The sequence below is a fragment of the Paenibacillus sp. D2_2 genome (assembly GCF_031199965.1).
In the GTDB taxonomy this organism is placed as follows: Bacteria; Bacillota; Bacilli; order Paenibacillales; family Paenibacillaceae; genus Fontibacillus.
On sequence record NZ_CP133605.1, the window covers coordinates 785,001 to 842,671 of the forward strand.

Genomic DNA, 57,671 nt, shown 5'->3' on the forward strand with positions numbered 1-57,671 from the left:
TTGAGAGGAGCTGTCCTTAGTACGAGAGGACCGGGATGGACGCACCGCTGGTGTACCAGTTGTTCCGCCAGGAGCATAGCTGGGTAGCTAAGTGCGGAAGGGATAAGCGCTGAAAGCATCTAAGCGTGAAGCCCCCTCAAGATGAGATTTCCCAATTAGTAAGACCCCTTGAAGACGACGAGGTTGATAGGCCTGAGGTGGAAGTGCAGCAATGTATGGAGCTGACAGGTACTAATCGGTCGAGGGCTTATCCAATTATTAAAACGCAAAATTAGTTTCGTATCCAGTTTTCAGGGAGCAAACCTATACATTGAGTAATTCAAGTGATTACTTAATGGAAGATTGCTTTCAGCATTTGGCGATGCTGATACCTGAACCAAGCTGCATAACCTTTTAATAAGGAGATGCAGGATTTCGAGAAGCACTAGCTTCGACAAATCATGTTTGGTGGCGATGGCGGAGGGGTTCCACGCGTACCCATCCCGAACACGACCGTTAAGCCCTCTAGCGCCGATGGTACTTGGACCGAAGGGTCCTGGGAGAGTAGGAAGCCGCCAAGCAATAAGAACCACTACCGATCACGGTGGTGGTTTTTTTATCCCCAAGTGGATAACTAGCGATTGAATTAGCTCTAACCTACGGTTATCCTCAAATTGTACACGGTTGTTCACATTTTCCTCTGTATAAATCTGATATTCACCAGCACAAACGAAAAATATATCGATTTAGTATGAACTATGCACAGTCTTATGCACATATCCAGTTGATATATTAAGGTTATATATTTCTATCCACATAAATGAGGCGGCATGAACTCTATGCGCCAATTTGTTATCCACAATTATTGAATTAATTATCTGAGGTATGATCCAAGGAAGTTTATTGGTCGAAAATGATATGATGATGTTGGGGTTATTTGTATTTAAATGAATTTAATGCTAATTAGTTTTTAAAGACATCTAGAGATGTGAAAAAATGCATAAGTGCATCCTTTTAGATAAATAATTGTCTGTTTCTATGTAATTCCTGCAGAAGCGGTTCGGCCCCCTAAATCTGGAGTCTGACCCGAGTAAAATACTGTATTCGTAGTCTAACGCTATATTTTAAAGTTTTACAAAGATCTATAGAACTGAGACCGATCTTCGAACTGCATAATCCAACTAGAAAATTGGAGTGGAGACATCCGTTTCAGACTGCCATGCATTCTTCGGTTGTTGTAGAAATCGATATAGTTATCTATCGATTCATAGGCGGCCTCCATCGTCTTGTATTCTATTTTGCTGAATAGATTTTTCTCCACAATACTGTGGAACGACTCAATATAAGCGTTCATATTTGGAGTTTTAGGAGGGATTCTTTCGTGTGAAATGCCCCAATTTTCACACGTATCTCCAAATAAAGCACTGATAAATTGAGGTCCATTATCTGTTCGGATCGTGGGTAGCGATTCTCCTGGCTGGATCCGGGACTCTAGTGCCTTTCCCAGGACTTGAATTGCATGAGTAGCCTTACATTCAGAGCCTCGGTAATAGCTCACAATAGCGCGGTCGAATACATCAATGATACTGAGCAGGAAAAAGAAGCGGTCACGTCCTGTTACGTAACCATATTTAATATCCATTTGCCATAACTGATTCGGACCGGTGACTAGACGATTTCTAGGCAATCGACGAGGATGCTTCGTTCTTCTCTCTCGATACTTTTGGAGAATCCCCAATTCACGACACAAACGGTAAGCTTTCTTATTATTCAAAATGAGACGGTGATCCTTACGGAGGCACTCAGCAAGCAATTTATACCCATACTCGTTCTCTTCGCCTTCTGTAAGCTCTACGAACCACTCTTTAATCTGTTCGTCGCTTACTCTGGTACCGTTTTCCGTTAGGGAATAACCTGGGCATGGACGCCCTTTACGAATGCGTGTTACAGGCTCATCATGTTGGCCTATTCTTTTTTTCGTGCATAATAGCTTGACTCAGCCAACCCTAAGATTCGCAGTACCAGTGCTGCATAATATCCCTGCTTAATAAACTGGTCTGCTATTTCGAATCTTTCAGATAAGCAGGGTTCTTCTTTTTTAAGAGTTCACGCAGGATTTCGATTTCTAATTCCTTTTCGCCTAGGATCTTTACAGCGGTTTGGTATTTCTCTTCGACTTCCTGCAATCTTTTTAATTCCTGTAGCTGTTCATCTGCAGCGGGTATCTCATGCTCTTCGATTTGATCTCGATACTCCCTGATCCAACTACGAATAGTCTCAGGATGAACTCCATACTTACGGGACAATACGGCTACCTTAATCCCTGCTAGTGCCTCACGGACCACCTGTAAACGAACTTCTTCATACGCTTTATTCTTTCGTTTCATTTCGAATCTCCCCTTTATAAATAGTCTAATTTATTGGAGGGTAAGACTCCACTTTTATTAGGGGGCCGTGAGGGAAGTGCAGGCTTTTTTTATTATTTCCTTGGAATTGAGAGAACAGCTGTGAAAAAACTGCATTATTGCAGGAATTTCTAATCCTGAGGTGATACCTACACAAAACAACTGTATTTCTGCAGGGATTTTGCTGTGAGGCCACCACAGATATGCTAATAGCGCAACAGTCGATTCAATGAATATTGAAAGCATTCGCACATTTGTCTCCTATAAAGTGTTGTTAGCCCTATGTTACGATTTTAATAGTATCAATATATTCAGAGGCTGGCTGCTAACGGAAGGCCGGTCCGACAGTAGATAGGGGACAGAAGTGTGATGATAAAGCTACTTGAGAGTATATACGACAAGACCGGCACAGATATTCCTTCCGCACTGCAAGCACTAGCAAACCGTTACGTAGCTGATAATCCGGTTGAGCCTTATCGGTATCGTGCCTTTAATCGGGAAGGTATACAGCGTGCAACGGATTTTCGCTATTTCTTTGATTTAGCGGATCGTTTTCCCGAGGCGAATGTTGGGCAAATAAGTTATGCCTGGGGAAAGATGTGGAGCGACAAACCTGATACGGAGATGACCTGGCTCGCAACGGCTTGGGGACCACTTGAGGTGTTCGTGAACGGACAGAGCATATACCGTTCGCTACCGGGTGATGAGCGACCGAAGGTGAATCGGGAATGCCGTACTCTACTGAGTGTAGGCTGGAATGATATCGTGCTTAAATTTACGAAGACGCGGGCTGGCTTCGGCGGCCGATTCGGAACAACGAGCAGCAAATGGGTGATCTTCAATTCAATTATTGCCTCCAAGGAGCGAAGCGGTCAGGAAGGTTGGTTATTCAGTAAGCCGCTTGATGAAGCGGTGGAGGAGCTGCCAGTTGCTGGACAATCGGAATTTGAAGGGGCGCTGCAATGGTGCCCGCATCTAGACTGGACGGAAGAGCAGAAGCTGATGACGCCAATGGAGAGATTATACGGCAGATCTAACGGACTTACAGCTTTCGCTTGGGCGAAGTTTCAGGCGAATGATGTTACAGAGCAGATTTACCGCATAACAGGAACCAGCCATGGTGCTACAGTGTTGTTTATAGACGGTGTGGAAAGGTACCGCTGCGAACAAGCCGGAAGGTTCGAGCTGGAGTTGGATTTGACTTTTGGCTCGCATCAATTGGTGATTCGTGATACCGCTGCTCCTTCCTGGGTACAACAGTAACCGTTATGTCCGGAGAAAAGCCTGTTATGCTGGAGCAGCCAATCCCAGTTCACGGGTATCCGGGGGCTTGGCTGTATTTAGGTCCATTTGAAAATCAGTATATCCCCGATATAGTCGAGATGACAGAACTGCATCGTGTACACGAGGATGGCGGGCAAGGGATTTACTGGCGAGGCGATATGCCTGAAGCCTGGATTCGGCCTTACTTGGAGGCGCCACTATTTGGGAAGTGGAATTACCCTGTCGGAGTGACTCTGTACGGATTGGTAGAGATGGGTAGAATGATGAATCGGCCTGATCTCATAGCATATGCGGCAGAGCATACGGCTCAGACTGTAAAATGGAACCCTTATACAACCTGGGATTACGAACAATATAAGGGACAGGGATTAACCAGTCCATTGCAGATATCGATAGTCTGGACGATTGTGGCTCCTTTGGCTCTACCATGCTTGAGATTTACCGAGATAATCAGCAATTAACCGGCGTGGAATCAGTTGCACATATGATCGCCACCTATATGAGTGAGGCACAGGAGAGACTACCTGACGGAGCCTTCTACCGTAAGCATTCCCAAGGCGAGGATACGATGTGGGCAGATGATCTCTATATGAGCGTCCCCTTCCTATGTCGTTATTATCAGCTGACGGGAAATGAGGAGTATATCAATGATGCAGCGAGACAATTCCTGCTGTTCCGAGAGTACTTATATATTCCTGAAGAGAAGCTAATGTCCCATGTGTATGATTTCGAGCAGGGTTTGGCGACGGGAGTACCTTGGGGGCGCGGAAATGGCTGGGTACTCTTCTCCTTGTCCGAGCTTCTGACTGTTCTGCCAGAGAGGCATCCGGAGCGGGAAGAATTGTTGGAAATGTTCCGTACATTAAGCGCCGGCTATCTTGCCCATCAGAGTGAGGAAGGCCTGTGGCGCCAGGTTATCAATGAACCGGATGCCTATCTGGAGACTTCTTGTACGGCGATGTTTATCTATGCATATGCACGCGGCGTACGGTATGGCTGGTTAACCGATAAGTCATCCTATTCGAACAGCGCTGCCATGGCCTGGAACGGCTTGACCCGCCATAGTATAGATGCGCGTGGAAATTTGTACGGAGTATGCCGCGGTTCAGGATATTCACATTCCAGTCGATACTATAAGTATGATCTACTGCCGCAGCTCAATGATACGCATGGGATCGGCATCGTTATGCTGGCTGGCGTGGAGTTACTACGATTAACCCAATGGCTACAAGTACCATCGGATTAATTAAAGAACTTGCATTGACAGTCTCCCTCTTGTCATGTAATATTGTCTGAGTGTGTTACCATGGTCTGAACCATGAACGAACTATATATTACTTTCGTATAACCTCGCAGATAACCGTACTTAAAGGTTAGAGTGGGCGAGGGTTTCTACAGGAGCCGTAACTTCCTAACTACGATATTGAGAATGCACCATGAATTCTCATATCGTAGTTAGGATTTTTTGCGTTTCCTGGATTTAAAAGCTATCAAGGGGGAGCAATAGAAAATGAAATTGAAGTACTTATTATCCGTTTTTATTGGAGCCAGCAGTTATGGCATATTGTCGACTATAGTTGTACTTGCATACGGGCATGGCTACCAGCTTGGTGAAGTGGTAGGTACCCAGTTGCTAACAGGCTGCATTTTTGCATGGATGCTGGCGCTGTATACCAAGCTCAAAGAGAGACGCAAACAGCGGGAAGAGCAGGGGAAACCAGGAAGCTCCATAAATACAACAGTAGATTCCTCGTCGAAGCTGACCTGGAAGAAGAGATTGCTGCTTATGTTAGTTGGAACACCTACGGCCATAACTGGCCTCGTATATTATCATTCACTGCAGTATATCCCGGCATCACTGGCAATTATACTATTATTCCAATTCACATGGATTACCGTGTTGATTCAAGCGATCAGCAAGCGCCAACGGCCGAATGGTGTTATGCTGTTCACACTTGTATTACTGTTTGGAGGTACATTGCTGGCCGCCGGGCTAACGGGGCAGACGGGTGGTCGGTTCTCTGCAATCGGGATTACGTTCGGATTGCTCGCGGCCGTGAGCTACTCCATGTTCGTTCTCTTTAGCGGTAAGGCAATGACATCTATTAACCGGCTTATCGTAGTGCTTGGATGATTACGGGTGGGCTCGTGCTGGTCTTTATTCTATTCCCACCGCATTTCTTATTTAATGGTCTGCTGTGGAGCCAGCTATTGTTGTTCGGGTTCTTGCTCGGTTTCTTCGGAGCATTCATTCCTCCGGTTCTGTACGCCATTGGCGTACCTCAAATCGGCGAAGACATGGCCGGGATTCTAGGAGCTGTAGAGCTTCCGGTGGCGGTATTGCTCTCCGCTCTGGTTCTCCATGAACAGGTGACGATGCTACAATGGGTAGGAGTTGGCGTGGTTCTACTAGGGGTCATCTTCCCTCAACTAACTAAGCTACGAATGAGAGCCGTGGATAAGGGACGATTAACTTAATCTATTTATCGTTTATAAGCCGTCTTCGGTCTGCTGGAATGCAGGCCAGGGCGGCTTTGCTTTTCGGATAATCTATATTATGATCAAAAGAGAGCACAGCAAAGATCAAAAATCGACGAACTTCTTCGTTATTTTCAGGTATGATTAGGAATAGAATAATGAACTGACATTAATTCGAAAGTAGGGGATTGAAATGGGGATCTTTGATAAATTGAAGGATGGCGCATCCAAAGCTGCAGACCTGGCCAAGGATTCTGTGGAGATTGCCAAGATCAATTCGCAAATCTCCGGTAAGCGGAAGGAAATTGAGAAGAGTTATTTACTGATCGGCAAAGAGGTATACGATGCTTACACCAACAAACAACTGGATACACTTGAATCGTTAGTTAAAGAGCAGAGCAATTTGATACGTGGGCTTGAGGAAGAAGTCGAGCAATTAGAATATAAGATTAGACAGATTAAGGATGAGAAAGAATGCGTCTGCGGTAGAGTGGTGCCAATGGATACTAAATTCTGCCCGTCCTGCGGACATCAATTCGAGGAAATAGTCAAGGTAGTTCCTGTCGAAGAACAGACTGCTGACGAGATCATTATCGTTCAGAAGCATTGCGGTTCCTGTCATGAAATCGTTAATGAGTCAGATCTTTTTTGCGAGAAGTGTGGAAACCGATTAGCCCCTTAGAATGATCACAGTAATTGTAACTAGTAAAGCAGGTTGATGACCAAGATTCAGGGTTGTCGGCCTGTTTTGTTTGATTGTTCTTTTTTGCACATACTAAATGATCCTGTTCATGTACAATATAACGGTGTAGAATTTAAGAATTCGCAATTTAAGCTCATGGAGGTTGCCTTAAGGAATGAAGCCTATTATAGATGTAGCTAAGTCTTTCGGAATTGATGAGAAGTATCTTGAACTGTACGGGAAATATAAATGCAAGATTGATCTGCAAATAAGAGAGGATCTACAGGACCACACAGATGGTAAGCTGGTGCTCGTAACAGCGATGAACCCCACGCCTGCTGGTGAAGGAAAGACGCTGACGACGATCGGTCTCTCACAAGCGTTAAATGCTATTGGCATCCCTACGATTGCTGCGCTTAGAGAGCCTTCACTCGGTCCTTGCTTCGGTATGAAGGGCGGAGCGACGGGCAGCGGTAAGGCGGAAATTTTGCCGGCAGAAGATATTAATCTGCATTTTACTGGTGATATTCATGCCATTACTGCAGCTCATAATTTGTTGTCTGCGATGATCGAGAATCATATTTATCACGGAAATAAGCTCCAAATGGATACGCAGAGGATTGTATGGAAGCATGCGATGGATATGAATGACCGCAGCCTGCGGCGAATTGTGTGTGGCATTAGCGATGGTAACGGTAGTGTGCATGAATCCGGATTTATGATTACTACTGCTTCAGAAATTATGGCCATACTCTGCTTAAGTGAGGATTTACAGGACCTTAGACAGCGGCTTGGTCGGATTATCGTCGCTTATAATATGGAGGGAGAGGCGATAACCGCGGAACAGATCGGGGCTGTGGATTCCATGACCGTGCTGCTGAAGGATGCCATTAAGCCGAATATGGTGCAGACCGCAGAAGGAACGCCTGTCTTCGTTCACGGTGGCCCTTTTGCGAATATTGCTCATGGTTGCAGCAGTGTGATCGGTACCAAGACGGCGCTGAAGCTGGCGGATATTGTAGTGACCGAAGCAGGGTTTGGTGCTGATTTGGGTGCGGAGAAATTTTTTGATATCAAATGCCGACAGTCCGGGCTTGATCCAGCCGCAGTTGTGCTGGTGGTGACGATTAAAGCGCTGAAATATAACGGCGGCGTATCCAAGAATGAATTGGATGTAATGAATATTACTGCGCTGCAGGCAGGGATGGCCAATATGGAACGGCATATAGAGAATATTCGCAAATTTAAGGTTCCGGTTATGGTCGCTATTAATCACTTTGCGCATGATCATGACGAGGAAGTAGCGTTTGTCGTTGATCACTGCCGTCGTCTTGGAGTTAGAGCTGAGGTATCTGATGTGTGGGCTGAAGGTAGCGCCGGTGGTCGTCGGATGGCCGAGACATTGCGGGATATTCTGCAGCATGAGACGGCTAGCTTCACACCTTTGTATACGAATGACAGTAACCTGATGGATAAAATAGAGACGATTATCCGTCAAATTTACCGCGGGGCTGGGGCAAACCTGACTTCATCCGCACATAAGAAGCTGGAGCAGATCGAGCGTCTTGGATATAGCAATATGCCAATATGTATGGCCAAAACGCCTTATTCATTCTCTGATCAGCCTGCATTGCTTGGTGCACCGGAAGGTTTTACCGTACAGGTCAAGGATATTACGCTGTCTGCCTGTGCCGGGTTCGTCGTCGTTCATACCGGTAACATAGTTACGATGCCTGGATTGCCGAAGGTTCCAGCAGCGGAGCGAATCTATCTGGATGAATCGGGGAAAGTGAACGGATTAGTGTAAATAAGGGTGGAACAATCTGGATTTCCAAGTTACTCTTATATCTATAGGGTGTCTGACTATATCAATCGGGACACGAAATGGAGGGGATCCAATGGAAATCAGACAATTGGTTGCAGAAGAATTCGATATTAGCATGGATCTAGGAGAGTATGCGTTTCAGTACAAGTTGTCTCCTGTCGAACGGACTGAACGGAGAACCCGCTTCAAGCCGGAGCAGGCTTGGGGAGCTTTTGAGAATGGACAACTGCTAGCAAAGCTTAACCTGCTACCTCTGCAGATTTATATTCATGGCAAGCCTTTTGATATGGGAGGCATCGCTGGTGTAGCTTCCTGGCCGGAGAATCGCCGCAGTGGCTTGGTGCGTGGCCTGCTTACCCAGGCGTTACGCGTCATGAAGGACCAGGGTCAGATGATCTCCTGTCTGAATCCTTTCTCGTTCGCTTATTATCGTAAGTTTGGCTGGGACTTACTGACCGAGCATCGCAAATATACCATTCCGGTGAATCAATTTCCGGCCCGTAAGAGTTTCGAGGGTACATTTAGAAGGGACCTAAAGGATATTGAACTGCTGGATCAAATATATCGGCCTTATGCGCAGAAATATAATGGAACCCTGCTTCGTGATCGCGATTGGTGGGAACGGTCAGTACTGGATGAAGATGGACATGATGTCGTCTATTTCTCGGAGGATGGCACTCCGCAAGGATATGCTCTCTACAAAGTTGCAAAACGAGAGCTGACGATCGATGAATTCGTCTATCATAACGAAATGGCGCGTGAGGCATTGTGGACCTACTTCGCCAACCATGATTCCATGGTCAATCAAGCGGTAATCACATTCGTTCCTATGGATGATTTCCTGCCATTCCTACTCGATAATCCGCGCTTCAATCAGGAGATTATTCCTTACTTCATGGCCCGGATTGTTGATGCTGCACCGTTTATTAATGAGTATTCGTTCCAGGCATTGGAGATGGAGACTACGTTGACGCTACGGATTGAAGACACGACGGCGCCATGGAATCATGGAGTCTGGCAGCTTCACGTATCGCCTGAGGGAAGAGGACAGCTGAGCAAGATTAGCGGAGCTACGGCTGATGCTGAGCTCGCTTGTGATATCCAGACCTTGACGACAATGCTTATGGGATACAGACGTCCGCAAGAACTGTTCCGTTACGGTCGATTGGCCGGGGAAGAGTCTGCCGCTGCCACGCTGGAGCGTGTTATTCCGCATGGAACGACTTATCTGATGGACTCATTTTAATAAAACAAAAAATAGCAGACAGCCACTCTTTTCTAATAGAAAGGGGTGGCTGTTTTAGAATCTAAAAAAGATATTATCTCCAAAAACAACAAAATTAACGGTTATAATCTCCATTATAATGATATAGTTGTAGCGTAAGCTAATGATCATCAAGAGAAAAGAGAGGGATAGCGATGTTTTCAAAGATTGAGCAAGGCGCTAACATCTTATGGGTTGATTTCCTAGCAAATGGGCTGAGGCTATCTGACCCGGAGGAACAACGGAGATTGGGGAAAACGCTAAACGGGCGGGCATCACCCACATCGTTGTTGACGCGAAAATACCTTACGGCCATACTACGTATCCAAGCCAATTCGGCTACCATGTTAGCCGCTGGTCTGACGGACGCTATGATATGTGGAGGGATCGCGACTTCTTGCAGGAAATGATTGATGCGCTCCAGCCGACGGGTTTGAAAATATTAGCGAATATTGATGTGTTTGCCGAGGGGACAGCGGAATCGCGGGATGGAGTCGCCTATGACCATAAAGAATGGCAGGTTATGTTCTACAATCCTAGTCTGTTATCTGCTCCAGTGGCAGCGGAGAATGCTTCTGACCAGACGATCTTTGTTAACCCGATCCATCCAGAGGTAAGGCGTCACGAATTAGCGATCATTGAAGAAATCACGGCGCACTATGAATTAGACGGAATTGTTCTGGACCGCTGCCGTTATCCGAACATATATGGCGACTTCAGCGATCTAAGCCGGACGATGTTCGAACAGTATATCGGACAGCAGGTAGAGCAGTGGCCACAGCAAATCATTACTGTGCAGGAAGACCCGGAGGGAACGAGACAGGTAGAATTCGGGCGTTGGTTCGGGAAATGGGCGGAATGGAGAGCTCTGAACATTAAGAATTTTGTAAAAGAAGCAAAGCAGCTCGTAAAATCGCTTAAGCCCGATTTATTGTTCAGCATCTATGTCGGCTCATGGTATCCGTTGTACTATAATGAGGGGGTCAACTGGGCAAGTGAGACATATCGCTCCGACCTGCCTTGGGTATCGGAGGATTACCACCGGTCCGCTTATGCCGATGAGCTCGATTTTCTCATGACAGGCTGTTATTACCCGGAAGTGTATATTGAAGAAGCGCAGCAGAATGGTCGCCCTGCGTCCTGGTATAGTGTTGAGGGGGCGATTGACATTAGTATGCAAGCGGTCAATGGACAAATACCTGCTCGTTGCGAGTCTATACCTGAAGGATTACGCAGGAGATGTAGAACAGTTTAAGAGAGCCATTCGCATGTGCAAAGAAAGATCCCACGGTGTCATGTTATTCGATGTGGTATACCTGGAAGATTATAATTGGTGGGAAGAATTGGCCTAGGGGACATGAGAGCTTACAAGTTTAATGCTGTGAGAAAGGGCGCATCCCCCTTGTCCTTGCCTATTCAACACGATCCCGATAAAATAGAAGAAATCAATCTTCTGAATAAGTCGAAAAGAAGATAAAATTCTATCATTGGCCGATTGAAAGGGGACAGTGCACTTGTCAACCACACAAGGGATGGGAAAGACACTTTTAAATATACGAAGTCATCTGAACGGACTTACCAAGGCCGAGCAAAAAGCGGCCGAATATATTCTGGATAACGCCTCCGATATTATTTATCATTCCGTAACCGAGCTAGCGGAGAAAGCCGATGTAGGAGAGACAACGGTGCTGCGTTTATGCCGGAAGTTGAAGTTTCAAGGATTTCAAGATTTCAAATTGTCCTTGGCGCAAGATCTGGTGAAACCCATTGATCATTTGCTTCAAGAAATAACAGAGGATGACGATTCTTCCGCGTTAAATGAGAAAATTATTGCTAACCATATCCGCACCTTGGAGCAGACGAGAGAACTGGCTGTTTCCGATCAGTTGGATAAAGCAATCGATGCGTTGCACCGGGCTCGCTTTATTCATTTTTTTGGCGTGGGTTCTTCTGGACTGACAGCGATGCAAGCGGCACATAGCTTCTCGAGGATAGGTAAACCAAGCAGTGCAAAAGCAGATACTCACTTTCAGGCCATGGAAGCGGCCTTAATGACAAAGGAGGATGTGGCGGTCGGTATTTCGATCTCCGGCAGTACGAAGGATACGATTGAGAACTTGACCTTAGCCAAAAAGACAGGTGCCACTATCATCGCCATCACAAGTAATGCCCGTTCCCCGATTACGAAGGTGGCGGATATCATCTTGCTAATGATCGCCAAGGAGAATCCGCTACAAGGTAGCTCGCTCTCCGCCAAAATCTCACAATTGGCTGTCATCGATATTCTAAATGTGGCCGTCTCGCTACAAATGAAGGACGAGGCGCTGAAATTCAGAGAAATAACAGCCAGAGCCACTTCTGAGAAACTGTATTAAAGCCGACCACCTTAACATCACAAAGAGACTATTTCTACATGGAGAGCCTTTCGAGGCTCTTTTTTTGTGAGTGCCATCTTCATAAAGGGAAGAACATATAATTGTTAAAAAGAAATAATCTTTTATTATTCAATAAATAGTGGAGATTTTCTCCAAAGCATGTTACAATGAATTTGCGAGAGAGGAGAAAGTTTCCAAAACAGATGCTTTATCCGGAAAATTTCACCGAGCATTAGCGGAAATCGTATAACTAATTATGCTCGTTTTGTAAGCGCTTAACAAAACCCGGATTGGCAGATTTACAGTCATTTCTTCTCTTGACTATAGAAAAGATAGATTTTAAAGAAGAGAGGGTGTTGTAGCATGAGTTTCAAAGGTAGAAGATTTATTTCGTTACTATTGGCATCAATAATGATGGTGGGTCTATTGGCGGCGTGTGGTTCGAGTTCGTCGGATAACAAGGGGGCTGCTTCGAGTGGGAACAATGATAGCAAGAAGCCCGCAGAACAAGTCACGGTAGAGTTCTGGACAATCTCATTGCAGCCGACCTTTGATGATTACTTCAACAAATTGATCGCGGAATATGAGTCGCAGAATCCAAATGTGAAGATTGATTGGAAGGACTACCCTTATGATGCCGTACTGAACAAACTAATGACAAATATTGCGGGCGGCGATGCACCGGATGTTGTAAACCTCAATACGGAGCTTGCCAACCAGATGGGAACGAAGGACGCGCTGGTTGACTTTAACCAAGAGCTGACGGCAGAGCAGAAAGCAGCTTATTTCCCAGGTATCTACTCCTCAACGGAAATGAATGGCAAAGCGTTCGCACTCCCTTGGTACACCGCGCTGCCAGTCTTATTCATGAATAAAGATCTCGTGGAGAAAGCAGGACTGAATCCTGACAATCCGCCGAAGACGAAGGAAGAATTGAATGAGTGGGGACGCCAGATTAGACAGAAAACCGGTGCTTATGGCTACATCTTCACGATGGAAGCACGCACTTTGCTGGAAGAGAACTTGCCGTTCTTGACTGAAGATTATAAGAAGGCAGCTTTTAATACACCGGAAGTAGAAGAGTATATTAACGAGAATCTACAATTGTTGAAAGACGGCGTCATTCCAAAAGATATCATCAATTACGATAAGCAAGTGCAGTACTTCGCAAGTGAGCAAGTGGCTATGTCCTTGTCCAGCTCGCCGTTCATTAACAAGATCAAGACAGCGGCGCCGGATGTATACAAGAAGATGGTTGCTGTACCAAGTCCGGTTGGTAAAGCGGGTATCCGCTATTCCAACACAATGAACCTTGTCGTGCCTTCGGCAACATCTCATAAGAAAGAAGCGGTCGACTTCGCAGTATTCGTCTCTAATGCGGCCAATCAGCTCGAATTCTCGAAGATCGCAAATACTTTGCCTTCCACAGTAGAGAGCGCCAAAGATCCGTTCTTCTCGGAGAACGACGGAACTCTGGAAGGGGTGGCCAAGACTGTATCTGCAGTCAGCCTCGATAAAGCGCAAGATTTTTACCTCGGTGTTGAGAGTGCCAAAGATATTAATCAGACCGTCACAAAAGCATTGCAAGAAATCTATTTAAACGGTGCTGATGTGAAGAAGAAATTGACTGAGGCTGAGAATGACGTGAACAAAATTTTGGGCAACTAAATACGTAAAGTTGGGCAGGCTCGTCCTGCCCGATTCTTATAGATAAAGAAATATGTTCAAAAAGTCCAGTTTTCAGCACCGGAAAGCCCGGCTGAATTCAAGATTCGATGCCGATATTACTTCCTGAGTTACTTCGGGATCAAAAGTGGACTTTTTGAACTACCTCTTATAAAGGCGGTGGAGGAATACTATCATGAAAAAAACATCCTTCTTTACCAGATTCGGCAAGTCAGAAGCGTCAGTTGCTTGGTTCTTCATGACACCGGGTTTGATCCTACTGGCCCTTTTTGTCTTTTGGCCGATTATTTACAGCGTACCGCTGGCGCTGACGAATTACTCCGTTATAGGCAAGACCGAATTTGTCGGTTTTGATAATTTCGTCAAAGCGTTGCAGGATAGAAGCTTCATCACATCGCTGGTAAACTCGTTGCTATATGTCATTGTTGTACCATTTATTCAGATCTTCTCTATTCTTATGGCTATTCTAGTTAATAGCAATGTCAAAGGAATTAAAATCTTCCGGACTGCTTATTACATCCCCGTAGTTACTTCCATGGTTGCAGTAGCGCTTATTTGGGGCTGGCTGCTCAACCAGAATGGGGTTATCAACTATGTGCTGTCCAGTGTAGGTCTAATGCAAGAGAAGATTACCTGGCTGTCCAATAAAGACACAGCACTGTGGACGCTTATGTTCATTACGATGTGGAAGGGCCTTGGCTACTATATGATGATTTATTTGGCAGGATTGCAATCCATTCCAAAGGATCTGGTAGAGGCTGCGATGATTGATGGCGCGAACCGAGCTCAGACGATTCGTAAAATTACAATTCCACTGCTGAAGCCATACGTCTTTTTCTGTACGCTTATTTCACTAATGGCGGCAATCCGTGTGTTTGATGAAGTGTTCATCCTGACGATGGGTGGACCAGGGGATGCTACCTTAACATCGAGCTTGTATATTTATCAGCAAGGCTTCCAGCAATTTAATTTCGGCTACTCTTCGGCACTTGGCTTAATTGTCAGCGTCATGATTGCTGCGCTTAGTATCGTCATCTTCAGATTCAACCGGAAGGGTGGTGTCAATCCATATTAATGGATGCATGATATGAGAAAAAAACCACTTCGTGTTCTGAAATTAATAGCGCTGTATGGAGCTTTGATCCTGTTTGCTATTTTTATGATGGGACCATTCCTATGGATATTAAGTGTGTCGCTCATGCCCGGCAAAAATGTGTTCAGCTCTCCGCCGGCGATCTTCCCGACATTTATCGACTTTGATAATTACGTCCAAGTGTGGAATTACATGGACTTTCCAAGATATTTAATGAATACCGTTATCATTGCTCTAATGGGCGTCGTTATGAACATCTTTTCTCCTGTCTAACGGCCTATCCGCTCGCCGTGTTTCGGTTCAAAGGACGGGATCTTATCTTTGCACTACTGGTAGCAACGATGATTATTCCCGCTGCAGCCGGCATGGTAGTTAACTATTTGACGGTAAAAGCACTAGGCTTGATGGGCGGGTTTCTTGCAGTCGTGCTTCCTTCAGCGGTTACTGTGTTCAACGTATTCCTAATGAGACAGGCGTTTATGGGCATGCCACATGAGCTACGCGATTCCGGCAAAGTGGACGGTGCCAGCGAATTTCGAATTTGGCTGCAATTGGCCCTGCCGATTGTGAAGCTGGCGATCGCCGTTATCGGACTATTGGAGTTCATGGGGATGTGGAACAGCTTCCTCTGGCCGATGATTGTGCTTAATGATACGAAGCAGTATCCGATCGCGTCCGCGCTCAGCTTTTTGAATGGCCAATTTTCCTATAATTTTGGCTGGATTGCCGCTGGGACCGTCATTTCGGTAATACCGATTATCATCGTGTTCCTGTGCACCCAGAAATATTACATGGAAGGTGTATCCGGAGCAGTTAAAGGATAGGAGGATACTTTTCACATGAGAAAAATAATATATATTCCACTGGACGAACGTCCGTGCAATTACGAATTTCCGGCGCTTCTTGCTGCGGGTACGGATTATCATGTCGTCCGCCCGGATTTGAGCATCATGGGGCTGAAGAAGCGACCCGGAGACATCGAACAGTTATGGGCCTGGCTATTCGAGCAGGCTCAAGATGCAGACGGAGCGATTGTAGCTCTGGACACATTGTTATACGGAGGAATTATCCCCTCACGTCTGCATGGGCTGACGGAGGGACAATGCGGGGAGCAATTGGAGAGGCTCCGTCAATTGAAGCAGATCAATCCGGCATTGCACGTATTTGCTTATCAACTCATTATGCGTTGCCCGCGGTATTCCAGCAGTGATGAAGAACCGGATTATTACGAGAATTGGGGCAGGGAGATTTTCCGACGCGGATATATCCGCCATCGGTTGGAGCTCGGCATCGCAACTGAAGAAGAGCAAAGTGAATTGCAGCAAATTGAGTCAGCTTTGCCAGAATCCATATGGCAGGACTACACGAAGCGCCGGTCTGTCAATTTGGCGGCGAACAAGAGAGCGATCGAACTGGTGCAGGACGGAGCTGTCGACTTCATGATCATTCCGCAGGACGACTCGGCTCCTTATGGTCTGACTGCGGTGGATCAGCAGCACGTTCGTGAGCATGTCAAGAAGTGTCAGCAGCAGCTATCTGTCTATATGTATCCTGGGGCCGACGAAGTGGGATGTACACTGCTTGCGCGCATGATCAATCATTTTGAGCGTCGCAAGCCGCGGGTGCATGTCCATTTTGCCAGTGTACAAGGGCCGTTAGTGATACCTCTATATGAGGACAGGGTACTATATGAATCGGTGAAATATCAGATTATGGCGGCTGGGGGTTAATGTCGCCTTCCTTGGCAGAAGCCGACATGGCCCTATGCATTAATACACCGGGCGAGAGCATGATGGAGTCGAATGATCAAGGACGACCTTATTTGGGGTATCAAGTATACCGGAATCTCGTTGAACTGATAGAGATGGCCGATGATATTGTTCACCGACTCGGTAAGCCTTGTGTCATAGCTGATGTCGCTTATGCTAACGGAGCAGATCTTGAATTGCTACAGTTGCTACGCGATAAGAAGTTGTTGTTCGAACTGGCTGGTTATGCAGGCTGGAATACAAGTGGTAATACGCTCGGGACCTGTATTGCGCAAGGCATGATCTATGCCGTATATGGCAATACGCAGCAGCATCGCGATTTCCTGTCACTGCGATATGTGGAGGATGGAGGCTATTGTGCCTCCGTGCGTAGGGATGTAAGTGATCGGGTGTTGCCTGGTATGGGATACAATTATTTCTCTATCGACGGTCAACGGGGACAAATTGCTGAACAGGTCAGAGCTGAATTGACTCGGTTCATCGAGAAGCATTTGAATGACCCAGAGAATAATTATGAGATCGTGATCGACGATTGCTATATGCCATGGAGCAGGATGTTCGAGGTCGGGTTAAAGACGCATGTCCGTGATACAAAGTAAGGGTTCAAACTTCGCTAATGTGCGAGGATCTACACATTTGCAAATAACAGAAGAGGCGCAAGAACAGCTCAAGTTGTGCTGGACGCGCCGGAGAAGGAGCCAGCGAGAGATGAATAACGAGCGAATGACAGACGTCGTAGTCCTTGGCGGCGGGTTGGGCGGATGCATGGCCGCTTTGGCTGCAGCCAAAATGGGCGTGAGTGTGATCATGACTGAGGAGACGGATTGGCTCGGCGGTCAGCTGACAAGTCAGGCGGTTCCGCCGGATGAACATCAATGGATTGAGGAATTCGGTTGCACAGAGACGTATCGCGAGTTCCGAGACCGGGTGCGTGCTTATTATCAAGAGAACTATCCGATGACGGAAGAAGCAAAGAATAATGAGCTTCTTAATCCCGGCAACGGTTGGGTGAGCCGCTTATGCCATGAGCCTAAGGTGGCACTACGCGTCATCGAGGATATGTTGGCCCCGTATATGAACAGCGGTCGTATCACGGTATTGTATCATTTCAGACCAACTGCAGCCTCAATGAACGGAGATCTGATAGAGAGTGTGACTGCTAGTCACATAAGCACAGGTGAAGAGGTCGTGCTAAGGGGAGCCTATTTCCTCGATGCTACGGAATGCGGAGACGTGCTTCCATTAGCGGGGGTTGAATACGTAACAGGCGCGGAGTCCAAGCATGATACAGGCGAACCACATGCGCTGGAAGAGGCGAATCCGCTTGATATGCAATCGATCACCCATGTGTTTGCCCTCGATTATATCGAGGGCGGCGATTTCACGATTGAGAAGCCTGAGCAATATGATTTCTGGCGCCAGTTCGTGCCGAAGCATACGAATATTCCACTGTTAAGCTGGTATGCAAACGATACGGACGACGCGGAGAAAATGAAGGAGTTTGCATTATTTCCAGGCGGCACGGACGCTTCCGGGCGGGAGCTTCTGTCGCTATGGACGTATCGCCGTATCATCGACCCGGCTTTGTTTGAGTCTGGGTTATATGAAAGTGACATTACCTTGATTAATTGGCCACAGAACGATTATTTTCTGGGTTCAATTATTGACGTTTCTGAAGCAGAACGGCAGGAGCATCTGGCGAACGCCAGACAGTTAAGTCTCTCGCTGGTGTACTGGCTTCAGACTGAAACGCCTCGCCCGGACGGGGGAAAGGTTATCCGGGCATCCGGCTGCGCACGGATGTTCTGGGTACGGAGGACGGACTGGCGAAATATCCGTATATTCGTGAGTCGCGCCGGATCAAAGCAATGTATACCATCAAAGAGCAGGATGTCAGTAAGGAAGTTCGCGGGGAACAAGGGATTTGCCGTTATGACGATAGCGTCGGCGTAGGCAGCTATCATCTGGATGTTCATCTGACGACTGTCACGAACCGGACGTTCTATATTCCGAACTATCCGTACGAGATTCCGCTCGGGCGCTACTGCCGATCCGGGTCAAGAATTTACTTCCCGCCTGCAAAAATATCGGCACCACTCAAATTACGAACGGATGCTACCGCCTTCACCCGACAGAATGGAATATCGGTGAGTCGGTCGGTTATTTAGCAGCCTATGCGTTACAGAACCAAGTGACGCCGCATGAAGTGCGCGCTAATACGGAGCATCTTCGGGCATATCAAGCACTGATTCAGAAGCAAGGCGTTCAGATCCACTGGCCAGATGATCTACATTTGAGCTAAAGTGTTTGACTTCAACTTCGATAGAATAGAATGAATCAAAAGGCAGCTACTCCTTTATAGAAAGGGGTGGCTGTCTTTTATATGCTAGCAAAGGAATATAAGTTAGAAACGAAGAATAATAGAGATTAGTAGATTATAGGGGGAGGACATTAATGAAGCTCCGTCGTAAAATCTTGCTAGCTATTATTCTTCTTGTGTTTATCCCTGTAATCCTAATGGGATCGATTTCATATTACAGCTTCTCGCACGCGATGGAGAAGAAATCAAGTAACTTCTATTGGGTATCCCTACTGGAGACCGATCGGAAGCTGAAGTTTGCACTCAGTGAGCTCACAACCATCTCGAATTCGGCGATTACACAACCGGTAATTCAGAAGACACTGAAGCAGGCGGATGTTGCAATTACTTATGAGCAGAAGCAGGATATTAACAATTTGATTAACCATCCGATGATTACTTCCTTCGGACTCTATTCCAAGAGTAAGCTGCTGTATCAGTATAATGAAGCGATGTCTTTCCAGGAATTGAGTACACAGAGCTGGTTCAAGGCTATGAGACAGGCTGAGGGCCGTCCAATATGGGTTGGACCTGGAGAGAATGGCTCTGCTGCTACTGGGAACCCGGTTCTGATTCAGGCTAGGATGATTAAAGATTATTACTCGCTTGAGGATATCGGGGCCGTCGTTATATATTTGAAACCGGATTTGCTCGATCAGGTGTTCTGGGACGCTGCGACACTCAAGCAGGGGGATATTCTGCTGGTGAACAAGCAAGGGAAGATCGTGTTCGACAAGTCGGGTAACCATATCGGGGAGACGACTGAATTTCCGTTTCTGGCCGACGGTTATGACCATGAACGGGGATATTACGTCGATAAATATCTTGGTGAGAAGTCGTTGATCACATACTTGCCTTCTTATAATAAGGATTGGTATTTGGCAGCTATAACGCCTAGCCGAATGATTGCTTCGGAGTCTATCCCGATCCGTAATATCGCTGTAATTCTGGTGTTGGTTTCACTGATCTCTGCCGTTTTATTCGATCGCTATTTCGTCCGCCGACTCGTAGGTAGTATCATTAGTGCCGTTAACGGGATGAAGCGGGTTCAGCAAGGTATTTTCGTGCCGATTACGGCTTCTGTCAAAGCGGATGATGAACGTGATTTGCTTATCGATGGATTTAACCATATGAGTAAACAGATTGTCGAGCTGATCGAGCAGGTTCAGACGGAACAGAATCGCAAGAAAGAAGCTGAATTACAGGCTCTTGTGGCGCAGATCAATCCTCATTTTATATATAATTCGCTTGAATCGATCAATTCGATGGCGGTACTCGAGGGTAACCGAAATATTAGCAAAATGGTCGTGTCGCTCGGAAAGCTGTTGCGTATTAGCATTAGTGAAAATCAGGAGATGATTTCGTTATCCATGGAAATGGAGCATGTTCGCCATTACTTGGATATCCAAAAATTCCGGTTCGGAGATAAGTTCTCTTATCTTATTGAAGTGCCGGAGGGCTTGAAATTTTATCAGACGCAAAAATTGATCGTTCAGCCTATTGTAGAGAACGCATTGTACCACGCGATAGAACCGATGGAGGGGAATGGGGTTATCTCTATCACGGCTGGGGAATATGAGAATGATATTGTCATAGATGTCAGAGATAACGGGCCAGGCTTTGACCAGGCTACTCTATTAAGCCTATGGAGTAAGGATTGGAGCAATCTCAAGAAATATCGAGAGAACGGCGTAGGATTGAAAAATGTCCACGAGCGGCTTCATATTCAATTTGGTGGGTATTATGGCATAATGATTTGCTCCTCCCCCGGGTTTGGTTCGATTATCAGAATCCGCATTCCAAAGATGGTGTCATAAGGGGGAGAGAGATGAAGTGGATTTTGAATTGGAGCTGGGTTGTATTATATGCATTTGTACTGGCTGTATCAGTATTAATTATCATCGCAAATGGAAGTGAACCGATTGAGGAGCCTCAGACGGAGAAAATAACGTTAACCTTCCGGCATTTCTGGATCAAAGAGCATGATCGGCAGATGCTGAATATTTTTGAAGATGTCGTAGAGGCTTATCAGGCTTCCCATCCGAACGTAAAAATTAACTTCGAAGGGATGGACCAGACGGTACACCGCGAACAGAAACTGAAGAGCGAGATGGTAACCGGGACTCCTCCGGACATGTTTGTGCTGTTCGGTGGTGCAGAAATTGAGCCTTATGTCCGTTCTAACCGTCTCATGGATCTCACGGAATTTGTACAGGAAGATGGGCTTGAGAATGAGTTCCAAGATCTTCATCTATGGACCTTCGATAATCATGTATATGGATTGCCGATTGAGGGGAATGCAGAGCCGCTCTATTATAATAAGCTTATCTTCGAGAAGCTTGATATAACTCCACCAAGAACGTTGGATGAACTGGACTTGGCGATCAAGACCTTGAAGAATTACGGATATACACCATTTGCGCTTGGAAATGAAGAGAGATGGCCCGCCGCGATTTATGTCCAATATCTAATGGATCGATATGCTGGGCCTCTTCTCATCCAGCAGTTGGCGCAGGGAGATATGGACAAGAGCTTCAATTATAGCGCTTATATGCTAGCGTTTATGCATTTCAAGAAATGGGTTGGAGAAGGTGCCTTCACTTCACCCGCCAATGATTTATCGACCGAGGATGCAATTGATTCCTTTACGAGCAGTCGGTCGGCGATGTATCTGAACGGGAACTGGGACATTAATTTATTCCATAGTAAAGGGGAAAAGACAGATTTCCAGGATCAAGTGGGGGTTATCCCGTTTCCGTCAGTTCGACCAGATCAACAGCGCTCGCTAGCAGGCGGCTATACGATCGGCATCGGTTTGTCGTCTACTCTCGAAGGCAGCAAGCGGGAGGCGGCCATTGAATTGCTTAGAATGTTCTATACCGAGGAAGTCCAGAGCAGAGTTGTATATGAGGGACTGCGGATTCCTTCCATGAAAATCACTTATGATTCCGAGAAGACCGGACCGGTATTCGCTCAGGTTATCAAATTAATGGAGGGTAATAAACAAACCTTTGTACCTTATGATAATGCACTAGCGCCGGAGGTCAGCAAGACCTTTCTTAAAGTGATCGAAGGAATGATTCTGAGCCAGACTTCTCCGAAAGAAGCGTTAGAACAAATTCAACAGACCTCAGATCAATATTGGAAGCAGCAAAAATCTTCACCGAATTAGTGGAGGTTCAAAAAGTCCGCCTTTCAGCACCAAAGCTTATGCTTCCGATGTGCGTTTTTTCAAAACGCTTCAGTTGGATTAAGCTAGGGACTGAGGAGCGGAGCGTACGTAGTGGGTACGTGAGTACCTAGGATGTTCCGTAGGAAACATGACTTCGTAAGCATCTGCCTAGGCCCGGGTGAATTCAAGATTCGATGTCGAATAAACTTTCAGTGTTACTTCGTGATCAAGGGAGGACTTCTTAAATATCTGGAGGTGTGTGGAATGGAACAGAGTGGGGGAAGTATCGGGTTATTCTCGTTGATGATGAACCGATTATTTTACGGAGCTTGAAGGTGGCGATCCCCTGGGGAGAACTGGAACTCGAGATCGTTGGAGAAGCGCGGAATGGAGAAGAAGCGCTGCGTCTCGTTCGTGAACTTGCTCCCCATATGATTATTAGTGATATACGGATGCCCGGTATAGACGGAATTACATTAATGAAAGAAGTATTGGCGGAGGATTCCAAGCGATTGTTCATTTTTATTAGTGGATATGGGGAATTTGAGTATGCCAGGGAGGCCTTGAGGCAAGGGGCGTTCGATTATCTGTTGAAGCCGATCGATCATGACGAGATGATTGAGATGATCCTTCGCGCGAAGGGGATCTTGGAGAAGCAGATGGAGAATGATAAGTTTCTACATTCGGTGCAAGTTCTGGCGCTGCTAGCCCGTGAGCGGATGTTTGCGGAGGTAATTGAGGGCAACCACAGTCAGAGCCCCCTGCAGCATATGCGTTGGCTGGAGAACAGCGAATTGGAAGAAGAGTATTTCATGGCGGTCCTACAATTGGATCATTATTTGAAGCTAAACAGAGTGTGGTCTCTCGAAGAACGAAGGCTGTGGCTATTCGCCATCCGCAATATTCTTAGCGAGTGGTCACTGTCCCAAAAGGCGCTCACGGTATTTCCCTTTCACAGCGGGGAATGGGTTCTACTCTTTCCGGGCTCGATGAATAACGAGAAGGAGCGGCTCGGGATCGATATTATTCAACAGATCAAATTGAATACGAAATTGCCATGCTCCATTGGCTTCAGCCAGCCTGTCATCGGTATTGAGCGATTAAGTCAGGCCTATCAGAGTGCGGCAAAAGCGTTGTACCAGCGCTTCTACAGCGATGAGGAAGGGGTATTCATGGATTCGGTTCAGGGCTCCGGCGGTGCAGGTGAGCCGAAATATCCGAAACATCTGGAATTTTCTATGTTGGAATGTATTCGCACCCTTAATCATGATAGGCTAATGGAATTGCTTGATGAGACCCGAGCTTATATTGAAGATGAGTCCTTCTCCAAGGAATCGGCCGAGCGGAGTATTGTCGAGCTGACCATCGTCATGTATAGAGAATTTGAACATATGAATCTACTTCCTGAATGGTCGTTGGAAGGTCTGCTGCAGGAACTGCATTCATTGGGTGTACTTAGTGAGATGATCCAGTTATTGAAGCATAACCTCGGGAAGTGGATCCGCGAAGGGAAGCAGAACGAATCTAAGGAAAATGTTCATGCGATCATTACCAAGACAAAGTCCTATCTCGACAATAATTATCATAAGGACCTCAGTGTAGAAGAAGTATCCGAGATTGCTGGACTCAGCATTAGCCACTTCTGTATGCTTTTTAAGCAGGAGACAGGTTATACTTTTCTGGAGTATTTAACGAATTGTCGGATCGAGAAGGCTCAATATATATTGAAGAATAGTCATGTTAAAGTCTATCAGGTTGCTCCGTTAGTTGGTTATCAGGACCCGCGCTATTTCACGCAGGTGTTCAAGAAAGTGACGGGGATGACTCCGTCAGAGTATCGTGAAGTAGGTGCATGAGACAATCAAGTGTTACATAAAAATTTTTTGACGTATCTAGGGGAGGAGATGGATAGACAAAGAGAGGCCAACCAGAGTTTTCTGGCTGGCCTAAATGTCTGACTGCTTATAGATGTAAGCAACGAATTCTGTCTCTGAACTTTGTTCTAAAGTTAGGTACGGCTCTTCCGCATAGAACGCAAAATCATGCTGACGATAAGGACAAGCACAATCGCCCCAATGAGGGCGGGACGAAGTAGAAGCCGCCAATGACGGGTCCCCAATTTCCGAGTATAAAGCTGCCCAGCCAAGCCCCGATAAATCCGGCAATAATATTGCCGATGACTCCACCAGGAACATCTCTACCTAGAATTAAACTAGCCACCCAACCGAGAACACCACCGATTATTAATGACCATAAAAACCCCATACATGAACACCTCTGCTTTTAAGTTGGTTTGCATTTACTATTTACTTAAAAGGGGTGTTTTAAACATGTTTTTTTGAGATTTGGATGATATTAATTATGCTATGAACAAGCTTTTATCTTCTTCTGCGGAAGCGGGCTACGAACACACAAGCGAGTATGATAATGACTAATGAGATGCCAGTTGCAATTGCATCACTTGTGTTACCTGCGGCTTGGTTGGCTCCTTGGCCGAATTCTCCAAATCCTCCGGGACCACCCTTGAAGCCTTCAGGGAAGCCACCTTCGAAGCCGCCTTGACCACGTTCACCGTTCCACTGCGGTAAATTCCCCTGACCGTCTACTCCGCCTTGCTGGGGTTGATCAGTTTGGCCTTGCTGCGCCGGGTTGCCTATTCCGCCCTGTTGAGTATCTTGTCCATTGGGAGCACCTGCATCGTCGGGCATCTGCTGCATTTGGACATCGTTCGCCCCCTGTACACCTTGCCCGTTATTGCCTGGAGCCATGGCAGGTCTGTCACCACCCATTCCAGCGCCGCCTCTACCACCGCCCATGCCACCGCCCATGCCGCCGCTGCCAGAGCCGTCGCCTGATGAGGGGATAGTACCGTCTAACTGCTGTGCAATGTTCTCAACTTGGGAAGCGTTGCTGCTTATTAATTGCGGTAGAGCCTGCTCGTACTGCTCATAAGTGTAGAACGCAGTGGGGTCTGCCTTAACATATGAACTGATCATTGCGGACAATTCATTAACACGTGCTGTGAAGGTATCGTTAGCTAGATAGCCTTCAATAGCTTCCTTCAGAATGTTATGATACTCTTCCTTATATTCATCGACCGCAAAGAGCTTGGCTACCAGCGGGCGATCTGCTAACGCACCTTGGGTGGGTTCGTCGATCAGCAGCTTGCCATTGTTATTGTTGCCTTTGGCTGCATCACCGACCGGATCAGGACCCATATTTCCTACGTCCATTCCGTTCCCGTTCAGGTTCGCTCCAGCATTATCCTTTTGGCCCGCGTCGTTTTTGCCCATACCACCGATTCCGCCCATACCTCCACCAAGGCCGCCAAAGGCCATATTATAGTCCCAAGGCAGGATGGAGATGACACCTTCATCTTCGTACAAATAGTAATTTTGCTTGGTTTGGCCGATATAGCTGTCGGTATTGTCCGTGGCAACATTCAGAGCAAAGTATTTCAACGCTGTCTCAACGCTAATATATTTCTCATAATCGGAGCCGTTGTTCAGCTCATTTAGCATATCGATCAGAACATTACTGCCCGAGGTTTTGGATTTTTGAACCAATCCGGTGTAACTGCTCAGATCATCCCCGAGCCAGGTCAGATCACTACCGGTTCCAGTCATTTCTGCTTTATAGAGGGCGCCATAGGAATTGCCGAAATGACGTTCCAGATAAGCGTCTCCGATCTGTTCTACCGCAAGATAGAATCCCCAGAGCTCGTCGTTGATGTAGACATTGACGTATGAAAACTTCGGCGTCGGAAGCCCCATTTGCGCGGCAAGTTCATAGGTCAGAAATTCACGCATATAGGAAGCATCACTATAATTGTTGTTCAGGTTAATTTTGCTGATGCCATTCATCGTCTGGTTAACGTACTCATCAAAAGAGAGCTTGAAGCTATAACGGTCGGAATCCTCCATTTGCACGACACTTCGTAAGGTCAAGTTCCCTTTGGTACGAATTCCGATATTATCAAAATGTTGGCCATTATAATCAACGGATGCTATCTTCATTTCCTCGGCGCTGGCATTGTCTAGCATGTCCTGGAAATCATCATCATTAATTGTTATCTTTACGTCTACTACTTTATCTTTAGGAAAAACCTCTTCATCCAGCTTCTTTTCTTCCTCCGAAACCGTTCTCTCTGTCGTCTTCCCCGTATCCCCATTAGTTGCGGTTTGGCTACCGACATCGCAAGCAGTAACCCCGAAGACCAGTATTAATGAACAAAGGCATAGAAGAAGATTTGAAAGTTTGGCCTTCATCTCCATCACCTCCGCAAATTATGATACATAGTCACCGTTATAGCTGATCAATACTGCGTTTCTGACTCCGCCCAGCTCAGAAATTTGATTGACGAAGTTCCCTTCACCTTTGTGCAAACGTACTTCCAGCGTTACCTCGATATTGCCTGGGGATACGGTCTTTTGCTTGACGTTATAGCGTTTTACAGATTTGCTGATTTGGTTATGAACCAATTGCTCGCTTTCGTCGCTGTCACAGTTGATTACTAGCAAATAAGGATTTTCCACGGAAGCATTTTTGATAAATAGGAACAGAATTAATCCGATAACAACAGATCCGATGATCGATAGCGTGAAGAAGCCAGCGCCAGTTACAATCCCTGCAGCAGCAGCCCAGAACAGGAAAATAAGATCTGTCGGATCCTTAATTGGCGTTCTGAACCGAACGATCGACAGGGCACCGACCATACCTAACGACAGAACGAGGTTGGAATTGATGGCGATAATGACCATGGCAGTAATCATGGTCATACCGATTAAAGAGACATTGAAGCTCTTGGAGTAGAGCACACCACTAAAAATTCGTTTATATAGAATGAAGATAAACAATCCTATTACAAAGGCAATAGCAAGCGTGATAAGAATTTTAGAAACACTAATATCAGAAGTGAAGTTTCCTAATACAGACTTTTTAATAATATCGCTGAATGTTGTAGATTCAGTAGTATTCATGTTCATTGATCCTCCCATGAGTTTGTTTTTAAATATTTACAGCAAATTACGTATTTTGAAGTAGATTGCTGAATAAGTCCGTCCATTTGGATTACCGATCTTATATATTCCGGCAAGTATTCATCATACTTGACCTCAAGAATAATCAGGTTATCGTCTATGGCAAGAATCGGCGACAAATCCGGATCAAAAATATCGACGGAATTTAGTCCGGTTCGCAGTTCCTTATCAAAGGTAATTCGGACATTCCCGTTACGGCAAACATAAGGCTCGCGCACGTAGTCGACGATGACCTTGGGACGCAGCATGTTCTGCGTTAACTGCCGATACAACTCCATCATGAACGGCTTGTCTGGCTGATTAAGCACCTCGTAATTCCCGGCAAGAATGGAATTATACATCTCACGTGTCAATGGCTCTTTCATTTTTGCAATATAATTGCCCAATTTGATCTTCTTCTCGAAGTGGATCGTGCAGTCGCTTTTATTGTATATGCGAATCCGGTACTTGTTCCGATCCCGTACGCCGCTTAATTTCTCATATAGAGCCGTATTGTCCATATCGTCGAAATAGAGGCTGCGGATGTGATATTCTCCGCTTTTGCTGGCATGCTCATCTAGCTTGATCAAATTTCTGAGTCTTTGACGAATAATGAAATATTGGTGGCTATTAATTACAAATTTCAGTTCATGGCGGTATTTGAGTTTGGCATTCATTTGTTCTGACACCTCTCTTCCCTTGTTAAGATACAAACATCATCCTAACAAGCAAATCTGATTTTTGACTTAATGTATCCTGAACGTTAACTGAAAGTTGTTTACATTGCGTTGACAAATGTAAGGGAATGGCAAAAAATCTAGAGAGGAGATCTCACAAACTAGAATAGGCAAACAAGGAGGGAAGTAGATGAAGGGATTAATACGTGATAAATGGTTCCTGGCCGCAATATGCCTGCTGCTATTGGCCGGTGCTGTCGGGATTATCTGGCTGGAACATATTCATGCCGTGCAGCCCAAATCATTGGTCACTACCTTTAAGGGGGATCCTGGAACTTCAAGGGCTTTTACCTGGTATACAGAAGATGAGAATCCAACAGCGCTCCTGCAGATCGCTGAAGGTACTGATAGTTCAGCATTGAAGGGGAATGATGTAATCACCTATCAAGCGGAATCGGTAGTCATCGATATTGGTAGTGGACAATCGAATAGTTCTCATAAAGTTGAAGTAAACGGGCTTACACCGGGCCGTTCTTATATTTACAGGGTAGGAAATGGAAGTAAGGGCGGTTGGAGCGAGGCGCATACATTCACTACCGAGGCGGCAAATACTGAGGAATTTACATTCATTAACGTCGCTGATTCACAAGGGGTGACGAGAACGGATTTTGAGCTATGGGGTAAGACATTGGATGCTGCGTTATCCAAATTCCCACAGACCAGCTTCATCGTTCACAACGGGGATTTGACCGAGAGTACAGAGGATGAACAAGCCTGGAATGACTTCTTCGCCGTAGCGGACAAGTTGATGCCATCTATTCCACTGATGCCGGTCACAGGCAATCATGATCAGGTAGACGGTGATGCCGCGCGATACCTTGCTCATTTTAATTTGCCGGATCAAGGTGCGGAAGGTTCCCTGCCGGGTACTGTTTACTCCTATGATTATGGCGAAGCGCATTTCGTAGTGTTGAATACGGAATCCAATATTGACGAACAGACGGAGTGGCTGCGTGAAGATTTGAGGCGCAACGCCAAACGCTGGACGATAGTTGCGATTCATCGGCCGGTGTATGGAGGGAACCGATACAAGAAAATTGAAGCCTGGGCTAAGGTCTTCGACGAATATAACGTCGATCTGGTGCTCCAGGGACACAATCATGAATATTCCCGCTCCTATCCGATCCGGGACGGGAAGATCGTTGGGGAAGGCGAAGGTACTATATACGTGACGACAAATGCATCGGGACAGAAGTTCAATGAGAAGAAGCAAGATCAATTCTATCATGCGGTTCATTTTCAAAATTATAAGCAGATGTATGCCGCCATAACGGTGACGAAAAGCACGCTTACCTATGAGGCTTACGATATAGCGGGTCAGCGATTGGACGATTTCGAGCTTAGGTATAGCAAATAAGAATTGTTGACAATGATAATCATTATCATTAAAATGAATGTATTATTTAAAATTTATCTGACTCGGAGGTATTGCCATTGTTTATAATGACGAGAACGATGCTTATCGAAAAGGGAAACAGCGATAAAGTTATCGAACGTTTCAGCCAACCTGGACCAATGGATGAGATGGAAGGCCTTATCGATATCAGCGTGATGGTGAATAAGAAGAGCAAGGAACAGGAAGAAGTAGTCACGGTTATTCGTTGGGAATCCGAAGAAGCCTGGAAGAATTGGGAGAAGAGTCCGGCACATATTGAAGGCCACCGTCAGAAGAAAGGCCAGCAGCCTCCGTCTTATATCATTAGTACATCTGTGAATTTATATAATGCTGACGTAGTGAAGAAGGGCAAAGCCTTTGCTGCCAATCATTAATAGAGCTGAAAACCGACCTTTTTGAACACGTATTAAAACATGAATAATCAGGAGACAGTGCCGTATCCGAGTGGTTGGGGGGCACTGTTTTTTTGTTGGAAGCGATTGTGAGAACATGTTTCAGTAGTCCAACAGGTTCCAGTAACACATGGTATGATAAAATCAGATTATCTTATATTCAAGCAAGGAGAATATTATGAAATTAGTATCTTGGAATGTAAACGGTCTTAGGGCATGCGTGAATAAGGGATTTTATGATTATTCTAAAGAGGTTGATCCAGATATTTTCTGCGTTCAGGAGACGAAGCTGCAGGAAGGGCAAATTGAACTGGAGCTGGGCGAAGAGTATGAACAGTATTGGAATTATGCCGAGAAGAAGGGATATTCGGGTACTGCTATTTTTACGAGAATCAAGCCGCTTTCGGTATGGTATGGTCTGGAGGAGAATGATGAGCCGGAGGGCCGCATGATCACTCTGGAGTTCGACAATTTCTATCTGGTGAACGTATATACTCCAAATGCCAAGCGCGATTTGACACGTCTGGAATATCGTCTCGAATGGGAGGATCGCTTTCGCAGCTATTTGCTGGAGCTGGATGGGCGGAAGCCTGTGATCGTGTGCGGGGATATGAATGTGGCGCATCAAGAGATTGATTTGAAAAATCCGAAGTCGAATCTCGGCAATTCCGGCTTCACCCTGGAGGAGAGGGGTAAGATGACGGAACTGCTTGGTGCTGGGTTGGTGGACACATTCCGTCATTTCTATCCTGACCGTGAACAGGTCTATAGCTGGTGGTCATATATGCCTAAGGTTCGGGAACGGAATGTTGGATGGAGAATTGATTATTTTCTGACCTCGGCCAGGTTGACTCCATATCTAAAGGATGCTGAGATCGACTGCCATGTGATGGGCAGCGACCATTGTCCGGTGAAGCTGCTTTTGGATATGAACGAAGCGGAGTCTGTTAAATAGAAGGCGAAATAACAAAAATTAAAGCCCGTTCAGACAAAAGGTGATCACCATTTATCTGGACGGGCTTATCATTTATATACTTGTTTGGTTGTTCTCTTGATTCTGCTCCTCCCGAGGTTCCCAGGCGACGACATGCTTGGTTCCACTGATCTTCTCGTAGAAGAGCTGCGGCTTCTTACGTATCACGTAAATGACAACATGGATAAAGAAGGCTACATCGACAGCGAATATAGCTAGAGTGCTGCCAGCTGCGATGAACGGATGCAGATTATTCGTCATGTTCGGAATGATTTGATGCATCGCGAAGATCAGCCAATATAGAATGCCGTAGCGTACGAACAGCGAGAGTAGAGAGATCCGTGGCTTCTCTCCGGTCCGGATCAGCTTGATGCGTACGATCCATTTGCCGAATGTATAGCCACCTGTCAGGTAAGGAAGCAGCATGAAGTAGATGCCCGTGGACAGGAAGAACGACAGAGATAGATGGAATGGCTGGGCGAGAATGGCTTCCAGGATAGACCATATACAAAAGTCGATCATGTAGGCGATACCGCGCCTTAAATAAGTGACGCGTTTGGTCGCCGGGTTCACATCGGCATCCAGACGTTCCACGTTGGGCAGAAGGCTTGAGCACCAGTCGGCAATAAGAACACCGACGATTCCTCCCAGCGTGTTCATCAATAGATCATCCACATCGAATACGCGGTAAGGATGCCGATAGATCCCATACAGGCCAGTCAATTGTGTAAGTTCAAAGAACAGAGATAGCAGGAATGTATACACGATACAGCGCAGCCATCCGAGACGGTAGTAATATCGGAGCATCATACCAAAGGGCACAGTTAGAAAAATATTGAACAGTACTTGAAGGAAAGCACGTTCTTTAAGCAAGTGCAGGTAAGACGACGGGTTGCTGATGACAACTCCGGTCTCCTTCAGAATATCGTGAATGAAGTTCAGTGGCATCCATTGCAGACCACCTGCGGCCATAGGTAGATTATGCCTGGATGCAGGCAATGGCAGGATTACGAGGAAATAGGCATTCATTAAGTACAATAGGAACAAATAAAGAAGGAAGGATCTGAATTTGTTAATATAGCCGTACTTGCGATACTGTACAATCAGGAACGGCATTGTAAATAAAAATGCAACGAATGGAAAAGAGAAAAAGGCATATTTAATTGGAAATAAATAAGATTGTAGCATGTCAGTCACCCTTAGTTGTTTTTGATCAATTTGGTTTGGTTATGATATAGATTTGCAGAGTTGATCACGAATTGCTTAAATAAGTTTGCCGCCGGGGAGAGGAACTTCCCTTCCGCCCAAGCGATTCCGATCTCCCTATGACATTCAGGGTCTGTGATCGATACCCAGACCAATCCGTCCTCATCGATGCCTTCCGTCTTGGGAAGGATTGCGATCCCTAGTCCAGCGCATACCAGACCTGCAATCGTATGTATTTCTTCTCCCTCAAACAAAATTCTGGCGAGATGCCCACTCGGTGTAGCAGTTCATCCATAATGTGACGGAGTCCATATCCTTCTTTATATGATATCAGCATCTCATCCTTCAATTCCTTCAGCGCAACGGATTTTGCCCCGGCGAGCCGATGATGAACCGGTACCGCGAGGAACAGCTCTTCCGTCCATAGCTTCGTCCAATGAATATTTGGTGGTGTCTCCTGCGGGGAGGACATGCAAAGATCGATTTCACCTGAATGGAGCTGATGTAGCAAATTGAGATTGCTGTTCTGATGAAGCTGGAAGCGGACATTTGGATAGCTCTTGCGAAATTGTCCAATCAGATCAGGAATCCAGCGGATCCCTAGCGTATGTAGGAAACCTAGCGATATTTCACCCCGCTCGGGGTCAAGCAGTTGTTCGATTTCTCGCCGCCCTGCCTGATACTCCTCCATCATTCTCTCAACCCGATTAAGGAATAGTTCACCGTATCGATTTAGAACAATCGACCGCCCCCTCCGTTCAAATAGAGGCACATTTAATTCGGATTCAAGTCTGGCAATTGATCTGCTTAGTGCGGGTTGTGTAATATTCATAGCTCGGGCTGCGGAAGTTATGTTCTGCATTCGTGCTACGGTCTGAAAATACTCCAGTTGCTGCCACTCCACAATTCATTCTCCTCTACTTATTACATCGGCTATATAAGAGTGTTACTAATAATGCATTATACTATACTTTTGACCCGTCCTATACTTATATGTGGCCAATAAATAAATATAGATAAGTAGTTGGATTGGAGAGAGAAAAAATGAATACCATCGAATTGGGGAGTTCTGAGCATCGGAGAACTTCTATTAGCATGCTGCTCGGCAGCATTGTTACGTTTGCGGTTCTGTATAGTCCGCAGTCTTTAATCAGTTTATTTTCCAAGCAATATCATATTTCTCCGGCAACCGCGGGAGCCTCGGTATCTCTGGCCACGATCGGGTTGGCGATCGGCCTAATCATAGTCTCCACCATATCTGACCGTGTTGATCGTAAGCTACTCATGAGTCTGTCGCTGCTTACCACCTCGGTATTAGCGATATTGTCTGCATTTACGCATCAATTCACGTTATTCCTTATTATCCGGTTTTTGATTGGATTAAGTGTTGCTGGCTTCCCTTCTATAGCGATGGCTTTTCTTAACGAAGAGTTCCATCCAAAGGCTATAGGACGAGTGATCGGCATTTATGTCGCGGGTACATCGATCGGCGGTTTAGTTGGACGGGTTGTAATCGGGGTATTGACCGATTTATTCAACTGGCAGATCGCTTTGATGATCCTTGGAATGATAAGCCTGCTGTTCAGTCTTGTTTTCTGGTACAAATTACCTTCATCTCGTAATTTTACACCCAGGAGGACAAGCTTACTGCAATGGGAGAGGGGTCTCAAACATAATATCTCGCAGCGCAACTTGTTAAGTCTATTTCTCACGGCATTCCTGCTTATGGGCGTCTATATTATGATCTTGAACTACATCGGTTATCCGCTCACAAGCAAGCCGTATAATCTGAGCCAGACGGTGTTTGGCTTCCTGTTCGTTGTTAATCTGCTGGGGACCTGTAGCTCGGTATGGTTCGGGAAGCTGGCCGACCGTTATTCTAGGCAACATGTTATCGCTCTAGCGATTGGCATTCTACTGATTGGCGTATTGCTTACACTGAGCTCTGTTCTATTTTTGAAAATAGCGGGAGTAGCCATTGTTGCATTCGGCTTCTTTGCCTCACATTCCGTCGCCAGTGGCTGGGTCGGAATCGCGGCAGGGCGTGAGTCTAAGGCTCAAGCATCGTCGCTTTATCTTTTATTTTATTATGGGGGCTCAAGCTTGATCGGTTGGTCTGGGGGATATTCCTCCATCAGTTTGGCTGGAACGGCATGATTGCATATGCCAGTGTGCTGCTTGTTCTTGCAGCTCTCGTCTCTCGGCTCGCTGCCAGCCCTCATCGTGCACGATATGCACATGGGAACAGTATCCGATAAACTTACGCATCTGTCCCTTTCATTAGGGGATCATCCCGCATTTATTAATATATATCAGGGTCAATTCAAGAAGAGGGATGTTATAGATGAATCGACAAGTGATTATAAATGCAGATGATTTTGGCCTTTCTCCGGCAGTAAACCGAGGAATTATCGAAGCCTTCCAGGCGGGCGGGATTACTAGTACCTCCTTAATGGTAAATATGCCAGGTTTCGAGGATGCGGTACAGTTGGCTCATAGCTATCCAGATTTAAGCGTAGGTCTACATTTCAACCTAACTTATGGTCGACCGGTATCCAATCCGGCCAGCATCCCTTCACTTGTGAGGGAAGATGGAGCATTCAATAACGAAGCAATTGCACGGGAGTGGGATTCAAGGGATATATCCAGAGAGCTTACAGCACAGTGGGACCGTTTCGTCCAGACGGGCTTGCGCCCGACGCATCTTGACTCGCATCATCTACTACATCAGCTCCATCCGGAGATTTACAAATTGATGGCGCGTAAAGCACATCATGAGGGCATTCCGTTACGCAGATCTCAGATTTCTCATCTATCCAGCGGTGTTCCGGATCCAAGAATGACGAATTTCATTCTGCTGGACTCCTATGACGGTGTTGAGGGAAGACAGCGTCTTCGGCAGCATTTAGTGTCACTCCGAGAGGGCTTAACGGAGATTGTCTGTCACCCAGGTTATGTAGACGAGGCTTTGATTGAACAATCTCACTGGACTGACATCCGAGAGGGGGAGCTTGCTCTGTTCGCGAATCCGGAGGTGGCCAATACGCTGGCTGCAATCGGGGTATTGCCGGTTAATTACCGGGTGTTGCAGCGTCGCAAGCCTCCCGGTGGCTCACGAGTTCGCAAGCATTCCCTGGTCTCGAAATCAAGCAGGCGAGCTTCTTCTGCTGGCGCGCATCGCCGTTCCCGAGGGAAAGGGCGATTAATGACAAGAAGATCCCATTCCGCTATAAATAAGTAGGGTATATAGCACATAAGGAAAGAAGCATAACCTCCTGGCATCGGGAGGTTATTTTTTATTGAGATCGGAGTATGTGAGAAAAGTGTAGGGAAGGGAACAATGCCTCAGTAAGGATTTTTCTTTATAATAAAAAGTAAGAAGAACGAAGGGACATTCAGGGGCAGGATGTTCGAGTCAGGAAGAGGTGGAGTAATATGACAATCAATCGGCAGCGAATTGTAGAGCATATGCATGCACAGATTCATATGAATGAGCATATTATCGGCGTGGCTGCGGGAGCGGGAATCTCTGCAAAATATGCGGTGAAAGGCGGGGCTGATCTAATCCTGGCGTTGAACTCGGGGCGCTTTAGACAGATGGGGCTAGGTTCTATCGCTGGACTGATGCCGTTTGCCAACTCCAATGAGATGGTGTTGGAATTTGGTTCGCGAGAGATTTTGTCTGTTGTTAGAGACAAGCCCGTAGTATTCGGCTTATGTGCAAGCGATCCAACCATCGACCTGTCTTCATATATTGAGACGATTCACAGCAGCGGCTTTGCTGGGATTATCAATTACCCCACCCTTGGCTTGATCGACGGACAATTTCGTGAGGCTCTGGAGGAAGAAGGAATAAATTATTTGCAGGAAGTTGAGGCGATTCGCGTCGCCCATGAGCAGGATATGTTCACGATGGCCTTCGTATTTAATGCTGAACAAGCGGCGTTCATGCTTGATGCCGGAGCGGATGTGATCTGCGCTCATCTGGGGGTGACTGCTGGAGGCTTAATGGGAACGAAGAAGGTCCTGTCCCTGGAGACCAGCGCGGAGCTCGCCAGACAAATATTCGCTGTATGTGATGCCTCGGGACGAAGCCCAATCAAACTCATTTATGGAGGACCAGTGCATACCCCCATTGATGTGCAGTATATGTATGATAATACATCGGCGATGGGTTATGTCGGGGGTTCAAGCTTTGAGCGGATTCCGACAGAGGAAGCTATTGTAGATACGACGTATCGCTTCAAGGTGACGGGGGAATTGAAACAGGACCAGCGGTTAATGAGTAAGCTGACACTTTTTGATGAACCTTATGACTATGTTGCCATTGTCAAAGAGCATATTGCCCAAAATTATATGAACAACATTTCGCTAACTGATCTTGCGGATCAGATTCATGTATCGCGGACGCATCTTAGCGCGCTTTTTAATAAAGAGGTAGGGTGTACCTTTCCGGAATATCTGGCCAAGTATCGTATCCATAAAGCTCAGGATGTAATGAGGCATACAAAGCTGTCCCTAACGAGTATCGCCGAACTGGTTGGGTACCCGGATTATGTTCATTTTAGCAAGACCTTTAAGAAATATACCGGCATGACTCCGCAATCCTTCCGCAAACAAGCATCAGACAAATATACATGAACATCATACAAGCGTACGATTACTTTCTTTTGAAAGCGCTGTATTATTGAGCCATAGAGGTTCAAGGCGATCGCCTGCAGGTTAATTTCGCTGGAACCTGAATCGAGTTATTGAAGGAGGGCATACGGTGAAGACGATAGCTATTGCGGGGACATTTGATTCCAAAGGCAAAGAGTTTTTGTATGTGAAATCGGTGATCGAGGGTCTAGGGTTGAAGGCCTATACGATTCACTGTGGCGTGTTTGCACCGTTATTTACCCCGGATGTCTCTAATAGAGACGTGGCTGAAGCAGCGGGCATGAACATCGATGAAATTGCCGGGAAGAAGGATCGGTCTATCGGTACGGAGGCGCTAGCTAAGGGAATGGAGCAGTTGATCCCGAAGCTGTACGCAGAAGGTAAATTTGACGGTATTCTATCCTTCGGCGGAACCGGTGGGACATCGATTGTAACGGCGGGCATGAGAGCATTGCCGATCGGTGTGCCGAAGCTGATGGTATCAACTGTTGCATCCGGCAATACGGCCCCTTACGTGGGGACGAGCGATATTATGATGTTCCCGTCCATCGTGGATGTAGCAGGACTAAATTCCTTCTCTACAAAAATATTTACGAATGCCGTGCATGCGATCGCAGGCATGGTCCAGTTCGAATCGGCTCCACCGCAGGATAAGAAACCGCTGATTGCAGCGACGATGTTGGTGTCACGACGCCATGTGTGGATTATGCGCGTGAGTATTTAGAGGAACAAGGCTATGAAGTGCTTGTCTTTCATGCTACCGGAACGGGCGGACAAACGATGGAGAGCCTGATTGAGGGCGGATTTATCGACGGAGTTCTGGATCTTACAACGACCGAATGGTGCGATGAACTGGTCGGCGGGGTGTTAGCGGCAGGCCCGCACCGGTTGGAGGCGGCGGGGCGCTGTAAGGTACCGCAGGTCGTGTCAACCGGAGCGCTCGATATGGTGAATTTCGGACCGTATGATACGGTACCGGAACAGTTCAAGGGTCGCAACCTGTATAAGCACAATCCATCGGTTACCTTGATGCGAACGACGGTGGAGGAGAGTCGTCAGCTGGGTGAGATTATTGCCGATAAGCTGAATATGAGCGAAGGACCAACCGCACTGATGATTCCGCTCAAAGGGGTCTCGATGCTAGATACCGAGGGTGGTCCGTTCAGTGGAGTAGCCGAGGACGAAATGCTGTTCAATATGCTGCGGCAGCGGATTGATCGGGGAAGGTTGAATTCATTGAATTAGACGCGAATATCAACGATCAGGTATTTGCGGTAGCCGCTGCTAAGAAGCTAGTGGAACTGATGGAACAGGGCTCATGAAGCAATTCATATAACCGAGGAGGAAATACAGATGAAGACAAGAGCAGAGGTATTGGCGAAATTAAAAGCAGAGGTAGCCACAGGCAATGTGCTGTTGGGTGCTGGTGCAGGAACCGGGATTTCCGCAAAAAGTGCGGAAGCAGGCGGTGTTGATCTGATTATCATATATAATTCAGGCCGCTACCGGATGGCAGGACGTGGATCATTGGCTGGCTTGATGGCTTATGGCGATGCGAACCAGATCGTTGTAGACATGGGCAATGAAGTACTTCCGGTCGTGAAGGATACACCGGCTCTGGCCGGGGTATGCGGCACCGATCCATTCCGGATTATGGACATCTTCCTGAAGCAATTGAAGGATCAAGGCTTCGCTGGAGTGCAGAACTTCCCAACGGTAGGTCTGATCGACGGCGTGTTCCGCGCCAACCTGGAAGAGACGGGTATGGGGTATGATCTGGAAGTGGAAATGATCCGTAAAGCGCATGAGTTGGATTTGCTAACGACTCCATACGTATTCGATCCAGAACAGGCCAAGCAGATGGCTGAAGCTGGAGCAGATGTTCTGGTTGCTCATATGGGACTGACGACGAAGGGAACGATCGGTGCCAAGACAGCCTTAACATTGGATGATTGTGTAGAAAAAATTCAGGCGATCTGTGATGCAGGTAAGGCGGTGAATCCAGATATTATGGTGCTGTGTCACGGCGGTCCTATTGCTGAGCCAGGGGATGCGGAATATGTACTGGCTCGAACGAAGAATGTAGAAGGTTTCTTCGGGGCATCCAGTATCGAGCGATTCGCTACTGAAGTCGGCATCAAGCAGCAGACTGAAGCATTCAAAGGAATTTTGAAATAAGAAAAAGCGCATAAAGCTATGGATATTGCCGCATCCTACAGTTGGACTCTATAGCAGCTGAAGGGGGTGCAGGATAGCATGAGTAAGAAGTCTCAAGGCCTGAGCAAGTATGAAGTGCAGACGACTCCGCTGAACAAGATGCCAGTTCCCGACAAGCAAAGGGAGGAGTTCGCCAAAGAAATGGTGGAGGATGCAAAGGCGGCATTCGGGCAGAAGCAGTCGGAGCAAGAAAAGTGATATGGTATCGTGAAAATAGGGTGTCCTTATCGGTTAAGAACCGAAGGGACACCCTTATTATCGTGATAAATTTCCTAAGATTAACAGTAGATGGAAGTGTCTTTATATCAGTATAAGACTTGAAATCATATTATCTTTTGATATAATAGATTGGCAAGACCTCCTGAATCTCATGATTGAGATGATGATATCCGAGTTTTGTTCTATGGCCCCATATAATATTAATTTATCCCCACTATTGGCGTACTACTTTGATGTACGTTATGTCTGTTAGTACTCTACCAACCATTTCAGAGCTTTCGACATTCTATCACGAGTTAGATCGATAATTGGCTATCTGTGCATATACAGGTACATGTTTGATATCACAATGTTGTTAAGAAATTGTTCAGTTTCAATTGCTATAATACTCTATATAGAGATCAAGAAGTGCTCCTCAAGTCATAAAATATCGTAAATTATCCCCTTAAGCCCATTGATAATGACCATATACCATTTTTTCGTGAAAAAGTTTGAAAATCAACAAAAAATATGAAAATGAATGAAAATAATAGTAATGCTTTGAAACTTTTCGTTATATTACTTTTTGATTTTTTGTCGATTTTCAATGATTGAAGGGACCTAATGATCCTATCCGCTTTTTTAATTTATAGATTCTAAGGAGGAGTAGGAGAGATGAATAATAAATGCATATCGGTTGTAATCCCTGCTTACAATGAGGAGGAGGTTATCCGGCAGTGCTACGATGCATTATCAGACGTCATGATCGACACAATTTATGAATATGAGCTTATCTTTGTAAATGACGGGAGTAAGGACCGTACGCTGTTGATCCTTGATGAACTGGCTAGGCTGGATGAACATGTTCGGATCGTTAATTTTGCAAGGAATTTTGGTCATCAGGCAGCGGTTACGGCAGGAATCAACACTTCGATAGGAGATTGCGTCGTTATTATCGATGCCGATTTACAAGACCCTCCCTCGGTGATTCATCAGATGATCGAGAAATGGGAAGAAGGTTATGAAGTTGTATACGGCAAGCGCCGTAAGCGCAAGGGTGAGACAATTTTCAAGCTCGCTTCGGCGTCGCTGTTCTACCGCTTCCTTCAGCGGATGTCGGATACCGAAATTCCTCGTGATACAGGGGATTTTCGCTTGATCGACCGCAAGGTTGTGCATGTGTTCAACCGGATGACAGAGAAGAATAAATTTATTCGCGGCATCATCAGCTGGATCGGATTCAACCAGACCTTTGTCGAGTATGACAGGAATGAGCGCTTTGCAGGCACTACGAAATATCCGCTGCGGAAGATGCTCGCCTTTGCTTCTGATGGAATTTTCTCATTCTCTTCCAAACCGTTGAAGTTGATCACTCGAATGGGGACGCTGACGGTTCTGCTGGCCTTTATTGTACTCGTGTATTCCTTATGTGCGAAGCTGTTCGATCTTCCTACAGTAATGCCGGGTTGGACGTCGATCATGACGGCCATTACATTATTCAGCGGCGTTCAGATGCTGTCGCTTGGAGTGATGGGCGAATATATTGCCCGAATCTACGATGAGAGCAAGAACAGACCTCAATATATCGTAAGAGAGACCGTACACTATCCTCAGGAAGAGATACGGTTAAATGAGACATATCAGTATTATTCCCCGTCGGAGATGATCTCTAAATAACGATCAGGAAAGTTGTGGTGCAAGGCCTTGAATAGGAAACACAAGTTGAAGAAATTTGGGACAGTTATGATCAGTGCTGTTGTGCTACTGGGTTTGCTTGCTGCTTGCGGTAATATGCCGCTTCTGTCCCGGCAGGAAGTCAAGCCCGTAGAGCACAAGCAGCCGGACCGTCCGCCGATTGATGCGGCCTATAAGGAGAGAATCAAATTGTACCGTGAGCGTACCGAGCGCTTCGTATTAAGTAAGTTATATGGTCCTGACGGGGTATATACGAACTACTTGGATAGCAGTGAGACGGATACAGCCGCCAGCGGACATGAGGTGCTCAGCGAATCCGCTGGTTTAATGATGCGCTACTATGTGTTGATGAACCGCCAGGAGGATTTCCAAGCGGAGTGGGAGCGAGCCAAGCGTGTATTTGAGCTTCCTTCCGGCTTTAGCTATAGGTACAGTCCTAAACGGGACGAGAAATATACGCTTAATGCCGCGGTCGATGATCTCCGAATCATTAGGGCCTTGTATGAGGCTGGGACCGGCTTGCACCGGAATATACCAAACTCGCTGACACTTACGGAGAGCTGTTCTACCGCTTTAATATTAAAGGGGACAAACTGTACGATTTTTACGATGAGAAATATAAGGTCAATAACCATTTTGTAACGTTATGCTATATCGATCTGAAGACGCTGCAACGACTACCTGTTTCTGCTAAACAGAAGGCGGCACTGACTCAAAATATGCAGACAATACTGCAGGACGGATATTTGTCGGATGCATTTCCTTTCTACGAGACAAGATATGAATATGATACGGACTCTATCACTCGGAAGGGATTAACACCGTTGAATCGCTGCTGACAATCCTGTCATTGAGCGAGGCTGGCCTACAGCGTCCCGAGAGTATTGCTTATTTGAAAGAGAAGGTGGGGAGCGGGGAATTGTACGGTCAATATGACAAACAAGGCAAGCCGCTGAATCAGATTCAGTCCACTGCGATTTATGCCATTTCGGCCATGATCGGCTCTGTGCTGGGGGACGAAGAATTATACAGAGACAGTATTACACAAATGGAGAAATATCAGGTACAGGATAAGACAAGCCCACTCTATGGCGGCTTCGGGGATCCGGGTACGAAGCAGGCCTATTCATTTGATAACTTAATGGCATTGCTCGCTTATGCTCACCAGAGCCGGGTGTTTGCGGATGTGAAGGCAGGTGAATAAATTGATGAAGGCTCCTTGGTTACAAAAGCTTGGCTACAGGATGACAGTTCTTAGTCGATATGTTTCTCCGTCCCTGCTGGCAACGTCACTGGTGCTGATCATTACGGTCTTTGTGCTGTTCGTGCCGCCGTATATCGGTATGGCCGACAATGGGGACTACTTCCGGATTTTGTACAGTAATGGGCTGTATTTTAATAACCCGGACTATGATAGTTTATATTTCGGTTATTTTAACAAGGAATTCGGGATCTTTCAGTACTTCAATGAAAATGGGGCTATGTATACCTCTTCTCAATCCCTTCTTATTCGTGTATCGATCTGGATCAATCAATGGTTTAATCAGCAGGTGTTTGATATTCGGGTCCAGGCGGTATTACTAACGGTCATGTATGCAGGAGCCGTCTATTTGTTCGTTGAGGCGTTAACTTGGAAAATGAAACGAAAGTACGGATACATAGTAGCCGTCTTGGCTGTATTTTTATTTGCGGATACCGCATATACGGCTTTCTTTAACTCGTTCTTTGGTGAAAGCTTAGTCTGGATTATGCTGATATACTTATTCGCCTCAGGACTGCTTATGTTTCGTAACCGGTACTCTGATTATGCGATGATGGCTGTTTTTTTTGTCAGTGGCCTCCTACTTACAACAAGCAAGCAGCAAAATGCCCCTGTCGGTATGATTATTGCGGTGATGGGAATCATTATGATCTTTGTACGTAAGCAGCGAAGTTTCCGGGCGATGATGGCTTCTTCGCTTGCGATACTGATGATTGCGGGCATTGCTACATATGTGCTGATCCCGAAAGAGTTCGTTAATGTCAACCAATACCATGCCATGACCCGTGGTGTGCTGATGCAGTCTGAAGACCCAGAGGCCACCTTGGAATCTTTTGGGATCAATAGGCAATATGCTATTCTTCGTGGAGCTATTCATTACGAGCCATATACGACCGTGGATGTGAACTCCCAGATTTTAGAGGATAGCTTCTATAGTCACTATGGGTTTGTCTCGATTCTTGGCTACTATTTAAAGCATCCTGATCAAGCAGGGAAAATGATGAATCTGGCTGCAAAAAGTGCATTCACGATCCGCCCGCCAGCGATGGGCAATTATGAGAAGTCTGTAGGGAAGCCCTTTGGCGCACATACCAAGTTCTTTTCTGGTTATAGCTCACTGAAAAAAGCACTTGCTCCAAAAACCTTTGGGTTTATCGTCATTTGGATGCTAATCATTATCGGGTTGTATACACAGAATTTCATTGCCGCGATTAAGGCGAAGCATATGCGGAGCATGATACGGCTGCCTCTAATTCTCATGATGATATTTATGGGGCTGTCAGGAATCTTCGTGTCAATTATCGGCGCAGGAGACGCGGATTTGTCGAAGCATGAGTTTTTATTTACTGCAGCTTTTGATCTGGTGACTTTTACTGTAATAGCTGATGCGATATGTCGGAACCTCTGGCAGAATAAGCCGATGGCTGATGACGAAACGTCATGATTAGCCAAGATAAGAGAGCAGCATCACACAGAGAGGAGGGACGATTCATTGAGGTGGAAACATCAAATGCATATCGGGCTGCTAGTACTGCTCATTACGGGGTTAATCTATCCGGCATCGGTTCAAGCGGCTAACTCTTCATCTTTTGATTCGGTTCTTGTTGTGTATGACAGCTTAGGGAAAGGCACGGAGGAAGAAGGCAATATAGAGGCTTTAAAGCGGCTTCTAGCTTCATTTCGAGTTCAAGTTACGGTCGAGTCGATTAACTCCTATACCTCAGGATCGCTTAGTAACTACTCTAAACTAATCGAAGTACACAACCGTTCTGATCTTGCCGAGGAGGGTAGTGAGTATTTAACGGATTTGCAAGTCTATCGAGGAGATATGCTCTACATAGGAGGGATGCCGAGGGACAGGCTGGTTCAGTCGCTAGGGCTTCAGGTTCAAGCTTTGGAGAAGGTGGCGGATTTCTCAATCGGACCGTTCGTTGAGAAATCGATTCGTCTCAAGTCCGTGTTTGATTCGAAGCAACCTGGCGTTCAGCGGTACGGAGCTTTGAAGCTCCAGGAGTCCAGCTATCCTTACGGGATACGGAAGGGTCCGGATGCTTATGTACCTTTTATGGAAAAAGATACGCTCAGTGAAATTGCATTGTCTTACGTGCTTAAGGATTGGCTGCGGCAGGAACAAGAAAGCCATTATTATCTAGTGTTCAAGGAAATCTATCCATTTTCGGACTTGCGGCTGCTAGAACGAATGTCGGATGAACTGTATGAAGCAGGAATCCCGTTTATGGTAAGTGTTCATCCGGTATTTAGCAATACGGATTACCCTGCCATGAAACGTTATATCAATACTTTAAAATATGTTCAATCCCGCAACGGTACGGTTCTGGTAGAATCTCCGTTCGTCGCTACGGTTCGGGATGAGGGCCGTGACTTATTCCATCAGATGGAGCATTTCATCGATGTGTTAGCCGAAGAGGGCGTCGTACCACTTGGAATGGGAACCGGGATGTTCTGGACTTATGATAATTATTTTGCAACGGAAGGAATGACCTTTTTTGACTCTGTCGTTCTGTTCCCAGACACACGTTCGATCTATAAGTCAGAACGAAACCATTCCGAAGCATTCACATCTTCGCTCTATAGCGTTGATCGGCGTATTTGCAGCGTTACTGGACCGATGACCGTCCGATAGATCCGCTTCCTATGGACACAGCATTCACTTATAACTTTGTACAGAATGAAGCGGAGATGAACAGCTTACTTGATAGTCTTCGGAACAGTTGGATCACCTTTGAAGACTACAAGAAGGGAGCCCACCAGGTCACAACCGAGCTCAATAAGCTAAGCTCAGAACGCGGTTCGCTTGTTCTTAACGGAGTTAGTTTAGGGATTCAGGCGAGCCATGTGGAGACCAACTCTCAATATGAATATCAACAGCAAGAGAAGAAGAGCTTTGAAACCTGGTTTACAGTTCAAAATAAATTTTTTATTATCGTTATTTTCATTACTTTGTTTGTATTTTCCGGGTTCCTGATTATTGGATATCGTATGTATAAACGGAAATATTACAAGTAAGGAGGCAGTCATGACTGCTGCAGACATCTTAATGCTGATCGCCGTGATCAGTATATGGTCGCTACTTCTCGTCAATGTCGTGCTGATTATTGCCGGGTACCTGTATTACATAGCTAATGAGAAGCGAGAGGTGCCACCCCTTCCGGAAGAACCTCCTTTTGTCACGTTGATGGTTCCTGCTCATAACGAAGGCAAGGTCATTACTCAGACGGTGGAGGCGCTGCTTGCGCTGGATTATCCGCAGGATTGTTATGAGATTATCGTCATTAACGACAACTCAAGCGACAATAGCAGCGAGCTACTGGCGAATCTTCAGGCTAAGTATAAGGGACGCAATTTGATCGTGATTAACACGGATAACATTACCGGAGGTAAAGGGAAATCCAATGCTCTGAACATTGGCTTTAAGCAGAGCAGAGGAGAATATATCGCTATTTATGATGCCGATAATACCCGGAGAAGGCGGCTCTGCGCTATCTTGTTGCGGAGATTACTCACGATCCGTCCTTGGGAGCGGTGATTGGCAAATTCCGTACCCGTAATCGCAATGCGAGCCTCTTAACACGGTTTATCAATATAGAGACGCTGTCCTTCCAATGGATGGCTCAAGCTGGAAGGTGGAAGCTCTTCAAGCTGTGCACCATCCCAGGGACGAATTTTATTATGCGTCGGGAAATCATTGAGCAAATCGGAGGCTGGGATGTCAAGGCGATCGCAGAGGATACAGAAATCAGCTTCCGCATTTATATGATGGGCTATCGCATCAAGTTCCAGCCCAAGTCGGTAACCTGGGAGCAGGAGCCACAGACGTTGAAGGTATGGTTCAAGCAGCGGACAAGATGGGCAAAAGGAAATATTTATGTCATTGTTAAAAATTTGCCGCTGCTGTTCGATAGGTCAGCCAAACGAATTCACTTTGATCTTCTATATTTCTTATCAATCTATTTCTTGTTGCTAACCTCGCTCATCCTGTCAGACGCGCTGCTCATTTTATACGCGCTTGGGCTTGTCCATACGACGATAGCCGGGCTTAGCTCGTTCTTGTGGCTGCTGGCGATCATATTATTTGTAACCAGCACCTTCATCACGATTATTACAGAAAAGGGAGAAATGAGATTATCTAATCTGTGGATCATTATGCTGATGTACATAACTTACTGTCAGCTATGGATGGTTGTAGCCGCCAATGGTTTATATAACTACTTCAAGGATCTTATTTTTAAAAGAGAAGTTAAATGGTACAAAACCGAACGTTATTAAGACAAGGAGGAGAATCGTGAACTTAAAATCAATAATCTCCGGTATTCTATGTTCTTTGCTATTCGTCATTTCTTGCGGTCAGGTATATGCCGAGCCTGCTCCAGGCGGTAGCCAGTTTACCTACGAAGCACCTATAACTTCGTCCAACCTCTCTTTATCCGGTGTTACTTCAGCACGTAATATGTATATCCAGCTTGAAGAGTACTGGAATGTCAGTGCCTTAACACTTAATTTGGATTATCAGGCAACTCAACTGACAAGAAGAGAAGAGTCCAGTGTAACTCTAAAGATAAACGGCACTAAATTCTATTCTTTCCGTCCCGTTGTGGACGAGCAGAAGAGGCAGACCTTGACCGTATCGGTCCCTAAGGATTTGCTGGTTCCAGGCGGCAATACGCTCTCGATCGAGGGTTATATTCTAACCAATTTGCCGGAAGGCATGTGTTTAACTACCGAGAAACGGGACAATTGGCTTGAGCTGTACAATTCCTCATATGCCTCGATCACGTATGCAAAGAATAATATTGGAGGAAGTATCCGTAACTTTAATCAGCAGTTTGTGGGTCTGGACTCGTTAAAAGAGAAACTGAGTGCGCTTGGCGTTCCTAGTAATAGTGAACCTGCAGAACTTGAAGCAGCGGTATATGCCCTTTCGGGCTTCTCCAAGAGCAATCACTCTAGTGAGGATACCGTTCCGATGCTACCCCTCGATGATTCTACCTTTGATGGGCGGAAGACCGCTGTTATCGTTTCCCTATATAACAACCTGCCTAGCAAATGGAAGCAGGCTCTTGGGCCCGTTAGCGTCAGCGACAAAGCGCTGATTCGCGTGGTGAATACAGGCGGGCAGACTGCACTGATAGTCACATCAGAGGATCCACTCATGCTTATAAAAGCAGGTCGCTTGATTGGTAATCAGACGCTGATCGGCCAATTGGATGGACCGGAGAAATGGGTGGATGCGAATACGAATGTGGATACGCCGGTAATCAATGTGAGCCGGGATGTAACGCTGACGGAGACCGGGGATAAGCTGACTGGGATGATGCACCAAGAGAAGAGTTACTTCGTGTCACTTCCGGCAAACCGATTTATTGCCGAATCGAGTAAAATTAGCCTTGATTTTCGATATGCAGACAATCTTGATTTCGACCGCTCGCTTGTCACTGTCTTGATCAACGATACACCGATTGGTAGCAAGAAGCTGACGAAGGAAATGTCCAATCAGGATGAGCTTACGTTGACGATTCCGAAGAACCTAGAGGTTTCAGGTAATTTCTCTGTCACGGTAGCTTTTGACCTGGAACTGATTAGCGCAGGCTGTATTGAGCTTCAGGATCAAATGCCTTGGGCTTACATTACCAAGGATTCTATACTTCAGCTGAACACCAAGGATCGTATGGACTTAATGTTCAATAATTATCCTAATCCGTTCCTGAGAGATGCAAGCTTTAACAAGATCGGCGTTCTGCTGCCTGAGAAGATGGATTCTTACAGTTATCTTACGCTCGGCAATCTGTTCCACTTGCTTGGTAAGTATGCAGAAGCCAATACGGGTGAGGTTACTTTCTATAAGAACGAGAAGCTTCCAGCAGAATCCGAGCTAAAACAACATAATCTTATATCCATCGGTTCTTATAAAAACAACGCCTGGCTGCAAAAGAATAACGACAAGCTATTCTTTCGATACGGACCGGATGGAGCAGGAATTGTGTCCAACGAGAAAATGAGTATCGACGAAGACTATGGTAAGCGGATTGGAACGCTGCAATTGATGGAATCTCCTTATGCGCCAGGTTATGGCTGGCTGGCGGTAACAGGAGCAAGTTCCAAGTACGAATACTTGGCATCTGAGCTATTGGCTACAGATAGTGGCAAATGGAAGATTTATGGGGATGGCGTGGTTACGGATGTAGATGGAAATATCAAGCCCTTCCGCTTCAAGAAACAAGCTGAACAGGTAGATGGTGGACTTGCCGCTCAGATTACCGAGCGAGGAGATATCATGGGCTTCATTGCTGCTGCGGGACTTACCTTCTTACTGGTGGCCGTATCGCTCGTTCTTCTGATTCGTAAGTACAGAAAGAGAGCGAGGGAGAATAATGAGACGTTATCAGAGTAGTTTATTGTCGGATGCGGCTTTTCTGTTGTTGTTTATAGTCTGCTTCATCCATATCATGTTCACGGCAGGGGATCCGGATCGATATTTGATTAACATGGTTCTGTTGAACGTCTCGTTCCTGATTGCCGTCTTGACTTACTTCACCAACATTACCGTCGGGCTTATTCTTAACGTCGTGTTCATCTTCGGATACGGTACCTATACGATTTATCAGACGCTTATTGTCGGGGAGCCACTTCAGAGCTATCATTACTATTGGCTAGTGATGACGCCTGTTCTGACGGTAGTAATCGCACTGCTGACGTATGCCAATCGTCGTCTTCAGCAGGAGAAGGAGCAACTTCAGAATAGGAACGCTTCATTAGCAACTTTGGATGAACGCACGAATTTGAAGAATACTCGTTCCTTTCAAAGTGACGCCACTATTTTCATGGCGCTGTCCAAACGTTATCAGATCCCACTGACTCTGGTCGTTATGACGGTTAAGCATTGGGATGAGCTAAGCCGGATGGTTAGCGAGGGCCAGATTACCGAGATGGTCTATGATATATCGAGGATGAGCGAGACGAGTATTCGCATGAATGACTCTCTGTACATGTTGAATGCAGATCATCCTACCTGGGGACTGATGCTGTTCACGGATGAGGACGGTGCCAAGGTCGTAGTGCAACGTCTCAAAGAGAAGGTAGAATCGTTCAACAATATCGAGTTCTCTAGCAAGTATAAGCTTGATATGAAGCTGACGATTGGAGCGATTCAGTACTCTGAAGAAGTCGAGACTCCGCTTGATTTTATTGCGAAGGCGCGGCAGAAGATGGAGTATGACGTATAGAAGTAATGGATGGAAGGTGAGGGAGGTCCCTATGAAGTCTAATACGATACGTGATTCACTACGTTCTTTTATCATCTTTGGCCTTGTAGGGATCGTGAATACCGGCGTAGACGTTGGCGTGTTTGCGCTGTTAACCTGGTGGCAGCTACCTTGGCTTATAGCACAGGTCTTCGCATATGGATGCGGGGTAATGAACAGCTTCCTGATGAATCGGAAGTGGACATTCAAGCAGCAAGGTGCGCTTACCAAGGGGCTGTTGCGCTTTGTTTTGTTGAATCTGGTGACGCTTGGGGTTACTTCCGCTTGTATGCTGCTCATGCATGAGCAGCTTGGCGTCTCGCTATGGATAAGCAAGGGAGCGGCTACTCTTCTCGGAGTAGTTCTGAACTTTGTAGGTAGCCGCTGGTGGGTGTTCCGCGCAGAACCGCATCCTCTAGAGGAAGCGGAGAGACGGGGGTATACCAAGGGAGAGATTTGAACCATTAGTACCGATAAGCAAGGGCTGCCCCTTTGCAGACTGGATCTGCAAAGGGGCAGCCCTTATTTTGTGGATTGCAAGTGAATTACCGGCATCACTCATGAACTATCGCAACTTACGGCCTTAATCTTGTAAGATGAAGTATACGACGAAATCTTGGGAGGAGATGAGTAATGATGAGGAACACTTTGTCGACTCGATCAGCTGGTAGTATTCCCTGGCAGCTGTTGACGACTGCTTACGGAAGAGGCACGGATATACCCAGTCTCATAGAGACTGGACAGTATGAGGAATTGGCAAATCTGATCGAGCATCAGAGCACATTGTGGCAGACAACACCTTGGGTATTACTTGTACTTCTGGATCAGCTTACAGAGAAGAAGCCGGAGCAGGTTACATCTCAGGAAATCGATCTTTATTTAGCTGTCGCTTCTGCTATTTTGGTCGATCATATGGATCCGCTAAATACGGTTGAGACGATGGAGGGACTACTGGTCGAGGAATATTTATGGCCGGAGAATGAAGAGGATGATGAAGTACTATGGGAAGAAGAGGAACCGCCAGGCTATGAGGAGCAGCCTTTCTTCAGTTATTATTATTTCAGTTATTTGCTACTAAAGGAGGCGACTCCTGTCTTCGTTGAGATCATGGACAGCAACGATCAACTGGCCCCTGCTATTCGAGAGCTTCTGCTTTCTCTAGACCCGGAGGGTGTCAGTGAATAGAATTACCATTCGCATGTCACATTTATTTTAACGGACATCATGGACGCTTATTTACTTAAAACAGCTGGTTTCAAATTTTAACGGTCATGACCGGTTCAACCCCCTAAGTTTGGACACTTTCCACATCATGCTTAGGAAATCACATCATAATGCAATATTCTTTGGGTTAATCAGGCCTGTGGTCACTAAACGCAAATATTCCTTGGGCGACCAATCGTAAAGACTACCGTGGATGCGTTCTGTATTGTAGTAACGAATAAACCGGTCGACCTCTACAAAAGCCTCTTCGTAGGTTTCAAAGCAATTCCGCTGGTAACATTCTTGCTCTACAATACTGTGGTAAGACTCAATAAAAGCATTCTTGTTTGGCGTTTGGTTGGGGATCCTTTCGTGCTCTACGCCTACTTGCTCACAAAAGGCATGGAACGCTTTGCTAATGAATTGCGGCCCATTATCCGTTCGAATCACTAGCTTGTGCTCTTGTTCATGGATTCTACGCTTAAACAGCGCTTTCTGGACTGTACGTAAAATGTCTCCTGTGCTACAAACCTTTCCGCGGTGATGAGCGACAATGCTCCGGTCAAACACGTCAATGATACTGGCCAGGTAAAAATGTCGGCGCTTGCCGGCTACGTAACCATACTTAATGTCCATTTGCCACAGCTGGTTTGGTCCATTCACAATACGGTTATTAGCAAGTTTTCTGGGTACGGGATTCCTCAACTCTCGTTGTGGATGGAGAATCCCCATTTCTTTACATAGGCGGTAGGTCTTCTTTTTGTTAATAATTAGCCTGTATTTTCGCCGTAACAACGTCGTTAGTTTCCGGTAGCCGAAGGCGGCGTTAGGGCCTTGAATCAAACGTCTGAGGCTCTCCTTAATGCGAGCATCTCCTACTTTCTTTCCATCTTTGTCATAGGAGAAGCCTGGTATAGGTCGACCGCTGCTAATAGGCTGCTGGCGCTCAGGATGCTTTAACCGATAGTAATAACTTGAACGCGGAACTCTACATAGAAGGAGAACCTTTTGAACAGGATACCCTTGCTGAATCCAGTGGATAGCTACTTCCAATCGGGATACTTTTTTTTTACCAAGTCCCGCAGAATGCTGTTCTCAAGCTCTTTTTCTCCTAGTAGTTTCATAGCACCGTCGTATTTCTTCTGCAGTTCCTTGTAATTAGCTGCATCCTGTTTCATTTTTTCCGCATCGTTTTGCTTCTTTGTCATAAGATCACCCACCTCATCCTGATACTGGCGAACCCATTGGCTTAACGTTCTAGGAGACATTCCATACTTCCGGGCTACCATCTCCGTTCGATACCCGGAAAGCACCTCTACCACAAGCTCCTTCTTCGTCTCATTGGGGCACCTAAATCGTCTTTTCATGGACTAACTCCTCACTTATTTTAGTGTATCTGAGGTGGATTAGAGTGTCCAATCGGATTAGGGGGCTAAATAGACCAGAACCGTTAGAATTTCTATAGGGATTATTTCCTTGAAATAACCACTGTCGCAACCGTTAAAACTTAAATCGGATGATATAGGGATTTTAGGGGGGCCAATATATCTCCCTAAATGTGACAAACGAGCCTTAGAAACGATTCTAGAGGCTCGTTTGTCTTTGACACCCGTTTGACGGGTGGTTATGACTTATTAGCGAAATAACTTATACATACACTTGATGCAAATATTGTTCGAGCTTCTCCTTCACCAGCGGCCACTCCTCATCGGTAATACTGTACACATTTGAGTCACGAATATATCCGTCCTCCATTACCCGATGACGGCGTAATCTTCCTTCATAAACAGCTCCTAACCGTTGAATGGCACGATTCGAGCGCTCATTACGTACATCTGCCGTCAACTGAACACGAATTGTATATAGCTGCTCGAAGCAGTACTGCAGCAGCATATATTTGCACTCCGTATTAATTCTGGTACGCCATACAGAGGGATGATACCAGGAGCCTCCTATTTCCACATTGCGATGCAGGGCAGACATATTCATGATTCTTGTTGCGCCGATAATTTGGCCTGTAAGCTGGTCGATGACAACGAATGGATACTCGGTCCCTTTCTCACGGTTCAGAACAGCTTCATCAATTGTCCGTTCTGCATCGGTGAGACTACGGATCGTGCGCGGTAAATAGTGCCATATTTCAGGATGACATGCTGCTTCATATAAAGCTTCCTTATGTTCAGGAAGCATAGGGATCAGCTTAGCACTGCTCCCCGTCAGCTCGAACAATTGGTTGTTCATTCGTATCCATTCCCCGAAGGTTTGATAGGTATAAAGTGCGGTCTTTAATTTGTCTAAGTAATGCTGTTCATGGCTTGAGCACAAGAATCGAATAGAAGGGCCTGCGGTTAGATGAGATCGCTGATCAATATGCTTCTCGTGTAATACTCGCATTAAGCGCTGTACCGTTCCGCGGCTCCCATCTATGAGTTGAATATGGGCGGGCACAATGTTTCTCAATATGTGCTTGTAATAAGGATAATGCGTACATCCCAGCACGATCGTTCCATATTGGTCTAGATCAAGTCCGGCAAGTTTATGAGCGAAATAGTCTCCGATCACCCTCTTATCAAAGTTTAGGCTCTCGCAGTATTCTACCAATTCCGGTAAAGGAATCGAATCTACGATATGTTCTTCATCAATACGAGTCACTAACGTATGATACTTGTCTTGACTCAATGTTAGGGCCGTTGCGAATACCAGTACTCGCTTGCCGTTGCTGCGATTCATTTCCACAGCCGGCTTGACTGCTGGTTCCATTCCAATGATCGGAATGTCGTACTTGCTTCTTAATTCATTTGCAGCAATGCTCGTCGCAGTATTGCAGGCAATGACAAGAGCTTTCACATTGTTCTGCATAATTTCTTCTACAGCGGATTGCACGTGGCACATTACTTCAGATTTCGTCTTCGTCCCGTATGGAACATGGAGGGTATCGGCATAGAATAAATATTGTTCATGTGGTAGCTGCTTCATGGCTTCCGCTAATACCGTAATTCCACCAACTCCCGAATCAAAAAAAGCGATAGTCATACCGTTCACCTTGCATTCTATTTAGCATGTAACTTCTAGTTGTCGATGCTTATATTGTACTACTTTTTCTCGGAGAATCCTGTCGAAATTTTTCACGTTACAGATGAAAAAAAACCCACTATACCAGCGTTACACCGATACAGCAGGTTCCTATTCTATAAACCTACTTCATCCTTCTATTTATCAATCAGCTCCGAATATTGCTCCGCATTCAACAAATGCTTCACAGCTTCTTCAATGCTGCCTTCTACTTCAAGCTCTGCAATCCAGCCATCTTCATATGGGCTGTTGTTCACCAGTTCTGGAGACGCTTCCAATTGTTCATTCAGCTTCGTTACAGTTCCACTAACTGGACAGTACAGTTCGGAAACCGTCTTCACCGATTCGATGGAGCCCATACTGTCTCCGGCAGACCAGGCTGCTCCAACCGTTGGGAACTCAATAAATACAATGTCTCCCAGTTGAGATTGAGCATGATCTGTAATGCCAACTCGAACTGTGCTGCCTTCAATTGCGATTACCCATTCATGGTCCTCGCTGTACAACAATCCATCCTTCACTTCACTCATGTCAAAGCCCCATTTCATTCATAATGTAATCCATTAGGCCATCTGTCCAATTGAGAGCATAATATATGGACAGAGTACGGCCTTAGCGCCTTATTCTCTGTCCTTGGTACCTGAGAGTTTCCGTCCCTCCACGTCAGTGGAGGAACTTACCCCTTTGGTGGCAACAAATATGCACTCTCCAGAGTTGCTTGAGAATGGCGGTTCTGGGACCTGAGAGATTCGTTGCCAATCGGCAGCTGGCAACTTGCTCCTTCGGTGTCGACGATGATCATTGTCGAGCTCTCCCGACCTTTCTCGTTCGCGAATTACGATTAATAGAGGTTGCTTAAATATGGGTAAATATAACATTAGATTATGGCAAGATATGTTCGATTGTCAATGACAAGCGATGAAATCAAATGTGAAGAAAATATCAATTGACAAAGAGTGGAAATCTCAACTAATGTAGAGTTGACATTTGAAAATGGCGAATGATGGTAAAGGGAGAGACTGCTGAATCATAGCAGCGCCGAAGGAGTAAACCCTTAGGGGTGAATCTCTCAGGCAAAAGGACTTTTACCGGACGCATCTCTGGAGAGTACTGTTATTCACATATCGAATACAGTCACCCAAGGGGAAAGCCGAAGTGAGACACGGAAAGCAAACGATCATGTTTGCGGAATTTCGGCGACACTCTCAGGTACAAAGGACAGAGCGAGAGAATAAGAGGTTGTTTTGCAACCGCTTTCTCTCGCCTGTCCTTTTGTTTTCTTATTTTCATGGTTAGTCCAAATAACGTGTCGAGGTGAATCATGAGTCAATTAAAGAGAACACCAATATTTGATCAATATTCTGCATTCTCGGGAGCACGATGCATTGACTTCGGCGGCTGGGAGCTTCCTGTTCAATTCATCGGAATCCAGCGTGAGCATGAGGCGGTTCGTACCCATGCTGGATTATTCGATGTCTCCCATATGGGTGAGTTTATCGTAAGCGGACCTGCTGCCCTGACGTATCTAGAACAGATGACAACGAATGATGTATCACGGCTTAAGGATGGCAGAGCACAATATACACTCATGTGCTATCCCGATGGAGGCGTTGTCGATGACATCCTCATTTATCAAATGAAGAGTGACCAGGTACATGCTTGTTGTGAATGCATCTAACATCGACAAAGACTATGAATGGTTGCAGAAGCATCTGATCGATGACGTGAACTTGACCAATGTATCGGATCGTACTGCATTACTTGCCCTTCAGGGACCGAATGCTCAATCCATTCTCTCTGCAGTCACAGATGTGGCTATTGATTCACTCGCCCCTTTTCATTTCCTAGCGGAAACACAGATATGTGGCGTATCAACTTTGCTGTCTCGTTCAGGCTACACAGGCGAGGATGGTTTCGAGCTCTATTTGTCCGCAGATGATGCTGCGCATGTATGGATAGAGCTGCTTCGTGCGGGCGAGCCGTTCGGCTTGCTGCCGGCAGGACTCGGGGCAAGAGACACGCTGCGCTTCGAGGCACGTCTTCCGCTGTACGGGCAAGAGATTACAGCTGACATTTCACCGCTTGAAGCCGGACTTACCCGGTTCGTCAAGCTGGATAAGGGCGATTTCATCGGCCGAGAGTCCCTCACTAAGCAGAAGACCGAAGGGCCAGCTAGGAAACTGGTCGGTATTGAAATGATTGACAAAGGCATTCCTCGTTCGCATTATCCTGTGCTAGCCGATGGGCGCGTTATTGGCGAAGTTACGACAGGCACCCAATCACCAACATTAAAGCGCAATTTAGGACTTGCCCTTATTGAAGCCTCATTTTCCGAGCTTGATACAGAAATCCTGGTCGAGATTCGCGGCAAGCAACTGAAAGCCCGCATTGTCTCCACCCCATTCTATAAACGCAATCCGATCCCTGCCAAAGGAGCGAATCCATCATGAAGCATCGTTATATTCCGATGACGGAGCAAGATCAAGTCGATATGCTGCAACAGATTGGTATCTCTTCGATTGAGGAGTTATTCCGCGATATACCAGCCTCCATTCGATACAATGGAGTACTGCCTATGTCTGAAGCGTTAGATGAGGCAGCAATGATGAAGCATATGAAGCAGCTTGCTGCACGCAATGCAGACAGTGAGAGTCATACGAGCTTTCTCGGTGCAGGAATCTATGACCATCATATACCGGTTGTGATCCAGCATCTTATTTCTAGATCCGAATTTTATACAGCCTATACTCCCTATCAGCCTGAAATTAGCCAAGGGGAATTGCAAGCGATTTTCGAGTTTCAATCCTATATTTGCGAATTGACGGGTATGGCTGTTGCCAATGCAAGCATGTATGATGGAGCAACAGCTCTCGCTGAAGCTGGAGCCCTAGCGGTTGGTGCGACGAAGCGCAAGCAGCTGGTCATATCCAGTACCGTCCATCCTGAAGCACGGCAGATCGTTCGTACGATGGCTCGAGGGCTTCATGTTGAAGTCGTTGAGATTGGATATAAGGATGGCGTTACTGACATTCGAGGAACTGAAGCGTGTTGTTACGAGCGACACGGCTGCCTTGCTTATCCAATCGCCGAATTTCTTCGGCTGCATTGAAGATGTATGTGCGATCGAGCCAATTGCCCATGCACATAAAGGCTTGCTAGTGATGAGTACGAACCCGTTAAGCCTGGCGCTGCTGGAGAGTCCGGGCAAGCTTGGCGTCGACGTATGCGTCGGAGATGCGCAGCCACTTGGCATCGCTCCTTCATTTGGTGGACCAACATGCGGCTTCTTCGCGGTAGCGGAACCATATATGCGGCGAATCCCTGGAAGAATCGTCGGACTCACGAAGGACTTGGACGGCAAGCGCGGATTCGTTCTAACACTTCAAGCGAGAGAACAGCATATTCGCAGGGAGAAAGCGACATCCAACATATGTTCCAATCAAGCGCTACTTGCACTTGCCGCCTCTATCTATATGTCGGTGATGGGTAAGAAGGGAATCCAAGAGGTCGCGAAGCTGAATGTACAAAAGTCTCATTATGCTGCTGCACAGATTAGTAGCAAGGAGCAGATTTCACTTGCTTTCCAAGCACCTTATTTCAATGAATTCGTCGTCCGATTGCCGCAAGGTACCGATATCGATCGGCTTCATACCCTTCTCCTTGATAATGGATATATCGGCGGCTTGGATATTGCTCGCTTTTATCCTGAGCTTGCAGGACATATGCTCATCGCCGTCACCGAGAAGAAATCCAAATCGGACATCGAACAATTTATAGACTTGTTGGAGGTGAGCTGTGTATGAAAGCGGAACAAGCGTTAATATTTGAACTAAGCCATCCTGGACGTACTGCTTATTCCTTGCCGGAATGTGACGTTCCGGAGATCGAGCTTCATGAGCTCATCCCAACCTCCATGCTGCGCAGTCAGGAAGCGGAGCTCCCTGAAGTGTACGAGGTGGATGTAATCAGGCATTACACAGCCTTGTCCCGCCGCAACTTCGGCGTTGATAATGG

The 57,671-nt window shown here is 46.1% G+C and carries 47 protein-coding genes, 2 rRNA genes, 9 pseudogenes and 3 riboswitches (2 of these 61 cut by a window edge); of the genes and pseudogenes, 45 read left to right on the top strand and 13 right to left on the bottom strand.

Features of this window, described 5'->3' with window-relative positions; translation table 11 throughout:
- Positions 1-255 (top strand): 23S ribosomal RNA (locus tag RE628_RS03760) (it extends 2,673 nt beyond the left edge of the window).
- 188 nt (positions 256-443) lie between these two features.
- Positions 444-560: ribosomal RNA gene (gene rrf / locus RE628_RS03765) — 5S ribosomal RNA — on the top strand.
- 551 nt (positions 561-1,111) lie between these two features.
- Here the strand turns inward: rrf and RE628_RS03770 are convergent.
- Positions 1,112-1,948, bottom strand: a complete 837-nt coding sequence (locus RE628_RS03770) for an IS3 family transposase (protein WP_309159357.1) — start codon at positions 1,946-1,948, stop codon at positions 1,112-1,114.
- A gap of 91 nt (positions 1,949-2,039) precedes the next feature.
- Positions 2,040-2,366: a transposase gene (locus RE628_RS03775; protein WP_309154793.1), complete on the bottom strand. Its 327-nt coding sequence runs from the start codon at positions 2,364-2,366 to the stop codon at positions 2,040-2,042.
- Between the two features lie 387 nt (positions 2,367-2,753).
- Here RE628_RS03775 and RE628_RS03780 point away from each other — a divergent pair, with 387 nt between their 5' ends.
- The 20 genes and pseudogenes from RE628_RS03780 (at position 2,754) to RE628_RS03870 (ending at position 24,227) form a co-directional block, all read left to right on the top strand.
- Positions 2,754-3,647, top strand: coding sequence for a hypothetical protein (locus tag RE628_RS03780; RefSeq protein WP_309157476.1), 894 nt, complete (start codon positions 2,754-2,756; stop codon positions 3,645-3,647).
- 26 nt (positions 3,648-3,673) lie between these two features.
- A complete protein-coding gene (locus RE628_RS03785; RefSeq protein ID WP_309157477.1) occupies positions 3,674-4,129 on the top strand; it encodes a hypothetical protein in 456 nt (151 codons plus the stop codon).
- On the top strand, positions 4,096-4,914 hold the full coding sequence (locus RE628_RS03790; protein WP_309157479.1) for a glycoside hydrolase family 88/105 protein: 819 nt from the start codon (positions 4,096-4,098) through the stop codon (positions 4,912-4,914). Before RE628_RS03785 ends, RE628_RS03790 begins: the two co-directional genes overlap by 34 nt.
- Positions 4,915-4,988: 74 nt before the next feature.
- Positions 4,989-5,106: riboswitch (purine riboswitch) on the top strand.
- Positions 5,107-5,178: 72 nt separating this feature from the next.
- Positions 5,179-5,802, top strand: coding sequence for a DMT family transporter (locus tag RE628_RS03795; protein ID WP_309157481.1), 624 nt, complete (start codon positions 5,179-5,181; stop codon positions 5,800-5,802).
- The gene (locus RE628_RS03800; RefSeq protein WP_309157483.1) at positions 5,799-6,146 is read left to right on the top strand and encodes an EamA family transporter; all 348 of its coding nucleotides are present in this window, start codon (positions 5,799-5,801) and stop codon (positions 6,144-6,146) included. The genes RE628_RS03795 and RE628_RS03800 overlap by 4 nt, the downstream gene beginning before the upstream one ends.
- Positions 6,147-6,339: 193 nt before the next feature.
- On the top strand, positions 6,340-6,828 hold the full coding sequence (locus tag RE628_RS03805; RefSeq protein ID WP_309157486.1) for a double zinc ribbon domain-containing protein: 489 nt from the start codon (positions 6,340-6,342) through the stop codon (positions 6,826-6,828).
- Positions 6,829-7,003: 175 nt separating this feature from the next.
- Positions 7,004-8,635, top strand: a complete 1,632-nt coding sequence (locus tag RE628_RS03810) for a formate--tetrahydrofolate ligase (RefSeq protein WP_309157488.1) — start codon at positions 7,004-7,006, stop codon at positions 8,633-8,635.
- A gap of 91 nt (positions 8,636-8,726) precedes the next feature.
- A complete protein-coding gene (eis, locus tag RE628_RS03815) occupies positions 8,727-9,899 on the top strand; it encodes a GNAT family N-acetyltransferase (RefSeq protein ID WP_309157489.1) in 1,173 nt (390 codons plus the stop codon).
- 265 nt (positions 9,900-10,164) lie between these two features.
- On the top strand, positions 10,165-11,172 hold the full coding sequence (locus tag RE628_RS03820) for a family 10 glycosylhydrolase (RefSeq protein ID WP_309159358.1): 1,008 nt from the start codon (positions 10,165-10,167) through the stop codon (positions 11,170-11,172).
- Complete coding sequence (locus tag RE628_RS29480; protein WP_375143038.1) at positions 11,105-11,269, top strand: alpha amylase family protein; 165 nt, start codon at positions 11,105-11,107, stop codon at positions 11,267-11,269. Before RE628_RS03820 ends, RE628_RS29480 begins: the two co-directional genes overlap by 68 nt.
- A 180-nt stretch (positions 11,270-11,449) precedes the next feature.
- Entirely contained in the window at positions 11,450-12,292 is an 843-nt protein-coding gene (locus RE628_RS03825; RefSeq protein WP_309157490.1) for a MurR/RpiR family transcriptional regulator, read from the top strand.
- A 363-nt stretch (positions 12,293-12,655) separates the two neighbouring features.
- The gene (locus tag RE628_RS03830) at positions 12,656-13,960 is read left to right on the top strand and encodes an ABC transporter substrate-binding protein (RefSeq protein ID WP_309157491.1); all 1,305 of its coding nucleotides are present in this window, start codon (positions 12,656-12,658) and stop codon (positions 13,958-13,960) included.
- A gap of 193 nt (positions 13,961-14,153) precedes the next feature.
- Entirely contained in the window at positions 14,154-15,053 is a 900-nt protein-coding gene (locus tag RE628_RS03835; protein WP_309157492.1) for a carbohydrate ABC transporter permease, read from the top strand.
- 3 nt (positions 15,054-15,056) lie between these two features.
- A pseudogene (locus RE628_RS03840) lies at positions 15,057-15,895 on the top strand (carbohydrate ABC transporter permease).
- Between the two features lie 15 nt (positions 15,896-15,910).
- Complete coding sequence (locus RE628_RS03845) at positions 15,911-16,801, top strand: DUF4127 family protein (RefSeq protein ID WP_309157493.1); 891 nt, start codon at positions 15,911-15,913, stop codon at positions 16,799-16,801.
- Positions 16,801-17,439 (top strand): DUF4127 family protein, encoded by a 639-nt coding sequence (locus tag RE628_RS03850; protein WP_309157494.1) that lies wholly within the window; start codon positions 16,801-16,803, stop codon positions 17,437-17,439. Before RE628_RS03845 ends, RE628_RS03850 begins: the two co-directional genes overlap by 1 nt.
- A 109-nt stretch (positions 17,440-17,548) precedes the next feature.
- A pseudogene (locus RE628_RS03855) lies at positions 17,549-19,142 on the top strand (FAD-dependent oxidoreductase).
- A gap of 152 nt (positions 19,143-19,294) precedes the next feature.
- On the top strand, positions 19,295-21,016 hold the full coding sequence (locus tag RE628_RS03860) for a cache domain-containing sensor histidine kinase (RefSeq protein ID WP_309157496.1): 1,722 nt from the start codon (positions 19,295-19,297) through the stop codon (positions 21,014-21,016).
- A gap of 11 nt (positions 21,017-21,027) precedes the next feature.
- Complete coding sequence (locus RE628_RS03865; RefSeq protein WP_309157498.1) at positions 21,028-22,371, top strand: extracellular solute-binding protein; 1,344 nt, start codon at positions 21,028-21,030, stop codon at positions 22,369-22,371.
- Positions 22,372-22,628: 257 nt separating this feature from the next.
- Positions 22,629-24,227: a response regulator gene (locus RE628_RS03870; protein WP_309157499.1), complete on the top strand. Its 1,599-nt coding sequence runs from the start codon at positions 22,629-22,631 to the stop codon at positions 24,225-24,227.
- 152 nt (positions 24,228-24,379) lie between these two features.
- Here the strand turns inward: RE628_RS03870 and RE628_RS03875 are convergent.
- The 4 genes and pseudogenes from RE628_RS03875 to RE628_RS03890 form a co-directional block, all read right to left on the bottom strand.
- Positions 24,380-24,636: pseudogene (locus RE628_RS03875) on the bottom strand (GlsB/YeaQ/YmgE family stress response membrane protein).
- A gap of 113 nt (positions 24,637-24,749) precedes the next feature.
- The gene (locus RE628_RS03880) at positions 24,750-26,639 is read right to left on the bottom strand and encodes a CotH kinase family protein (RefSeq protein ID WP_309157500.1); all 1,890 of its coding nucleotides are present in this window, start codon (positions 26,637-26,639) and stop codon (positions 24,750-24,752) included.
- Between the two features lie 18 nt (positions 26,640-26,657).
- A complete protein-coding gene (locus RE628_RS03885; RefSeq protein WP_375143039.1) occupies positions 26,658-27,350 on the bottom strand; it encodes a DUF4956 domain-containing protein in 693 nt (230 codons plus the stop codon).
- A gap of 2 nt (positions 27,351-27,352) precedes the next feature.
- A complete protein-coding gene (locus RE628_RS03890; protein ID WP_309157502.1) occupies positions 27,353-28,066 on the bottom strand; it encodes a polyphosphate polymerase domain-containing protein in 714 nt (237 codons plus the stop codon).
- Positions 28,067-28,256: 190 nt separating this feature from the next.
- Between RE628_RS03890 and RE628_RS03895 the strand changes: the two genes are divergently transcribed.
- From RE628_RS03895 to RE628_RS03905, 3 genes are all read left to right on the top strand, one after another.
- The gene (locus RE628_RS03895; protein WP_309157503.1) at positions 28,257-29,483 is read left to right on the top strand and encodes a purple acid phosphatase family protein; all 1,227 of its coding nucleotides are present in this window, start codon (positions 28,257-28,259) and stop codon (positions 29,481-29,483) included.
- A 77-nt stretch (positions 29,484-29,560) separates the two neighbouring features.
- Positions 29,561-29,896 (top strand): antibiotic biosynthesis monooxygenase, encoded by a 336-nt coding sequence (locus RE628_RS03900; RefSeq protein WP_309157504.1) that lies wholly within the window; start codon positions 29,561-29,563, stop codon positions 29,894-29,896.
- Between the two features lie 196 nt (positions 29,897-30,092).
- Positions 30,093-30,869: an exodeoxyribonuclease III gene (locus tag RE628_RS03905; protein ID WP_309157505.1), complete on the top strand. Its 777-nt coding sequence runs from the start codon at positions 30,093-30,095 to the stop codon at positions 30,867-30,869.
- 72 nt (positions 30,870-30,941) lie between these two features.
- Here RE628_RS03905 and RE628_RS03910 read toward each other — a convergent pair whose 3' ends face one another.
- Together RE628_RS03910 and RE628_RS03915 are read right to left on the bottom strand one after the other, a co-directional pair.
- Positions 30,942-32,075 (bottom strand): VanZ family protein, encoded by a 1,134-nt coding sequence (locus tag RE628_RS03910; protein WP_309157506.1) that lies wholly within the window; start codon positions 32,073-32,075, stop codon positions 30,942-30,944.
- 11 nt (positions 32,076-32,086) lie between these two features.
- Positions 32,087-32,997, bottom strand: a pseudogene (locus RE628_RS03915) (LysR family transcriptional regulator).
- A 140-nt stretch (positions 32,998-33,137) separates the two neighbouring features.
- On the opposite strand from RE628_RS03915, the gene RE628_RS03920 reads away from it, so the two are divergent.
- From RE628_RS03920 to RE628_RS04000, 17 genes and pseudogenes are all read left to right on the top strand, one after another.
- Positions 33,138-34,250: an MFS transporter gene (locus tag RE628_RS03920; RefSeq protein ID WP_309157507.1), complete on the top strand. Its 1,113-nt coding sequence runs from the start codon at positions 33,138-33,140 to the stop codon at positions 34,248-34,250.
- Between the two features lie 187 nt (positions 34,251-34,437).
- Positions 34,438-35,334 carry a carbohydrate deacetylase gene (locus RE628_RS03925; protein WP_309157508.1) on the top strand — a complete coding sequence of 299 codons (897 nt, stop codon included), beginning with the start codon at positions 34,438-34,440 and terminating at the stop codon, positions 35,332-35,334.
- A gap of 194 nt (positions 35,335-35,528) precedes the next feature.
- Entirely contained in the window at positions 35,529-36,734 is a 1,206-nt protein-coding gene (locus tag RE628_RS03930; protein ID WP_309157510.1) for a phosphoenolpyruvate hydrolase family protein, read from the top strand.
- Between the two features lie 127 nt (positions 36,735-36,861).
- A pseudogene (locus tag RE628_RS03935) lies at positions 36,862-38,074 on the top strand (Tm-1-like ATP-binding domain-containing protein).
- Between the two features lie 31 nt (positions 38,075-38,105).
- A complete protein-coding gene (locus RE628_RS03940; RefSeq protein WP_309157513.1) occupies positions 38,106-38,930 on the top strand; it encodes a phosphoenolpyruvate hydrolase family protein in 825 nt (274 codons plus the stop codon).
- A gap of 78 nt (positions 38,931-39,008) precedes the next feature.
- Complete coding sequence (locus tag RE628_RS03945; RefSeq protein WP_309157514.1) at positions 39,009-39,167, top strand: hypothetical protein; 159 nt, start codon at positions 39,009-39,011, stop codon at positions 39,165-39,167.
- 675 nt (positions 39,168-39,842) lie between these two features.
- Positions 39,843-40,844: a glycosyltransferase family 2 protein gene (locus RE628_RS03950; RefSeq protein ID WP_309157515.1), complete on the top strand. Its 1,002-nt coding sequence runs from the start codon at positions 39,843-39,845 to the stop codon at positions 40,842-40,844.
- A gap of 45 nt (positions 40,845-40,889) precedes the next feature.
- Positions 40,890-41,504, top strand: coding sequence for a hypothetical protein (locus RE628_RS03955; protein WP_309157516.1), 615 nt, complete (start codon positions 40,890-40,892; stop codon positions 41,502-41,504).
- A gap of 208 nt (positions 41,505-41,712) precedes the next feature.
- A complete protein-coding gene (locus RE628_RS03960) occupies positions 41,713-42,066 on the top strand; it encodes a hypothetical protein (protein ID WP_309157517.1) in 354 nt (117 codons plus the stop codon).
- Positions 42,067-42,070: 4 nt separating this feature from the next.
- The gene (locus RE628_RS03965) at positions 42,071-43,567 is read left to right on the top strand and encodes a glycan biosynthesis hexose transferase WsfD (RefSeq protein ID WP_309157518.1); all 1,497 of its coding nucleotides are present in this window, start codon (positions 42,071-42,073) and stop codon (positions 43,565-43,567) included.
- 48 nt (positions 43,568-43,615) lie between these two features.
- Positions 43,616-44,767 carry a DUF2334 domain-containing protein gene (locus tag RE628_RS03970; RefSeq protein WP_309157519.1) on the top strand — a complete coding sequence of 384 codons (1,152 nt, stop codon included), beginning with the start codon at positions 43,616-43,618 and terminating at the stop codon, positions 44,765-44,767.
- A gap of 11 nt (positions 44,768-44,778) precedes the next feature.
- Positions 44,779-45,150, top strand: coding sequence for a hypothetical protein (locus RE628_RS03975; RefSeq protein WP_309157520.1), 372 nt, complete (start codon positions 44,779-44,781; stop codon positions 45,148-45,150).
- A 10-nt stretch (positions 45,151-45,160) separates the two neighbouring features.
- Positions 45,161-46,410, top strand: a pseudogene (locus RE628_RS03980) (glycosyltransferase).
- Between the two features lie 16 nt (positions 46,411-46,426).
- On the top strand, positions 46,427-48,532 hold the full coding sequence (locus RE628_RS03985; protein WP_309157521.1) for a cellulose biosynthesis cyclic di-GMP-binding regulatory protein BcsB: 2,106 nt from the start codon (positions 46,427-46,429) through the stop codon (positions 48,530-48,532).
- The gene (locus RE628_RS03990; RefSeq protein ID WP_309157522.1) at positions 48,513-49,364 is read left to right on the top strand and encodes a GGDEF domain-containing protein; all 852 of its coding nucleotides are present in this window, start codon (positions 48,513-48,515) and stop codon (positions 49,362-49,364) included. The genes RE628_RS03985 and RE628_RS03990 overlap by 20 nt, the downstream gene beginning before the upstream one ends.
- 31 nt (positions 49,365-49,395) lie before the next feature.
- The gene (locus RE628_RS03995; RefSeq protein ID WP_309157523.1) at positions 49,396-49,842 is read left to right on the top strand and encodes a GtrA family protein; all 447 of its coding nucleotides are present in this window, start codon (positions 49,396-49,398) and stop codon (positions 49,840-49,842) included.
- Between the two features lie 173 nt (positions 49,843-50,015).
- On the top strand, positions 50,016-50,567 hold the full coding sequence (locus tag RE628_RS04000) for a hypothetical protein (RefSeq protein WP_309157524.1): 552 nt from the start codon (positions 50,016-50,018) through the stop codon (positions 50,565-50,567).
- 144 nt (positions 50,568-50,711) lie between these two features.
- Here RE628_RS04000 and RE628_RS04005 read toward each other — a convergent pair whose 3' ends face one another.
- The 5 genes and pseudogenes from RE628_RS04005 to gcvH all read right to left on the bottom strand — a co-directional run bounded on the left by RE628_RS04005 (position 50,712) and on the right by gcvH (position 54,187).
- The gene (locus RE628_RS04005; protein WP_309154442.1) at positions 50,712-51,638 is read right to left on the bottom strand and encodes an IS3 family transposase; all 927 of its coding nucleotides are present in this window, start codon (positions 51,636-51,638) and stop codon (positions 50,712-50,714) included.
- Complete coding sequence (locus RE628_RS04010) at positions 51,629-51,952, bottom strand: transposase (protein WP_309157525.1); 324 nt, start codon at positions 51,950-51,952, stop codon at positions 51,629-51,631. The genes RE628_RS04005 and RE628_RS04010 overlap by 10 nt, the downstream gene beginning before the upstream one ends.
- A 280-nt stretch (positions 51,953-52,232) precedes the next feature.
- On the bottom strand, positions 52,233-52,826 hold the full coding sequence (locus tag RE628_RS04015; protein WP_309159359.1) for a GNAT family N-acetyltransferase: 594 nt from the start codon (positions 52,824-52,826) through the stop codon (positions 52,233-52,235).
- Between the two features lie 24 nt (positions 52,827-52,850).
- A pseudogene (murI, locus tag RE628_RS04020) lies at positions 52,851-53,618 on the bottom strand (glutamate racemase); the annotation flags it as partial.
- A gap of 176 nt (positions 53,619-53,794) precedes the next feature.
- Positions 53,795-54,187: a glycine cleavage system protein GcvH gene (gene gcvH / locus RE628_RS04025; protein ID WP_309157526.1), complete on the bottom strand. Its 393-nt coding sequence runs from the start codon at positions 54,185-54,187 to the stop codon at positions 53,795-53,797.
- A gap of 188 nt (positions 54,188-54,375) precedes the next feature.
- Positions 54,376-54,484, bottom strand: a riboswitch (glycine riboswitch).
- Between the two features lie 173 nt (positions 54,485-54,657).
- Positions 54,658-54,752, top strand: a riboswitch (glycine riboswitch).
- A 226-nt stretch (positions 54,753-54,978) separates the two neighbouring features.
- On the opposite strand from gcvH, the pseudogene gcvT reads away from it, so the two are divergent.
- The 3 genes and pseudogenes from gcvT to gcvPB form a co-directional block, all read left to right on the top strand.
- Positions 54,979-56,107 (top strand): annotated as a pseudogene (gene gcvT / locus RE628_RS04030) (glycine cleavage system aminomethyltransferase GcvT).
- Positions 56,104-57,460: pseudogene (gene gcvPA, locus RE628_RS04035) on the top strand (aminomethyl-transferring glycine dehydrogenase subunit GcvPA). The pseudogenes gcvT and gcvPA overlap by 4 nt, the downstream one beginning before the upstream one ends.
- Positions 57,457-57,671, top strand: partial view of an aminomethyl-transferring glycine dehydrogenase subunit GcvPB gene (gene gcvPB, locus RE628_RS04040; protein ID WP_309157527.1) — the 5' portion only. It continues 1,243 nt past the right edge of the window; only the first 215 of its 1,458 coding nucleotides appear in the window; the start codon lies at positions 57,457-57,459; its stop codon lies off the right edge, out of view. Before gcvPA ends, gcvPB begins: the two are co-directional and overlap by 4 nt.

Bases quoted from the DNA above. Each gene is read 5' to 3' on its own strand.
- RE628_RS03885 (WP_375143039.1), bottom strand. From the start codon at position 27,350: ATGAATACTACTGAATCTACAACATTCAGCGATATTATTAAAAAGTCT.
- gcvH (WP_309157526.1), bottom strand. From the start codon at position 54,187: ATGAGTGAAGTGAAGGATGGATTGTTGTACAGCGAGGACCATGAATGG.
- RE628_RS04010 (WP_309157525.1), bottom strand. From the start codon at position 51,952: ATGAAAAGACGATTTAGGTGCCCCAATGAGACGAAGAAGGAGCTTGTG.
- RE628_RS03790 (WP_309157479.1), top strand. From the start codon at position 4,096: ATGCTTGAGATTTACCGAGATAATCAGCAATTAACCGGCGTGGAATCA.
- RE628_RS03895 (WP_309157503.1), top strand. From the start codon at position 28,257: ATGAAGGGATTAATACGTGATAAATGGTTCCTGGCCGCAATATGCCTG.
- RE628_RS03950 (WP_309157515.1), top strand. From the start codon at position 39,843: ATGAATAATAAATGCATATCGGTTGTAATCCCTGCTTACAATGAGGAG.
- RE628_RS29480 (WP_375143038.1), top strand. From the start codon at position 11,105: ATGGACAAATACCTGCTCGTTGCGAGTCTATACCTGAAGGATTACGCA.
- RE628_RS03975 (WP_309157520.1), top strand. From the start codon at position 44,779: ATGGACACAGCATTCACTTATAACTTTGTACAGAATGAAGCGGAGATG.
- RE628_RS04000 (WP_309157524.1), top strand. From the start codon at position 50,016: ATGATGAGGAACACTTTGTCGACTCGATCAGCTGGTAGTATTCCCTGG.
- RE628_RS03880 (WP_309157500.1), bottom strand. From the start codon at position 26,639: ATGAAGGCCAAACTTTCAAATCTTCTTCTATGCCTTTGTTCATTAATA.
- RE628_RS03780 (WP_309157476.1), top strand. From the start codon at position 2,754: ATGATAAAGCTACTTGAGAGTATATACGACAAGACCGGCACAGATATT.
- RE628_RS03825 (WP_309157490.1), top strand. From the start codon at position 11,450: ATGGGAAAGACACTTTTAAATATACGAAGTCATCTGAACGGACTTACC.
- eis (WP_309157489.1), top strand. From the start codon at position 8,727: ATGGAAATCAGACAATTGGTTGCAGAAGAATTCGATATTAGCATGGAT.
- RE628_RS03920 (WP_309157507.1), top strand. From the start codon at position 33,138: ATGAATACCATCGAATTGGGGAGTTCTGAGCATCGGAGAACTTCTATT.
- RE628_RS03990 (WP_309157522.1), top strand. From the start codon at position 48,513: ATGAGACGTTATCAGAGTAGTTTATTGTCGGATGCGGCTTTTCTGTTG.
- RE628_RS03795 (WP_309157481.1), top strand. From the start codon at position 5,179: ATGAAATTGAAGTACTTATTATCCGTTTTTATTGGAGCCAGCAGTTAT.
- RE628_RS03930 (WP_309157510.1), top strand. From the start codon at position 35,529: ATGACAATCAATCGGCAGCGAATTGTAGAGCATATGCATGCACAGATT.
- RE628_RS03995 (WP_309157523.1), top strand. From the start codon at position 49,396: ATGAAGTCTAATACGATACGTGATTCACTACGTTCTTTTATCATCTTT.
- RE628_RS03905 (WP_309157505.1), top strand. From the start codon at position 30,093: ATGAAATTAGTATCTTGGAATGTAAACGGTCTTAGGGCATGCGTGAAT.
- RE628_RS03945 (WP_309157514.1), top strand. From the start codon at position 39,009: ATGAGTAAGAAGTCTCAAGGCCTGAGCAAGTATGAAGTGCAGACGACT.
- RE628_RS03910 (WP_309157506.1), bottom strand. From the start codon at position 32,075: ATGCTACAATCTTATTTATTTCCAATTAAATATGCCTTTTTCTCTTTT.
- RE628_RS03860 (WP_309157496.1), top strand. From the start codon at position 19,295: ATGAAGCTCCGTCGTAAAATCTTGCTAGCTATTATTCTTCTTGTGTTT.
- RE628_RS03850 (WP_309157494.1), top strand. From the start codon at position 16,801: ATGTCGCCTTCCTTGGCAGAAGCCGACATGGCCCTATGCATTAATACA.
- RE628_RS03965 (WP_309157518.1), top strand. From the start codon at position 42,071: ATGAAGGCTCCTTGGTTACAAAAGCTTGGCTACAGGATGACAGTTCTT.
- RE628_RS03890 (WP_309157502.1), bottom strand. From the start codon at position 28,066: ATGAATGCCAAACTCAAATACCGCCATGAACTGAAATTTGTAATTAAT.
- RE628_RS03805 (WP_309157486.1), top strand. From the start codon at position 6,340: ATGGGGATCTTTGATAAATTGAAGGATGGCGCATCCAAAGCTGCAGAC.
- RE628_RS03810 (WP_309157488.1), top strand. From the start codon at position 7,004: ATGAAGCCTATTATAGATGTAGCTAAGTCTTTCGGAATTGATGAGAAG.
- RE628_RS03785 (WP_309157477.1), top strand. From the start codon at position 3,674: ATGCTGGAGCAGCCAATCCCAGTTCACGGGTATCCGGGGGCTTGGCTG.
- RE628_RS03830 (WP_309157491.1), top strand. From the start codon at position 12,656: ATGAGTTTCAAAGGTAGAAGATTTATTTCGTTACTATTGGCATCAATA.
- RE628_RS03775 (WP_309154793.1), bottom strand. From the start codon at position 2,366: ATGAAACGAAAGAATAAAGCGTATGAAGAAGTTCGTTTACAGGTGGTC.
- RE628_RS03845 (WP_309157493.1), top strand. From the start codon at position 15,911: ATGAGAAAAATAATATATATTCCACTGGACGAACGTCCGTGCAATTAC.
- RE628_RS03925 (WP_309157508.1), top strand. From the start codon at position 34,438: ATGAATCGACAAGTGATTATAAATGCAGATGATTTTGGCCTTTCTCCG.
- RE628_RS03865 (WP_309157498.1), top strand. From the start codon at position 21,028: ATGAAGTGGATTTTGAATTGGAGCTGGGTTGTATTATATGCATTTGTA.
- RE628_RS03800 (WP_309157483.1), top strand. From the start codon at position 5,799: ATGATTACGGGTGGGCTCGTGCTGGTCTTTATTCTATTCCCACCGCAT.
- RE628_RS03835 (WP_309157492.1), top strand. From the start codon at position 14,154: ATGAAAAAAACATCCTTCTTTACCAGATTCGGCAAGTCAGAAGCGTCA.
- RE628_RS03940 (WP_309157513.1), top strand. From the start codon at position 38,106: ATGAAGACAAGAGCAGAGGTATTGGCGAAATTAAAAGCAGAGGTAGCC.
- RE628_RS04015 (WP_309159359.1), bottom strand. From the start codon at position 52,826: ATGAACAACCAATTGTTCGAGCTGACGGGGAGCAGTGCTAAGCTGATC.